At 51.8% G+C, this 57671-nt stretch carries 52 protein-coding genes (2 of these 52 only partly in view); 7 read left to right on the top strand and 45 right to left on the bottom strand.

What is annotated here, in order from left to right; all coding sequences use genetic code 11:
- From CBE73_RS01335 to CBE73_RS01310, 6 genes are all read right to left on the bottom strand, one after another.
- Window positions 1-1465: the 5' portion of an ABC transporter ATP-binding protein gene (locus CBE73_RS01335; protein ID WP_094092660.1), read on the bottom strand. It extends 305 nt beyond the left edge of the window; only the first 1465 of its 1770 coding nucleotides appear in the window; its start codon is at window positions 1463-1465; its stop codon lies off the left edge, out of view.
- Window positions 1466-1564: 99 nt separating this feature from the next.
- Window positions 1565-2596: a FecCD family ABC transporter permease gene (locus CBE73_RS01330; protein WP_373286392.1), complete on the bottom strand. Its 1032-nt coding sequence runs from the start codon at window positions 2594-2596 to the stop codon at window positions 1565-1567.
- Window positions 2593-3654 (bottom strand): FecCD family ABC transporter permease, encoded by a 1062-nt coding sequence (locus CBE73_RS01325; protein ID WP_094096063.1) that lies wholly within the window; start codon window positions 3652-3654, stop codon window positions 2593-2595. Before CBE73_RS01325 ends, CBE73_RS01330 begins: the two co-directional genes overlap by 4 nt.
- A gap of 223 nt (window positions 3655-3877) precedes the next feature.
- Window positions 3878-6316: a glycogen/starch/alpha-glucan phosphorylase gene (locus CBE73_RS01320; protein ID WP_094092659.1), complete on the bottom strand. Its 2439-nt coding sequence runs from the start codon at window positions 6314-6316 to the stop codon at window positions 3878-3880.
- A gap of 30 nt (window positions 6317-6346) precedes the next feature.
- Complete coding sequence (glgD, locus tag CBE73_RS01315) at window positions 6347-7450, bottom strand: glucose-1-phosphate adenylyltransferase subunit GlgD (RefSeq protein ID WP_094092658.1); 1104 nt, start codon at window positions 7448-7450, stop codon at window positions 6347-6349.
- Window positions 7447-8610: a glucose-1-phosphate adenylyltransferase gene (locus tag CBE73_RS01310; protein WP_094092657.1), complete on the bottom strand. Its 1164-nt coding sequence runs from the start codon at window positions 8608-8610 to the stop codon at window positions 7447-7449. The genes glgD and CBE73_RS01310 overlap by 4 nt, the downstream gene beginning before the upstream one ends.
- Window positions 8611-8917: 307 nt before the next feature.
- Here CBE73_RS01310 and CBE73_RS01305 point away from each other — a divergent pair, with 307 nt between their 5' ends.
- Together CBE73_RS01305 and CBE73_RS01300 are read left to right on the top strand one after the other, a co-directional pair.
- Window positions 8918-9934 (top strand): permease, encoded by a 1017-nt coding sequence (locus CBE73_RS01305; RefSeq protein WP_094092656.1) that lies wholly within the window; start codon window positions 8918-8920, stop codon window positions 9932-9934.
- Window positions 9935-9961: 27 nt separating this feature from the next.
- Entirely contained in the window at window positions 9962-10945 is a 984-nt protein-coding gene (locus tag CBE73_RS01300; RefSeq protein WP_094092655.1) for a TIGR03943 family putative permease subunit, read from the top strand.
- A gap of 95 nt (window positions 10946-11040) precedes the next feature.
- Here the strand turns inward: CBE73_RS01300 and CBE73_RS01295 are convergent, their stop codons facing one another.
- On the bottom strand, window positions 11041-12408 hold the full coding sequence (locus CBE73_RS01295; RefSeq protein ID WP_094092654.1) for a hemolysin family protein: 1368 nt from the start codon (window positions 12406-12408) through the stop codon (window positions 11041-11043).
- A 275-nt stretch (window positions 12409-12683) separates the two neighbouring features.
- On the opposite strand from CBE73_RS01295, the gene CBE73_RS01290 reads away from it, so the two are divergent.
- The gene (locus CBE73_RS01290; RefSeq protein ID WP_094092653.1) at window positions 12684-13925 is read left to right on the top strand and encodes an MFS transporter; all 1242 of its coding nucleotides are present in this window, start codon (window positions 12684-12686) and stop codon (window positions 13923-13925) included.
- Window positions 13926-13965: 40 nt separating this feature from the next.
- Here the strand turns inward: CBE73_RS01290 and CBE73_RS01285 are convergent, their stop codons facing one another.
- Window positions 13966-14475, bottom strand: coding sequence for a GNAT family N-acetyltransferase (locus tag CBE73_RS01285; RefSeq protein ID WP_094092652.1), 510 nt, complete (start codon window positions 14473-14475; stop codon window positions 13966-13968).
- A gap of 192 nt (window positions 14476-14667) precedes the next feature.
- Between CBE73_RS01285 and CBE73_RS01280 the strand changes: the two genes are divergently transcribed.
- Entirely contained in the window at window positions 14668-14856 is a 189-nt protein-coding gene (locus tag CBE73_RS01280; protein ID WP_094092651.1) for a hypothetical protein, read from the top strand.
- A gap of 114 nt (window positions 14857-14970) precedes the next feature.
- On the opposite strand, the gene CBE73_RS01275 is transcribed toward CBE73_RS01280, so the two are convergent.
- From CBE73_RS01275 to CBE73_RS01145, 27 genes are all read right to left on the bottom strand, one after another.
- Entirely contained in the window at window positions 14971-15882 is a 912-nt protein-coding gene (locus CBE73_RS01275) for an NAD(P)/FAD-dependent oxidoreductase (RefSeq protein WP_094092650.1), read from the bottom strand.
- 39 nt (window positions 15883-15921) lie between these two features.
- Window positions 15922-17649, bottom strand: coding sequence for a glycoside hydrolase family 13 protein (locus CBE73_RS01270; protein WP_280522999.1), 1728 nt, complete (start codon window positions 17647-17649; stop codon window positions 15922-15924).
- Window positions 17650-17802: 153 nt separating this feature from the next.
- Window positions 17803-19386 (bottom strand): methyl-accepting chemotaxis protein, encoded by a 1584-nt coding sequence (locus tag CBE73_RS01265; RefSeq protein ID WP_174704637.1) that lies wholly within the window; start codon window positions 19384-19386, stop codon window positions 17803-17805.
- 104 nt (window positions 19387-19490) lie between these two features.
- On the bottom strand, window positions 19491-21224 hold the full coding sequence (locus tag CBE73_RS01260; RefSeq protein WP_094092648.1) for a sensor histidine kinase: 1734 nt from the start codon (window positions 21222-21224) through the stop codon (window positions 19491-19493).
- A complete protein-coding gene (locus CBE73_RS01255) occupies window positions 21221-22000 on the bottom strand; it encodes a response regulator transcription factor (RefSeq protein ID WP_094092647.1) in 780 nt (259 codons plus the stop codon). The genes CBE73_RS01260 and CBE73_RS01255 overlap by 4 nt, the downstream gene beginning before the upstream one ends.
- A gap of 24 nt (window positions 22001-22024) precedes the next feature.
- On the bottom strand, window positions 22025-23176 hold the full coding sequence (gene msrB / locus CBE73_RS01250) for a peptide-methionine (R)-S-oxide reductase MsrB (protein WP_229752767.1): 1152 nt from the start codon (window positions 23174-23176) through the stop codon (window positions 22025-22027).
- 53 nt (window positions 23177-23229) lie between these two features.
- Window positions 23230-23805, bottom strand: a complete 576-nt coding sequence (locus CBE73_RS01245) for a TlpA family protein disulfide reductase (RefSeq protein WP_094092646.1) — start codon at window positions 23803-23805, stop codon at window positions 23230-23232.
- 15 nt (window positions 23806-23820) lie between these two features.
- Window positions 23821-24537, bottom strand: a complete 717-nt coding sequence (locus CBE73_RS01240; RefSeq protein WP_094092645.1) for a cytochrome c biogenesis CcdA family protein — start codon at window positions 24535-24537, stop codon at window positions 23821-23823.
- Between the two features lie 214 nt (window positions 24538-24751).
- Window positions 24752-25498, bottom strand: a complete 747-nt coding sequence (locus CBE73_RS01235) for an SDR family NAD(P)-dependent oxidoreductase (protein ID WP_094092644.1) — start codon at window positions 25496-25498, stop codon at window positions 24752-24754.
- Between the two features lie 19 nt (window positions 25499-25517).
- Window positions 25518-25922 (bottom strand): hypothetical protein, encoded by a 405-nt coding sequence (locus CBE73_RS01230; RefSeq protein ID WP_094092643.1) that lies wholly within the window; start codon window positions 25920-25922, stop codon window positions 25518-25520.
- Between the two features lie 38 nt (window positions 25923-25960).
- Window positions 25961-26497, bottom strand: a complete 537-nt coding sequence (locus CBE73_RS01225; protein ID WP_094092642.1) for a GNAT family N-acetyltransferase — start codon at window positions 26495-26497, stop codon at window positions 25961-25963.
- Between the two features lie 329 nt (window positions 26498-26826).
- On the bottom strand, window positions 26827-27669 hold the full coding sequence (locus CBE73_RS01220) for an aldo/keto reductase (protein WP_094092641.1): 843 nt from the start codon (window positions 27667-27669) through the stop codon (window positions 26827-26829).
- 108 nt (window positions 27670-27777) lie between these two features.
- Window positions 27778-28392 carry an HD-GYP domain-containing protein gene (locus CBE73_RS01215; protein ID WP_094092640.1) on the bottom strand — a complete coding sequence of 205 codons (615 nt, stop codon included), beginning with the start codon at window positions 28390-28392 and terminating at the stop codon, window positions 27778-27780.
- Between the two features lie 206 nt (window positions 28393-28598).
- Window positions 28599-29252: an MOSC domain-containing protein gene (locus CBE73_RS01210; protein WP_094092639.1), complete on the bottom strand. Its 654-nt coding sequence runs from the start codon at window positions 29250-29252 to the stop codon at window positions 28599-28601.
- A 24-nt stretch (window positions 29253-29276) separates the two neighbouring features.
- Window positions 29277-29792: a sigma-70 family RNA polymerase sigma factor gene (locus CBE73_RS01205; RefSeq protein ID WP_094092638.1), complete on the bottom strand. Its 516-nt coding sequence runs from the start codon at window positions 29790-29792 to the stop codon at window positions 29277-29279.
- Between the two features lie 163 nt (window positions 29793-29955).
- On the bottom strand, window positions 29956-31071 hold the full coding sequence (locus CBE73_RS01200; RefSeq protein ID WP_174704636.1) for a sensor histidine kinase: 1116 nt from the start codon (window positions 31069-31071) through the stop codon (window positions 29956-29958).
- Window positions 31061-31753, bottom strand: a complete 693-nt coding sequence (locus CBE73_RS01195; protein ID WP_094092637.1) for a response regulator transcription factor — start codon at window positions 31751-31753, stop codon at window positions 31061-31063. Before CBE73_RS01195 ends, CBE73_RS01200 begins: the two co-directional genes overlap by 11 nt.
- A gap of 177 nt (window positions 31754-31930) precedes the next feature.
- A complete protein-coding gene (locus tag CBE73_RS01190; protein WP_094092636.1) occupies window positions 31931-32695 on the bottom strand; it encodes a DODA-type extradiol aromatic ring-opening family dioxygenase in 765 nt (254 codons plus the stop codon).
- 98 nt (window positions 32696-32793) lie between these two features.
- Window positions 32794-33501 carry an MgtC/SapB family protein gene (locus CBE73_RS01185; protein WP_094096059.1) on the bottom strand — a complete coding sequence of 236 codons (708 nt, stop codon included), beginning with the start codon at window positions 33499-33501 and terminating at the stop codon, window positions 32794-32796.
- A gap of 262 nt (window positions 33502-33763) precedes the next feature.
- Window positions 33764-34237 (bottom strand): IS200/IS605 family transposase, encoded by a 474-nt coding sequence (tnpA, locus tag CBE73_RS01180; protein ID WP_094092635.1) that lies wholly within the window; start codon window positions 34235-34237, stop codon window positions 33764-33766.
- Between the two features lie 238 nt (window positions 34238-34475).
- On the bottom strand, window positions 34476-35102 hold the full coding sequence (locus tag CBE73_RS01175; RefSeq protein ID WP_094092634.1) for an FMN-dependent NADH-azoreductase: 627 nt from the start codon (window positions 35100-35102) through the stop codon (window positions 34476-34478).
- A 92-nt stretch (window positions 35103-35194) separates the two neighbouring features.
- Window positions 35195-35557 (bottom strand): replication termination protein, encoded by a 363-nt coding sequence (locus tag CBE73_RS01170; RefSeq protein WP_094092633.1) that lies wholly within the window; start codon window positions 35555-35557, stop codon window positions 35195-35197.
- Window positions 35558-35858: 301 nt separating this feature from the next.
- A complete protein-coding gene (locus CBE73_RS01165) occupies window positions 35859-36548 on the bottom strand; it encodes a response regulator (protein WP_373286367.1) in 690 nt (229 codons plus the stop codon).
- 27 nt (window positions 36549-36575) lie between these two features.
- Window positions 36576-37394: a sensor histidine kinase gene (locus tag CBE73_RS01160; RefSeq protein WP_094092632.1), complete on the bottom strand. Its 819-nt coding sequence runs from the start codon at window positions 37392-37394 to the stop codon at window positions 36576-36578.
- Between the two features lie 204 nt (window positions 37395-37598).
- Entirely contained in the window at window positions 37599-39056 is a 1458-nt protein-coding gene (gene nagE, locus CBE73_RS01155; RefSeq protein ID WP_094092631.1) for an N-acetylglucosamine-specific PTS transporter subunit IIBC, read from the bottom strand.
- Window positions 39057-39080: 24 nt separating this feature from the next.
- A complete protein-coding gene (locus tag CBE73_RS01150) occupies window positions 39081-39584 on the bottom strand; it encodes a PTS sugar transporter subunit IIA (RefSeq protein WP_068694727.1) in 504 nt (167 codons plus the stop codon).
- Between the two features lie 62 nt (window positions 39585-39646).
- The gene (locus CBE73_RS01145; RefSeq protein ID WP_068694726.1) at window positions 39647-40504 is read right to left on the bottom strand and encodes a PRD domain-containing protein; all 858 of its coding nucleotides are present in this window, start codon (window positions 40502-40504) and stop codon (window positions 39647-39649) included.
- Between the two features lie 324 nt (window positions 40505-40828).
- Here CBE73_RS01145 and CBE73_RS01140 point away from each other — a divergent pair, with 324 nt between their 5' ends.
- Window positions 40829-43012 (top strand): YhgE/Pip domain-containing protein, encoded by a 2184-nt coding sequence (locus CBE73_RS01140; protein WP_094092630.1) that lies wholly within the window; start codon window positions 40829-40831, stop codon window positions 43010-43012.
- Window positions 43013-43246: 234 nt separating this feature from the next.
- Here the strand turns inward: CBE73_RS01140 and CBE73_RS01135 are convergent, their stop codons facing one another.
- On the bottom strand, window positions 43247-43828 hold the full coding sequence (locus tag CBE73_RS01135; protein WP_094092629.1) for a general stress protein: 582 nt from the start codon (window positions 43826-43828) through the stop codon (window positions 43247-43249).
- A gap of 85 nt (window positions 43829-43913) precedes the next feature.
- Window positions 43914-46439, bottom strand: coding sequence for an ATP-dependent helicase HrpB (hrpB, locus tag CBE73_RS01130; protein ID WP_094092628.1), 2526 nt, complete (start codon window positions 46437-46439; stop codon window positions 43914-43916).
- Window positions 46440-46747: 308 nt separating this feature from the next.
- Between hrpB and gluQRS the strand changes: the two genes are divergently transcribed.
- Entirely contained in the window at window positions 46748-47716 is a 969-nt protein-coding gene (gene gluQRS, locus CBE73_RS01125; protein ID WP_094092627.1) for a tRNA glutamyl-Q(34) synthetase GluQRS, read from the top strand.
- A gap of 151 nt (window positions 47717-47867) precedes the next feature.
- On the opposite strand, the gene CBE73_RS01120 is transcribed toward gluQRS, so the two are convergent.
- Window positions 47868-48674, bottom strand: coding sequence for an SDR family oxidoreductase (locus tag CBE73_RS01120; RefSeq protein ID WP_094092626.1), 807 nt, complete (start codon window positions 48672-48674; stop codon window positions 47868-47870).
- Between the two features lie 41 nt (window positions 48675-48715).
- Here CBE73_RS01120 and CBE73_RS22035 point away from each other — a divergent pair, with 41 nt between their 5' ends.
- Window positions 48716-48922 (top strand): hypothetical protein, encoded by a 207-nt coding sequence (locus CBE73_RS22035; RefSeq protein WP_174704635.1) that lies wholly within the window; start codon window positions 48716-48718, stop codon window positions 48920-48922.
- 101 nt (window positions 48923-49023) lie between these two features.
- Here CBE73_RS22035 and CBE73_RS01115 read toward each other — a convergent pair whose 3' ends face one another.
- From CBE73_RS01115 to essC, 7 genes are all read right to left on the bottom strand, one after another.
- Window positions 49024-49905 (bottom strand): PP2C family serine/threonine-protein phosphatase, encoded by an 882-nt coding sequence (locus tag CBE73_RS01115; protein WP_094092625.1) that lies wholly within the window; start codon window positions 49903-49905, stop codon window positions 49024-49026.
- A gap of 11 nt (window positions 49906-49916) precedes the next feature.
- A complete protein-coding gene (locus tag CBE73_RS01110) occupies window positions 49917-50669 on the bottom strand; it encodes a vWA domain-containing protein (RefSeq protein ID WP_094092624.1) in 753 nt (250 codons plus the stop codon).
- A gap of 44 nt (window positions 50670-50713) precedes the next feature.
- Window positions 50714-52834, bottom strand: a complete 2121-nt coding sequence (locus CBE73_RS01105; RefSeq protein ID WP_094092623.1) for a serine/threonine-protein kinase — start codon at window positions 52832-52834, stop codon at window positions 50714-50716.
- Window positions 52835-52943: 109 nt separating this feature from the next.
- Window positions 52944-53222, bottom strand: coding sequence for a WXG100 family type VII secretion target (locus CBE73_RS01100; RefSeq protein WP_094092622.1), 279 nt, complete (start codon window positions 53220-53222; stop codon window positions 52944-52946).
- 121 nt (window positions 53223-53343) lie between these two features.
- Window positions 53344-53979 (bottom strand): hypothetical protein, encoded by a 636-nt coding sequence (locus tag CBE73_RS01095; protein WP_094092621.1) that lies wholly within the window; start codon window positions 53977-53979, stop codon window positions 53344-53346.
- A gap of 2 nt (window positions 53980-53981) precedes the next feature.
- Complete coding sequence (locus CBE73_RS01090) at window positions 53982-54815, bottom strand: hypothetical protein (protein WP_094096057.1); 834 nt, start codon at window positions 54813-54815, stop codon at window positions 53982-53984.
- Between the two features lie 14 nt (window positions 54816-54829).
- On the bottom strand, window positions 54830-57671 hold the 3' portion of the coding sequence (gene essC / locus CBE73_RS01085) for a type VII secretion protein EssC (RefSeq protein ID WP_094092620.1). It continues 1160 nt past the right edge of the window; only the last 2842 of its 4002 coding nucleotides appear in the window; the start codon falls outside the window, past its right edge — the gene reads right to left on this strand; its stop codon occupies window positions 54830-54832.

The raw sequence follows: 57671 nt of genomic DNA, 5'->3' as shown, positions 1-57671 counted from the left end.
TCTTGAGGAACATACGGGCGATGGACAAGCGCTGCTTCTGTCCGCCGGACAGCTTCACGCCGCGTTCACCGATCACGGTATCCAGCCCCTCCGGCAGATCGCGCAGCATGTCTTCCAGGCGGGCATGACGCGCCGCTGCCCAAATATCCTCTTCGGAGGCTCCAAGCCGGCCGTAAGCGATATTTTCCCGGATCGTCCCGGAGAACAGGAACACATCCTGCTGAACGATCCCGATCTGCTCGCGCAGCGAATTCAGCTTCATCTGACGAATATCCTTGCCATCGATAGTGATTCTTCCGCTGTCCGCTTCATAGAAACGCGGGAGCAGGCTGCACAGCGTCGTTTTACCGGAGCCTGACGGGCCGACAAAAGCAACAGTTTCGCCGGGACGGATGGCGAGCGTAATATTGCTAATCACCGCTTCTTTGCCTTCATAACCGAAGGATACATTCTCATACCGGATGTCCCCGCTCAGCTTCCCGGCTTCCACGGCGTCAGGAGCGTCAGCAATATCCGGCTCGGTGTCCATGATTTCTACGTAACGTTTAAACCCGGCGATCCCTTTCGGGTACGTTTCGACAACGGCATTAATCTTCTCGATCGGCCGGAAGAAAATGTTCGACAGGAGCAGGAAGCCGATAAATTCCCCGTAAGTCAGCTCCTTGCGGATCACGAACCAGGCACCGCAGATCAGGACAAACAGCGAGACTAGGCGCATCAGCATATAACTGATCGACGTATTGAAAGCCATAATTTTGTACGAAATCAGCTTGGTTAACCGGAACTGGCGGTTGTTCTCGGCGAACAGCTTCATTTCATGCTGCTCATTGGCGAAGGCCTGCACAACGCGAATCCCGCCCACATTATCTTCAAGGCGCGAGTTGAAATTGGCAATATCCGAGTACATGCGCCGGAAGGCTCCAGTCATCTTTTTGTTGAAATACAGCGCCAGCACGATGATAAACGGCACGATGATGAAGGTCAGCACGGCCAGCTTCCAGTTGATCGACACCATCAGCAGGAATGCGCCGATCAGCGTCATAAGCGCGATGAACATATCTTCGGGGCCATGGTGAGCCACCTCGCCGATCTCCATCAGGTCGCTGGTAAAACGGGTCAGCAGATGACCGGTTTTATTGTTATCGAAGAACCGAAAGGACAGCTTCTGCAGGTGCCCGAACAGGTTCCGCCGCATATCCGTTTCAATGTTGATGCCAAGCATATGGCCCCAATACGTAACGATGTACTGCATAAAGGCGTTCAGCACGTAAATGGCGAGCAGGCCCAGACAGGCCCAGAAGATTAGACTCCAGTCGCCGCTTGGCAGCAGCTTGTCGACCACCTTGTTAACAGCAACCGGGAATCCGAGCTCCAGCAGACCGGCAATGACGGCACAGCCGAAATCGAGCAGAAACAGCTTCTTGTAAGGTTTGTAATAAGAAAAAAATCGCCGCAATAATTGCATGTCTATCTCCTTTATTTCGGAAAAATTTCAAAAAAAGAAAGCCAAGCCGTCCGGTCCCTTGGCGGAACGGGCGGCTTGGTTATCGAAAACTCAACTTCCCTATGCTTTGGCTTTGGCCAGCAAATAAAGAAAATAAGGGGCACCGATGACAGCAACCACGATGCCGGTCGGCACCTCGCCGGTATGCATCACCGAGCGGCCAATCGTATCGCCAGTCAGCACCAGCAGAGCACCTAGCAGCGCCGACACCGGCAGCAGATATTTATGGTTCGGGCCCACAAGCCTTCTGGCCAAATGAGGACCGATCAATCCCACAAAGCTGATGGCACCGCCCGACGCAACGCTCGCCGCAGCCAGTCCAACGGCCGCGGCAAGCAGGCCTAATCGATCCCTGTCCAGATTCGCGCCCAGACCAAGCGCCGTCTTGTCCCCCAGCACAAGCACATTCAGCACGCGGGCTTTGTAGATCACAAAAGGGACGAGAATGAGAATCCACGGCAGCAGCGCTAACACGTAGTTCCATGTAGTTCCACTGATGCTGCCGGCCAGCCAGATGTATACCGATTGGTATTTCTCCGGCGTGAGCCGGACGGCCAGAACAATCATCGCCGCGCTGATGCCCGCGGCAATCCCGATACCGTTCAGCACCAAGCTTGACGGAGAGAGCCCTTCGGACTTTTTAAAGGCCAAACCGTAGATCAGCACAGCGGTAAGCCCGGCTCCGACCAGCGCACACAGCGGCATCATAAAGGCGGTGCCCAGAGTGACCACCGGGAAATAGGAAGCGTACAGCATAATCGCCAGACCCGAACCGGCATTAATCCCGAGAATACCAGGTTCAGCCAGCGGATTACGGGTTAAGCCCTGCATCACGGCACCTGATACTGCAAGTCCCGCCCCGATCAGCAGCGCGATAACAATTCGGGGCAGTCGAAGCGTAAATAAGACAAGGTGCTGCCGGGCGTCACCGCCTCCAAATAATGTCTTGACGACATCCTGCGGCGTCATCCGAACCGCGCCCAGGTTCATACTCAGCAGAAACACCGCAAGGATCAGGATAACCAGAATCAGCGCGGTCCAGATCGTCTTTCTTGATCTTTGGGCTAAATGACCGTAAGGAGACATTTTCATCGGATTCCCCGCCCTCCTTTCCGGACGAGGTACAGGAAATACGGCACGCCGATTAAGGCGATCAACCCGCCGACCGGCACTTCCTGCAGCGGGTTGATGACCCGCGCGCCTATATCCGCTACTACAATCAGCAAAGCGCCGAACAGGCCTGAGCATGGAATCACCCAGCGGTAATCGACACCAACCAAATAACGTACGATATGCGGAATCAGCAGGCCAAGAAAACCGATTGCTCCAACCGCGGAAACGGCCGCACCGGCGAGCACCAGCACAACCAGCGTGCCGCCCAGGCGGATCAGCCCGTTCCGCTGCCCGAGACCCGAAGAAACTTCATCCCCCAAGCTCAATACCGTAATGGAACGGGATAGGCACATCGCTCCAATCAAAGCGGCAGCGACCCAAGGGAACATAATTTTGACCTGGGTCCAATGAATGCCCGCCAACCCGCCGGCATACCAGAAGGCAAGATCCTGTCCGATTTTGAAATACACGGCAATCCCTTCAGCCAAAGCCGACAGCAGCGCACTGACGGCAGCGCCCGAAAGGGCGAGTCTCATCGGCGTCAGCCCTGATTTGGACAAGGAACCGATTCCGAACACAAGACCTGCCCCGATCCCCGCGCCAACGAAGGAATATAAAATCAAAGTCATATAGGACATATTGGGGAAGAAGGCAAACATAGCCGCGAGCACAAACCCCGCCCCTGCATTTAATCCCAGCAAACCCGGATCGGCAATCGGGTTGCGGGTCATCCCCTGCATGACCGCGCCAGAAACAGACAACCCCGCTCCGACCAGAACGCCGGCCAGCGCCCTTGGCAGCCTGACTTCCCGGATGACCTGATGATCCGTCACATCCGGGTTAAAGTGAAACAATGCCTGCCAGACGGTCCCTAGCGGAATGGAAATCGAGCCAACCGAAATCGAGACCAGCAGTGCCAGCACAAGCAGCCCCGCTCCACCGATTAGAATGGTAACCGCCGCAAGCGGACGGCCTTTCGGTTTATGTTCCTGCGGGGTGCCTTCAGGCGCCGCCGTACTTGATGAGGTTGCTTCCATCATCCATCTGCTCCTATCTTCCTTGCTGTCAATCTATGTAAGTATGACAAGCTATTTAAACCATATAGCTTTCATTTTATTGATAATCATTCTCAGCGTCAATCTTTTTTGCAGCCACAACCTGAAAGCGGCGCCTTAAAGTCAGGTACTGACCCTTAAGGCGCCTTTCTTTTTCAGGCTTATAAGCGGAACTTGTTAGGAACTGCTGGATCGGCCTGCTCCGTTATTTACCATTCCGCCGCACCGGGTTAAGTCTCCAGATTTCGGATGCATACTCGCGGATCGTGCAGTCACTGGAGAATTTACCGGAGTGGGCGATGTTCAGTATGGCTTTCTTCTGCCAGTCAGGTTTGTTGCGGTAAGCCAGATCGACCTTTAAGTGGGCTTCAACATAACCAGAGAAATCCTTCAGCACAAAATATTCATCATTATGATCCAGAATCGACTGATAAATATCCTGGAATTCGTTGGCTTGGGAGCAAATCAGTCCCGGCGTAATCAATTGGTCCATGACCTCATGAATCCGTGAATCGCTGTTGTACATATCCCAGGCCGAGTAACCCCCGCACTGATAGAAATTCTGCACCTGTTCGGCGTTCAGGCCAAAGATAAACATATTGTCGCCGCCAAGCATTTCATGCATTTCCACGTTGGCCCCGTCCATGGTGCCGACCGTCAATGCTCCGTTCATCATAAATTTCATGTTGCCGGTACCAGAGGCCTCTTTGCTGGCCGTTGAAATTTGTTCGCTGACATCGGCGGCCGGGATGATCTTTTCGGCGAGAGAGACAGAGTAATTTTCCAAGAAAATCACCTTCAGCACCTCGTTAACCGCCTTATCCCCGTTGATACGGGCAGCAACTGTGTTGATCAGCTTAATGATCCGTTTGGCCAGATAATAGCTTGGCGCGGCTTTGGCCCCGAAGACGAAGGTGCGCGGCACAATGTCCATCTGGGGATTTTCCTTAAGCTGATTGTATAAATGGAGGATATGGAATACGTTCAGCAGCTGGCGTTTGTATGCATGAAGCCGTTTGACCTGAATATCAAACAAGGAATCCGGATTGACTACAATTCCCTGCTTATCCAGAATGTACTGAGCGAGCCTCTCTTTATTCCGGCTTTTCACTTTGGCGACTTCGTCCTGAAACCTGCTGTCCTCGCAGCATTTAATGAGACTGTTCAGCTCCTGCGGATGTTTGATCCACCTTGTGCCAATACAATCATTCACCAGCGCCGCCAAGCCAGGGTTCGCGTACAGCAGCCAGCGCCGATGCGTAATCCCGTTGGTTTTGTTATTAAAACGTTCCGGATACAGTTCATAGAAATCCTTCATCTCGCGTTTCTTCAAAATCTCCGTGTGCAGCGCAGCTACACCATTGATCGAGTGCCCGCCGTGAATGGCGAGATGAGCCATCCGGATCTGATTATTTTCCGCAACCGCCATCCGGGATACCCGCTCGGGCTGATCGGGATAACGTTCGCTCAACTGGATCCGGAAACGGCGGTCGATTTCCTCAATAATCATATAGATGCGCGGAAGCAGCTCCTTGACCATCTGCTGCGGCCATTTCTCCAGCGCTTCGCTTAAAATCGTATGGTTGGTGTAGCCTACCACCTGGTTTGTAATGTCCCAAGCTTCATCCCAGCCAAACCCGTTATCGTCAATCAAGAGCCGCATCAGTTCCGGAATGACCAGGGTCGGGTGGGTATCGTTGATTTGGATGGCTACCTTCTTCGGAAGCTCCGTCAGCGGCAGATTCAGCTTCCCAAACGTGCGAAGCACACTCTGTACCCCGGCGGAGCATAAGAAATACTGCTGTTTTAGGCGCAGAAGCTTGCCTTCATAATGCGAATCGTCCGGATACAGGAACTCGGAGATGGATTCCACGGAGCGGCTGTAATCCAGATAACGATAATAACTGCCTTCCTGCCCGTAAGGCTGGCGGAACGGGTCCATCATCGATTCCGCGCTCCAAAGCCTGAGCGTATTAATAGGAGAGTGCCCGAAGCCAATAATCGGCACATCGTAAGGGACCGCCCGCACCGCTTCATATTGAACCGTCTCGAAGATAAGGCGTCCCTGCACCTCCCGGGTTACGACATTCCCCCAGAAACGCACCTCCACCTGCTTATCCGGCCGGCGGACCTCCCATTCATTGCCTTTCTGCAGCCAATAGTCGGGCAGCTCCACCTGGTTGCCGTCCAGAATCTTCTGTTCAAACAAGCCGTATTTATACCGGATGCCCGTGCCATGCCCGGCATATTGCAGAGAAGCCAGCGAGTCGAGGAAGCAGGCGGCCAGCCGGCCGAGCCCGCCGTTCCCGAGTCCCGCGTCGCTTTCCTGCTCTTCCACTTCTTCAAAAGGGTACCCCAGCTCCGCCAGACCTTCCTTCACCAGGTTTAGAACGCCAAGATTCAGCAGGTTGTTTCCAAGCAGTCTGCCGATCAGGAATTCCATGGAGAAATAGTAAACCTGCTTCTCCTTTTGCTCCTTGTAGGTGGTGTTGGTCTCGGCCCAGTCTCGGCCGATCTGTTCACGGATCATGCCGCTGAGGATTTTGTAGACATCAGACTCCGTTGCTTCTTCCAGCGTGACTCCGAGCTTGTCGACCAACTGCTTAGTAAACGCATGTTTAAACGTTTCCTTGTCTTTGAACAAAATAATTTCCTCCTGACTAGCGCGCGTCCTTTAGATTTGGCTGCTCTTCGCAATAACAAACGGTTTCCTGGAATCGCCCACCAGCGTTACGCCGCCGGACAAGCGGACATCTTTATCCATGATCACGTTCTCGATTACTGCGTTCTCTTCAATGACGCATTTTTGCATCAGAATGGAGTTTGAAATGCGGGCTCCCTTGCCAACCTGAACACCGCGGAAGAGGATGCTATTCTCTACCTGGCCTGCTATGGTGCAGCCGTTGGCTACCAGCGAATTTTTAACGTCCGCGTTCTCCAGATATTTGGCCGGAACCTCGTATTTGATTTTGGTACGGATCGGATTTTCCCGGAACAGGTCTTCGTAGTTCTCTCTGCACAGCAGCTCCATGCTGTTGGCGAAGTAGCTTTCGACCGAGTTAATGACAGCATGATAGCCGTTATACTTGTAGGCGCCGATCTTCAAACGGTCCCGGTTCTCCTGAATGGCGTCCTGGAAGAAATGGTTCTTACCGTGTGCGATGCAGTCCTTGACCAGCTCTAAATATTTATATTTGTCCATGATAAACATTTCCATGTACAGATTCGGATGATCCAGCTCTTTATGGATATCCGTCACCCGGCCCTGCTCATCCACATCCATCCGCAGGCAGGCTTCATGCTCGGGACGAAGCTCCGCAACCGGCTTATAGATGAGAGTAATGTCCGCGCCGCTGTCCATATGCTGCTTGTAGACCTCACGCAGATTGACTTTACTGATATGCCGGCTTCCGGAATGAATCATATGACTGCCCGAACTGCGGTAGAAGAAATCCAGATTATTGTGAACATGCTGCAGGTCCCCCTGCGAAATATCCGTCGGGTCGTTCCAGTCCGGAGGCAGAATAAACAATCCGCCGTGATTACGGTCCAAGTCCCAGGACTTGCCCTCCCCTAAATGGTCCATAAGTGAGCGGTATTTCCGGCGGACAAACAAAGCAATATCGACGATCCCCGCATTGGTCATGTTGGACAGCACGAAATCGATCAGCCGGTAACGTCCGGCGAAAGGAACAGCGGCGCCGCAGCGGAAATAAGTCAATTCATTCAACTGGTCCAGTTCATCGTCCAAATTAATGACGCCTATCAATTCTTTCATCGTTTCATCGCCTCCCTTTCGCTTTCCGGGCTGGCTATAAAGTCATCGGCGTGGACAAGCACAATGTCGACGGAATCCTCGGAGCCGATCACGGTTCCGTCCGGGATGACCATACTTTCGTTCACAATCGCTCTATAGATTCGGACGCCCCGCCCGATCTTCACTTTCGGATGGATAACGGAGTCCTTGATCACACTGCCTTCCCCCACTTCAACGCCAAAAAATAAAATGGAATGGTTGACTTCGCCGTGAACAACGCAGCCTTCATTGATCATGCAGTTGCTGAGCTTGGCGTCCGGAGCGATAAATTCCGCCGGCTGATTAGGACTTTTTGTGTAAATACGCCAGGAAGGATCATTCAGATTCAGCTCGGGTTCCTCGCACAGCAAATCCATGTTGGCGCTCCACAAGCTTTGGATCGTACCCACGTCCTTCCAATATCCGCTGAACGGATAGGCGTACAGCTTCTTGTTGTTTGCCAGCAGGAGCGGAATAATGTCCTTCCCGAAATCATACGAGGACGTCTCCGTCTTTTTGTCTTCGATCAGGAAACGCTTCAGCACCTCCCACTTGAACAAATAGATGCCCATAGACGCCAGCGTGCTTTTGGGCGCACTTGGTTTCTCTTCAAACTCATAGATGCTTAAATCATCGTTCGTATTCAAAATGCCAAACCGCGTCGCTTCCTGGACGGTTACATCAATAACGGAAATCGTGCAGTCCGAGTCTTTCTCTTTGTGAAAATGCAGCATTTCATTGTAATCCATTTTATAGATATGGTCGCCGGACAGGACAAGCACATGTTCAGGGTCAAACTGCTCGATAAAATTCATATTCCGATAAATGGCGTCTGCCGTTCCCTGATACCAGCTGCTGCCGTTCTCCCTTTCATGTGGAGGCAAAACGTATACACCACCGCCTCTTCGATCCAGGTCCCAGTCGCTGCCTACCCCAATATAGGAGTGCAGGACAAGCGGCTCATATTGAGTCAGAACACCAACGGTGTCGATGCCTGAGTGGGTACAGTTGCTGAGCGGGAAATCTATGATCCGGTATGTGCCGCCAAAATAAACAGCCGGCTTGGCGAGGGATTTAGTCAGCCCCTTCAGGCGTTTCCCCTGTCCGCCGGCTAACAGCATGGCTACGACTTCTTTTTTCATCCTGTCTGCCTCCTCCAGTTTCTTCATACATTCGGAATTCTTCCATGGATGGAAACCGCAAATTTGCCGGTTTGTTTGGTTGTCAAGGATACCCTCTTCTACATTACTGGAGAGCCTTATGTTCGGAATGGTCGATACTCATGTTTAACCTGTGTGAAGTTTCGTTAATCGCTGACTAACAAATCGAGAGGCAAAATCGGCTGGTCCAAAAAAGAGAATGCTAGAATGGAAAGTCATATTCGGCTTGATGCGCAAATACAATAGATAGAGGACAAGAACTTCTAAAAGCGTAATCGGAGTGTGAATAATGAATGCTGCTGCGGTTTTGAAACGGGTTTCCCTGATCCTCCCTTTCTCTTTGTTCTTGGCCTGCCTGGTTGTCATGGCGCCCAAATTGAGCGCCTTGGCTGGAAGCGCCGGTTTGGCCACTTTTAAAAATCATTTCCTCGGTATATTTCTCGAAGCGGTGCCCTTTATCCTTTTTGGAGCACTCGTTTCTTCTATGATTCATCTTATCATGCCTGAGGATTTCCTGGCACGCAAATGGCCGAAAAACCCCGTAGCAGGTATTGCTATGGCCTGTCTGCTTGGGGCGCTGTTCCCCGTTTGTGAATGCGGTATGATTCCACTTGTAAGAAGGCTTGTGCAAAAAGGCATGCCGGCTTATGTGGCCACCGTCTTTCTGCTGTCCGGGCCGATCGTGAATCCGATCGTATTTGGCGCAACTGCCCTTGCATTTCAGGGGCATCCGGAAATGGTCTACGCCCGGCTTGGCATTGCCCTGTTCGTTTCGGCGGCGGCCGGCTTCATCCTGTACCTGACAGTGCGGAGAAACCCGCTTCGTCACACGCTTGCTGACAGCTCCGGACATGAACATATCGAAGTGAAATGGTTCGGCGGCGGCCACTCGCTCAAGACCCGGATTGCCGCTTTGTTCCAGCATGCTTCGGATGATTTTCTTGATGCGGGCAAATACCTTATTATCGGCTGCCTGATCACGGCCGCCCTGCAAACCTTCGTCTCCCGCGATGCACTGGCCGCTTACAGCAGCGGACCTGCGGCTTCCTATGCCTTTATGATGGGCCTGGGTTTTATCTTATCGCTTTGCTCCACCTCGGATGCCTTTGTAGCCTCTACCTTTATGCATACATTCTCACATGGCGCCCTGCTGTCCTTCCTGGTGCTGGGACCTATGCTGGATTTCAAGAACATGCTGATGCTGCTGTCCGCCTTTAAAACCAAATTTGTTATCGGTCTGATGCTGATCGTTCCTCCCCTGGTGCTGGCCGGCTGTCTGCTTACGGACCGGTTCCTGATTTCTTAATTCATTTATGCCGGAAGGAGGTTTGTTATGAACATTTCCCCTTCGTCCAGGCTGCATTATGGATTGCAGGCGGCCCTTATGTTCGCTTTAGCTCTCTATATCGGCAGCCTGGTCAAAACCAATGCTCTGCATTACTATCTGGCCCCCCGGATGGAAAAATGGATGCTGCTCTGCCCGATTCTGCTCGGGCTTATGGCAGTATTTACGGCCTACCGGGCCATTGCTCCGGATGACGATCCGGTCTGCGGCTGCAGCCATGAGGTGCCCAAATCGTTGTTCAAAAGAATGACCATTTATGTGTTGTTCCTGCTGCCGGTCGCTTTCGGCGCCTTGATGCCCAACCGTGCCCTTGGCAGCGCGGCTGCGTCTACCAAAGGCTTCTCGCTGACCTCCCCGCTTCAGGAGGAGCATGTCAGCAAAGAGAAAGCCGCACTAAGGCCGGCGGCAGAAGAAGCGCCGCAAGAGGCGGGGTCCGGGGCGGGGTCCGGAGCCGGGGCTGGATCTTCAAATCAGGCGGTCAGACCTGCGAAGGTCTTTACGGCGCCCGATGAATATAACGAAGAATTCGCCTGGCTTGCGACTCTTCTTTATGCAAAGCCGATCATCAACGTGACACCGGATATCTATTCGGAAACCATTGGAGCGATAGAACTGTATAAAGAGGATTTTATCGGCAAATCCATTTCACTGACCGGCTTTGTGTATAAAGACACTGCACTCGAGCAGCCAGCCGGAGAATTTGCCGTTGGACGGTTCCTCGTTTTATGCTGCACGGCCGACGCTCTTCCTTTTGGCGTTCTGGTCAAGTCCCCGCAGAATGCTGTTTCGTTCAACAAGGACACCTGGGTAAAGGTGACCGGAAAAATCAATGTCGAGACGGTCGGCGGCCAGCAGGTATTAAAAATTGATGCCGCGCAAATAAACGCCACCGCGCAGCCTTCGGTTCCTTACGTATATCCGAATGCTGATTCCGTTGCTGCCTTTGAGCAGGATCAAAACGGCAACAAATAAAACCGCTGTAGCGTCGAACCTGAAAAGCCCCCTGCTTCCGGTTTCACCCGAAGCCACGGGGGCAGATTTTATTTTTCACGGTGGATGCCTCTATTCTAGTGTTCGGTTCCTTCCGGCCCGCTTTGTTTCATTCCAGTCTGTTTCATCGCGTCCTGTTCCTCGCGGGACAATCGGCGTGCTTCAATCCACTTCAGTTGTCCGCGTTCCATCTCCTTAACGGTAAACAAGTAATTGCGGGAACGAAGACTGCCCCCGGTTACAATATCGTATTTCCGGGTCAGCATCCATCCGCCGAGCGTGTGCGCTTCACCGGGTTCAAGCCCGGCATGCAGCCGGTTATTGATTTCATGCAGCGGGGTTTTGGGATGGATCCGGTATAAGCCCTCTTCAAGCTCGATGATCTCATCTGCCTGATCGGCCGAATAAGGCTCGTCCCCGATCTCGCCGATAATGCTTTCGATGATATCCTCAATGGTCACGATACCCGTCGTACCGCCGAATTCATCCTGCAGCACCGCCATCTTGATGCCTTCTTTCTGCATCTTCAGCAGCAAATTCTGGGCTCTGATCGTGTCGATCACGTGAATGACAGGTTTCGTGAATTGGCCGACCATCTCTGAACCGTCCGACTTCCTGCGGATAAAACTTCCGAGCAGCTCGCGTGTATCCACGATCCCTACAATCCGATCCTTGTCATGGTCGAGCGTAACCGGATAATAGGCAAAACGGGAGCTTTCCTCATTTTTCAGAAAATCCGCCAGCCGCGTATCCCGAGGAACCGACTTGATCTCTGTTCTCGGAACCATAATGCCCTGCACGGCCAATTTGTCCAGCTCAAATATATTGTTCAGATAACGGTATTCAAAGGGATTGATCTGACCGCTTTTGTAGCCCTCGGACAAGGCCAGCCGCAGCTCCGCTTCCGTCTGCACCGTTTCATGCTGTCCGGCCGGCTTCACGCCAAACCATCCGGTGATCAGGCGGGAAGAACGGCTCAGAAACCAGTTGATCGGATAAGTCAATCTATAAAAAACAATAAGCGGCCGGCTGAAAAACATCGCCATCGGCTCCGCCATCTGAATCGCAAACGATTTCGGCACAAGCTCGCCGACCACGACTTCAAAGAACGTCAGCAGCATGAACGCAATCAGAAAGGAAATCACGGATTCGATCGAAGCCGGCACGTGCAGCAGCTCGAATACCGGAGCAAGCAAATGCTCAATGGTTGACTCCCCAAGCCAACCTAAAGCCAGCGCTGTCAACGTATTGCCGAGCTGGCAGGCCGACAGGTATTCGTCCAGTTTGCTCAGAATGCTCTGCACGGCCGCCGCCTTCTTGTTTCCCGCCGCTGCCAGCTGGTCGATCCGGGATATACGCACCCGGATTACCGAATATTCGGATGCCACAAAAAAGGCCGTACATAAAATCAGCAAAATAACCACAATCAGTTTAACAATGTCCATTTAAACTCCTCCCAGGCCTTAAAAAACGGTTCCTGCTCAGGCCCGGAGAAACACCTCCCGTCTGACCATCTTCTGTTTCCTGGTTCCCTGTTTCTGGTTCCTGTTTCCTCATATGTTCTATACATTACCCGCTTATTGACTGTTAACCCCCATATCGTCTGGGGAAAACATGTCTAAAAATGCTGGTTGTGCTTCGGCAGAGACTATAGTAACATTTACATAGTTTTGCCAGCATAGACCAATTCAGCTTTTAGTAGACCGGGGGACCTGAACGAATGCGACCAATTTTTAGCCGGCTTAAGGGGAACAGCCGAGGATCTCTGGCTTTCGAGCCGCTTTTTCTGATTCCTTACAGCATGTTTACCACCTATGCCACCTTGTATATGTATGAGCTTGGGTTAACGGAAACCGCCATCGGATGGATCACGAGTATCGGGCTGGTGGTACAAGTATTCTCCTCTTTGATCAGCGGATATTTAACGGATCGAATGGGCAGGAAGCGGGCGATTTTGTATTTCGATCTGCTCAGCTGGACGCTGGCCACTTTATTATGGGCCGTCTCGCATAACGTCTGGCTGTTTGTGGCCGCCGCTCTTCTTAACGGATTTCAGCGAGTGCCGAACACCGCATTCTATTGCCTGATCGTTGAAGACTCCAAGCCGTCCGAGCGAACTTACGTCTTTACGCTGCTGCAAATCATCGGCGTGATCGGAGGATTGTTTGCCCCGCTGGGCGGACTGCTCGTCGCCCACTACGGACTGGTGAGCGGCGTACGGATCATGTATGTGCTAGCCTGCGTCATGATGACGATCCAATTTATCGGCCGCCATTTGACGACGCGGGAAACGGAAATCGGTCTTCGGAAGATGAAGGAAACCCGGGAGCTCGGGTTCAAAGAAATTTTGGCGGATTACTGGGGCTCGATCGGAGAAATGCTGCGCAGCAGAAGCCTGCTGCTGATCTTTGGGGTGTACATCCTGTTTAACTTTCAGGCCACGCTGAAAACGACCTATCTGTCCTTATATCTCGCAGATTATTTACATATGGGAAGCGGAATGATTTCATTGTTTCCGGCTGTGTCCTCGGCGATAATGCTGCTGGCCTTATGGCTGATCATGCCGAAGATTTCATCCTCCGCAGAGACTCGGGCCATGACCGCAGGCTTCTGGTTGTCCGTGGTATCCAATGTGATGCTGGTGCTTTATCCAACCGGCAATTTGGTCTGGGTGGGAGCCAGTACGGTGCTTTCGGCAGTGGGACTTATGATCAGCTCGCCTTATCTGGAAGCGGCCGTCCAGAATGCAATTGATGATGAAAAGAGAGCCAAAATGTTCTCGATGCTCTCTGTGTTTATTTTGCTGCTCACCTCGCCGGCCGGCATTATTGGAGGTTGGGCTTACACAATCGACCCGCGCATCCCGCTCTGGCTGGTAAGCGCCGCTTTTGCAGGCTCAGCCCTGCTGATTCTTCTGTACCGAAGAAGAAAAAGCTTGGAGACGGCAGATCCTGCCGTGTAAAAGAATAACCGTCCGGATGACTCCGGACGGTTTTCTTTTTCTATTCCACTACCCGCAGCCCGACGATGATCAAATCTCTTTCAATCCCGTCCATGTTCGCCACCTTTGGCAAATGGCCCCAGGTTTCGAAGCCGAACTTGCGAAGCAGCCGCAGACTTGGCTCGTTATGGCCGAACACGAAGCCGAGCAGGGTATGTACGCCGATCTCCGGACATTTGTTGATTGCATGACGTACAAGAATACTGCCAAGTCCCTTTGAACGGTATTCTTCAGCAATATAAATGCTGATCTCCGCCGTGCCCAGATAAGCCGGTCTTCCATAGAAAGACTGGAAGCTGAGCCACGCCGCGATTTGTCCGTCAATTGTAAGTACCCATAAAGGACGGAGTTCCGGACTGTGCTGCTCGAACCAGGAAATCCGGCTTTCCGTCGTGATCATCTCCAGATCAGCTGTGACCTGACGCCCCGCAATCGTGGAATTGTAAATCTCGACAATTCTTCCCAAGTCGCCGAGCTCGGCGTCTTTGATTTCATAAATAAGATCTGACATGCTGTTTCTCCTCCGCTTCATCCCGCAAGGAAGGCACGATGCCTCCCGACCGCTGCTGCACTGCTATAAATATCATCAATATACCATAAAACGACATTCAGCAAAACGGCATTCTTCACCCGCAAAAAGTTTGTCCCGTCCTCCCCCGGGTAATAATAAATGTGCACCGAAACTTCAAAGGAGGAGTTCCAAATGACTACTCAAGATCCAAATGAGTTGCTCAAGCACAAGCAGGAATTAAATCAGCAGAAACAAGAATTTGCCAATTTCGCCAGGTCCGTTTCAGAAGGCGGCGAAGTGGAGGCCGGACAAGAGTTCAGCACCGACCGTCAGGATGATGATCAGAACCGGATGAAGAGTGTAGAGAACCGCAGAACCTGATAGCGAATCTGAGGCTGATAAGCAATCAAACAATAGCCGGGCCGCATTTTTTTGCGGCTTCCGGCTTTTTGTTTGATACTTATTTGGTACTGCACCTGTTCTTTAGCTGCCTGCTTATCCGTGCTCCAGCTTGCGCAGCGTTTTGTTGATCCAAACCGCGGCAATCGCCCCGTCTCCCATGGCAGCCGTAACGAGCTCGGAGTGTACCCCCAGATCGCCGGCGGTCCAGACGTGCTCCACATTCGTCATTTTGGAACGGGGATTAGCCTCCACATGACGATTGTGATGGAGTTCTACCCCAAGCTGCTCTGCCAGCTCCGAATGGACATGGTTGCCGCCAAAAGCGATGAACCCCCGCTCGGCTTCCACCAAGGAGCCATCTTCCAGCATGGCGCCCTGGATGTATCCGTCATTTTCATGAATAATCTCTGTCACTTCCTGCTCCATGTAACGAATACCGGCTTGATGCATCAGACGGTGTTTCTCTTCATCCACATGGGCTTTCTCATGATTAATGTAGATCAGGCTTCTGGCCCGTTCAGCCATGAGCAGCGCCATGTTGGCGCCAGGATTGCCCGATCCGATAACCAGCGTGTTCCGGTCCTGAATTTCATAGCCGTCACAATCCGGGCATACATACACGCTGCGCCCGAAGGTTGGCTCCAGCCCCGGGATGTCCGGATAACGGTCCGACAGCCCGGTGGCCAGCAGTACAGTACGGCATTCATAACGGCTGCCTGAAGCTCCGGTGAATCGGAAGCCCTCATTGGCCTTCTCGGCCTGCACAATCCGGTCCTCCGTAAATTCAACCCCGAAAGACTCGGCCTGCCGTCTGCCCCTGCTCCGCAGCTCCTCCCCGGAGATTCCTTCCGGGAAGCCGAGCAGATTATGGTATTCCCGGCATAACGTTGAACGGCCTGTTCCGGCATCAACCACAAGGATGCGGTGGACAGAATAGCGGCCCAGCTGAATAGCCGCCTGCAGCCCTGCCATACCTCCCCCTATGATCAAACAATCATAAATCATGTCTCTCCTCACTCCTGTATCCGGCATTCATTTCTATCCTCATACTTTAAACTTATAGACTCGGGCCTCATAGGGACGGAGCTTCAGCTTGTCGATAGACTCACCCGGCTGCGGCTGGTAATTGGAAATTAGCAGCTCCAGCTCCTTGCCCCGAATATCGTCCGGCAGTTCACAGACAGGCTCCTCGTCAAAGAAGTTCAGCAGCACGAGTAGTCCATCCTCCTCAAGCGTCCGGGTGTAAGCGTAAATTTCCGGATGCAGCGGCAGCAAAAGCTTGTATTCGCCATAAACAATCACTTTATGTTCTTTACGCAGGGCAATCAGCTTGCGGTAGTAATGATAGATCGAATCCGGATCTTTAACGGCCTTGGCTACATTGATATCCTTATAATTGCCATTCACCTTGATCCAAGGTGTGCCGGTCGTAAATCCGCCATGTTCGCTGTCATCCCACTGCATCGGCGTTCTTGCGTTATCGCGGCTCTTTCGTTTGATCTTCTGCAGCAGCTCTTCTTCAGGCATGCCCTCCAGCATTCTTTCCTGATAGAAATTGAGGGTTTCGACATCCCTATAGTCCTCAATGGAAGTAAAATCAGCATTGGTCATGCCGATTTCTTCACCCTGGTAAATATACGGCGTGCCTTCAAGCGTATGGATAAATGTCGCCAGCATTTTAGCCGATTCCACCCGGTATTTCCCGTCGTTGCCAAAGCGGCTGACCGATCTGGGCTGGTCATGGTTATTTAGATAGTTGGCATTCCAGCCTCTATTATGAAGGACGGTCTGCCAAAGACTCATGACTTTCTTCAAGTCGAGCAGGTTCCAGGGTTTATAATCCCATTTCCCGCTCCCGGCCGACATGGCGTCCAGAAACATATGTTCAAACTGAAAAACCATATTGAGCTCCCGCCTGGTATCCCCCACGTAATCGAGCGCCTGCTCCGGTCCAAGACCCGAGGTTTCGCCAACCGTCATAATATCGTAGAAATAGAGCACCTTATCATTCAGGTTCTGCAGCAGTGTGTGTACTTTCTCCAGATTGGAGAAAAGCTCGTAGGCCCGCACCGTTTTGGTATTGTATGGATTAGAGGCATCTGGAAAGCCTTGCGCTTTGACGATATGGGCAATAGCGTCAAACCGGAAGCCGTCCACCCCTTTTTTCAGCCACCAATGCACCATGTTGTGCAGCTCGTCGATGACCGTCTCATTCTCCCAGTTCAGGTCCGGCTGGTGTTTAGAATACAGATGCAGATAATATTCGTCCGTTTTCGCGTCGTATTCCCAGACCGATCCGCTGAAATACGATTCCCAGTTGTTTGGGGGACCGTCGTTCTTCCCTTTGCGCCAAATATAATAATCCCGTTTGGGATTGTCCTTGGACAAAGCCGATTCCAGAAACCAGGGATGTTCATCAGAGGTATGGTTCAGAACCAGGTCCATCATAAGTTTCATGCCGCGCGCATGAATTTCTCGCAGCATCCGGTCGAAGTCCTCCATGGTGCCAAACTCTTTCATAATGTCGCAGTAATCGCTTATATCATAGCCATTATCATGGTTGGGCGATTTATAAATCGGGCATACCCAGATTACATCCACGCCGAGATCTTTCAAATAGTCCAATTTGGACGTAATGCCGCGCAGATCACCTATGCCGTCCCCGTTGGTATCCCGGAAGCTGACCGGATAAATTTGATACACAACACTTTCCTTCCACCAACGCTCCTTCAAGTCTTCCGCCTCCTTCCAGCCGCGAAACGCCAAATGCATTTGGATTCAACCTAATGAGTTAAGATTCTCATCCTTCTTTATTTTTAACCAGATCTCGGAAACCTAATAACGATATAAAAAAAGACCTGCGGAATCCCCGAACATTTCGGGTTTCCGCAGGCCGCCTGAGCCGCTGCAAATTTTAATTTTAGATTAAATTTTAAATGCAGACTCTGTTTCGCGCAGATTACTCATAAGCAGTTTAACTTGATCGGACAATTTCTTGATTTCATTGATTTGATTCAGCTGCTCTGTTACATTGTCCGAGGAAACATGAGCTTTCTCGGAAGCTGCGCGGGCAATTCTGGAGGTTTCGGAGATCGCAGCAGCCGTCTCTTCGGTTCCCGCAGAAATCTGCTGGGACGCTGAAGAAACCTCCTGAATATGTGCGGTGACCTCTTCAATTTTCCCTAAAATATGTTTGAAAATAACACCGGCTTCTTCCGTCTGCCGGATTCCGTCCACTACCTCGCTGTTTACAGCTTCCATCGAGGTCAGAGAAGATACGGAATCGTCACGGATGGATTGAACAAGCTCGGAAATCTCATGCGTGGAATTTTCGGTTTGTTCAGCCAGCTTGCGAATTTCATCGGCTACGACCCCGAATCCCCGGCCAGCATCACCTGCTCTGGCAGCTTCAATGGCCGCATTTAACGCCAGCAAATTGGTTTGCGCCGAAATTTCGTTAATCAATTTCACCATTTCTTCGATTTTTTCCGTTTTGCCTGTCAGGGAGTGAAGGGCGTTGTTCAGCATTTGAACGGTTTGTTCAATCCGCTTCATCTGCTCCACATTTTGCTGCAGCGACTCGTCCCCTTTATTGGCCAGCTGGCTCGTCTCTTGGCTGGTGTCAGCCACACGAAGCGAGGAGTCGGCGATCCGCAGGACGCCGGATGCCATTTCTTCCATAGCTTCAGCATTATCCTGAGCTAGACCAAGCTGCATATCGCTGCCTGCAGAAAGCTCCTTGACATTCGTAGAGATTTCAAGCGCAGCCGTTTCGGTTGTTTCTGCACTCTCGACCAGGCGATTCACCGCCAGGCTGACCTGAGCAGTTCCGAATCGGACGTTACCGATCAAATAGCGGAGACTGTCTGTCATCTTCGTAAAGGATTGGAACAGCATGCCGATTTCGTCTTTCCTGTGGTTTGCCGGTATGTCAGCCAGCAGATTTCCTTCAGAAATTTCATGGGCCACGCCCATAACCTGTCGAATCGGTTTGGATACAAGCCACTTAACAAGGAAAAAGAGAAGGATGCCGAAAATAACGAGAACGACTACACCTATTAAAATGGTGTCCGCTAATAGGTCATTAGCGGATTTAAACTCTTTTTCTAAAGAAAAGAGAACCTGGATGACATACGCCGACGTTTCGCCAATATGTATCGGGGCAATTAGTTCCAATTCTTTTGATTTAAAGTTTTGAATCTGCTCATCTGCTTTCGCCGCATTCAGAACCTCCGGCGGGATTGGGGTGCCCAGCATGGATTGCTCTTTGGCAGCAATAACTTTACCGTCTTCCGAAGCTTCATAAATTAACATGGATTCAATGTCAGGCTGCATTCTAAGCTGTTCCAGAATGTAAGGCTGAAGCATAGCAGACTGGCTGCTGTCACTGATTAACGCATCCAGAGTACGGATAACCGTTTCAGCTCGTTCCAGACTTTCATCCATAATCAGCGACCGGTCCTGCCGGTGGACCGCTGTGCTCAAGACAGTGACCATTACAATAAACATGATTAAAAGAATCAATAGTATTTTACGAGGAAGACTCCAGAAAGGAAGCTTGACACGGCTTGAAGCAGAAGGACTTTCTAAAGTTGTGGAAATCGATTTCACGCTCATTTCTCTTGTTCTCCTTTCGTATTTTGCGGATCTGGAATACTAATGATGACTTCTGTCCCCTTCCCCGAAGAGGAATGCAATTCAATACCATAATGGGGACCATAATAAAGCTTCAAGCGTTCATCTACATTTCGGATGCCCACGCCGCCCAGCCTGGAACTACCTGAAATCTGTCCAAGCCGGGCTGGATCGAATCCTGCCCCGTCGTCTTTGACGATGAACTCGATTCTGCCATCTTCCGTCTTTCCGCACCGGATTTCTATCTTACCAGGGCCGCTCATTTCCCTGATCCCATGATATAACGCATTTTCTGCTAAAGGCTGAAGAATAATTTTAGGGATTGTGATTTCTTTCACCGACGAATCACTGCTGATATCATACGAAAGCTTGTCTCCGTATCGTTCCTTCTGAATGAACAGGTACTGCGATACATGGGCCAACTCTTTCTCAATGGTGGTAAATTCACTGCCCCCGCTCAAGGACAATTGAAAAAATTCCGCCAAGGCTTTAGTTGTAGCGATGACCCTGTCCGTGTCCTGAAATTCAGCCATCCAAACGATCGTGTCCAGCGTATTATAAAGAAAATGCGGATTGATTTGACTGTGCAGGACGCTCAGCTCATGCAGCCGCAAAGCCTGCTCTTTGGCTTCCTTATCTTTGAGCAGCTGCCTGATTTCCTGAACCATCACATTAAAATGGCGGGCCAGCCCCTGCACTTCCGTGACCCCCGTTTCAGGGACACTGATCGTCAAAAGGCCGCCCTGCACCTGCTGCATGGCAGACTCCAGCCTCCGGACAGGACGAGTAATTCCCTTGGCAATCCATGGGGACGTAAGGAGAATTAAGACCAGCAAAGCAGCAGCTACCGTTAGAAAAGTCCGCTGCAGCTGGATTCGGACTTGCCGAAGTCCGTCCAAGGAGCTCACGCCTACCAAAGTCCAGTCTGTTCCTTCCAGTCTGGTTTGATAAACCAGCCTGTTTTGTTCTTTATCGTAGCCCTGCGGCCCCTCCTTCAAGGCAATTAACTGCTGCCTCTTGGCGGGGTCTGTATAGTAGGAAACATCCTTGTTATAAACAACTTCATTTTGATCGTTGAGAATATAGACATAACCTTCGCTTCCAAGATTCAGCTTGTTCAGATAATCCTCAAACCCTTTATATTCAACATCCAATAGAACAACGCCCAGGTTTCGGCCTGAGTCGTCACGGATTTCCTGGCTCATAGAGATCACCCAATCCGTTTTGTTCATCGAAAAATTCTGCATCCGTGCGGAAGTCAAAGCAGGCACCCTGCTTTGAACGGCTGCTGCATACCATGGTTCTTTCATCATATTGGAAGATCGCGTCATATTCAAACTTTTTTCGTTAGAAAGCACATAACCATCTTTGCCGATGACAATAACCGATTTGATAAAAGGATCGGTTTCCCTTACATTTTCAATGGAAGTCAGCACATCATGCTCCCCGGTTTTGTCCTTGGAAGCCAGTGTCCGTTTGGTCTGCGGGCTATCAGCCAGCGTCTTGGCAAGCACTTCCAGGCGGTCGAGATACATGACGATATAGGTCCCGCCTTTAGAAATGGCCATTTGGCTGGAATCTACCGATTCCTGCAGCACAACGCGAGAAATGCCCGCATACAGCACTGCCCCGGTAACCCCTATGCCGAGAATGCTGATCAGGATATAAATCCAGGAGATACGAAATTGAAGCGAGCGCACAAAGAGCTTCATCCTTCTTTAATCCTTTCGCGATATTGAAGCGGCGACATGCCAAACTTCTTCTTAAACGAGGAGCTGAAATAGTTGGGATTGTCAAAGCCAACCTCTTCGGAGATTTCGTAAATTTTTTTGTTTGATGTCAGAAGCTGGAGCTTGGCGCGCTCCAGCCTCTCATGGGCAATATAATCCTGAAAAGATACATTATAAAGTCTTTTAAACAGCGTGCTCATATACCCCGGGCTGTACCCGATCTGTTCCGAGAGCATCGTTAATGAAAACTCCGGGTTGGCTAAATGCTCCCCTATTGCTTGTGCTATCAGCTTCTTCTCGCCGGCCGGTTCTGCTTCTTCCTGCTGGCCGCCGTTAGATTGGAGTTCCTTCAGAAGAGCCAGAACTTCTGCCTGCTGGACTTCATCCTTGAATTTCTGCACCAATTTACCTAATACTTCAAAAACATCGCCACGCGAAACCGGCTTAAGCACGTAATCATCGACGCCCAATTTCAGCGCGGCTACCGCATAATCATAATAATCGTAGCCGGTAATGATCGCGATCTTGACCCCGGGTTTCCATTCTTTGATTTTCGCGGCAAAATCCAGTCCGTTCATCCGGGGCATATTAATGTCAAGGAGCACAAGATCCGGCTTGTGCTCCTGAAAAATTACCAGCCCCTCCTCCCCGTTCTCCGCCTCATAAATCTCGGCAATGTTTAATTCCTCGAACGGGACAAAACGTTTAATTCCGCTTCGGATAAGTTCTTCATCTTCCACGATCAGCAGTTTGTACATGCCCCAGCAGACCCCTTAACTTACTCATTTTACAATGCTAATCAAATCGCCGTATCCCTCTTTATCCATATCGGCTTCGGGCACGAAACGGATGGACGCGCTGTCGATGCAGTATCTCTTGCCGCCTTTATCCGCAGGGCCATCATCAAACACGTGTCCCAGATGGGTATTTCCCGCGCGGCTTCTTACTTCTGTGCGGACCAGACCGAAGCTGGTATCTTCCTTATAATTCACAACCTCCGGAATGATCGGCTTCGTGAAGCTCGGCCAGCCGCAGCCCGAATCGTATTTGTCGGCACTGGAGAACAGCGGCTCCCCTGTCACAACATCCACGTAAATACCGGGATCATAGTTATCCCAATAAGCATTCGAAAAAGCATGCTCCGTATCGCCGAGTACCGCTACCTGATATTGTTCATTCGTCAGCTTTTGCTTCAATTCCTCGTTGCTTGGTCTTGGATATTTGGCAGGATCGATGTCTACCGTCTGTTCGTTCAGAATCCCGAGGTCAATGTGGCAATAGCCGTCAGGATGTTTCTCCAAATAGTCCTGATGATATTCTTCCGCCATATAGAAGTTGCTCAGCGGCAGAACTTCGGTCACAATCTTTTTGTCGTATTTAGTCTGCTCAGCAGCAACAACCTCTTGAATGACCGGCAGATCCTTTTGATCTTCATAATAGACGCCCGTGCGGTAATTGACACCACGGTCGTTACCCTGTTTGTTCACACTGGTCGGATCGATGACTTTAAAATAATCCTCCAGCAGCGTTTTAAGCGACACGCGGGAAGGGTCATACGTGACTTCGACGGTTTCCGCAAAGCCGCGGTCCCCTCTTACTACATCCTCATAGGTCGGATTCTCACCCGTGCCGTTGGCATAACCGTTGACGGCGTCGCTTACGCCGTAAATCCGTGAAATGTAAGCTTCCACGCCCCAGAAGCAGCCACCGGCCAAATAGATTTGACGCAGCTCGCTGTGGGAATAGTCCACTTCCTTGTTCGGGTTAGGCAGCGAAGCCGTCGTCACACGGGCACTGCTTTCAAAAGCGCTCCCGGCTGCCGCAGCAACACTTTCAGCAGCTCCGCTAATTTGATTATAAGGGGAACAAGCCGTAATCGCCATGATTAGCAACAAAGCACTTGCCAAACCAAAACCCAGTCTCATTCGTTTCATCGTAATCCTCCTTAACATTTATAGTTAATTTCGGCCCATTAGCAGTCCATCCATTAGTGAATGGAATCAATCGTTTGAGCAATCAGATCGTTCGGGTTATGTCCCGGAACACTTTTAGCCAGCACACCGTCTGAACCGATGTAAAAGGAGGAAGGATAACCGCGGACTCCAAATTGTTTGGCTAAAGAGCCGCCCTCATCCAGCAGAACCTCCATGTTGTCGTATCCCCGTTTGGAGAACCAGTTGACGAAATCCGCTTCAGACTGCTCCCCATTGTAGCCGGGGCTGACGATGGTCAGCACTTTGTAATCATGCTGCTGGCCCGACAGCTGGTTGATTTCATCCAAACCGGCCAGGCAGATCGGACACCAGGAGGCCCAGAATTTTACATAAACCTTCTCACCTTTATAATCAGCCAGGGACACGGCGTTGCCGTTCGTATCCTTTAAATTAAAATCCGGTGCGGGCCGGCCTTGATTCAGCGTTTGTCCAGTTGTCTCCGCAGCGCTCACAGACCGGTTCAGAGAAATCCCTCCTTGCTTATCCAGGCTTTGGCTGCCCAGAACAACAAGGATTAATGCCGCCGCTGAAATCGCTCCCCATATCCATCTATTCCGTTTACTGTTCATCTCTCTTCACTCCTTCTAAAATTGAAAATAAGCGGTAATCGCATTCAGCTTGTTCGTTACCAGCAGCACTCCCATAATCATCAGAACAACCCCGGACAGGATCTTCAGCTTGTTCATATGTTTATAAACCGCGCGAATCCGGGTCAGCAGCAGACCGGAGAACAACGACATGATCAGAAAAGGAACGGCCAGGCCCAAGGCATAGATCCCCATATAGGTCACTCCGGGCAACCAGGATCCTCCGCTGGCAGACAAGCTGATTACCGCAGCCAGCACCGGTCCAATGCAAGGTGTCCAGCCAAAGCTGAACGTAAAGCCGAGGATGTAGGCTCCAGCCCATCCGCGTGTCTTTTGGAAATCGGCCTGAATCTTTCTCTCCCGTTCCAGAAATGGAAGTTTGACCACACCGGTTTGATAGAGGCCAAAGAGAATGACCACAATGCCGCAGAGCGTAATAAAAACGGAACTGTTCAATACGCTGCCAAGCGCCCCCGCTCCAAACCCGAGCAGCACAAACACGGTTGACAGCCCGAGTATAAACACCAAGGTTCTAAGGGCTAGCAAAGGAGAGAAGCTTGAAGCACCTTGCTTCGCGCCGGTTGGGCTTGCGCCTTCCGTCCCCGAGCTGCCAAGATAGGCCAAATAGACCGGAAGCAGAGGCAATATGCAGGGTGAAAAGAAAGATAACATACCTGCGGCAAATACACTGCCAACGTATAGCTGCTCTGTCATGAGAAACCACCTCCCTTTCGTAAATAACGGCCTTAAGCCAAGTCTAGACCTTTTCTACAAGAGTTAACATTCAAGCTGATCATCTTCTTCTCTAATTTCATCAGGTCTTTGGACGCCCGGCTAATGTAAACGACAAAAAGCCGGCTCCGGGAAACCCGGGCCAGCTTGTTTGTTATAGCTGTTCGGCTGTTCAATTACTCTTCATAAATCTCAGTTACTCTTCATAAATCATTTTACGTGTCATTCCGCCGTCGACTACCAGATTTACGCCGGTTACGAAGTCGTTGTCCGGAGAAGTCAAATACAGGCAGGCACGGGCAATATCGTCCGCTTTGCCCACCCGTCCGGCCGGATGCTGCTGATGATCCTCCGGACGCAATGCTCCATAATCCCCATTCTCAATCCAGCCCGGACTGATGCAGTTGACCATAATGCCGTCCGGACCAAGTGAAACCGCAAGCGCATGACTCAAAGCGACGATAGCCCCTTTGGAAGCCGCATAAGCCTCGCTGTTAGGCTCGGACATGAGCGCCCGGGTCGAAGCCAGATTCACAATCGAGCCTCCCCCGGAATTCCTCATATACTTGGCCGCTTCACGCGCACAAAGGAAACAGCCTCTCGCATTGGTATTTAGGACATGATCCCATTCGTCGAGGCCAAGCTCAAGCGGGGATTTCCATATGCCTAACCCGGCATTGTTGATGAGAATATCCACAGTCTCATCTTCCCCTGCCGCTTGTTTCATCAGCTCTTGGACCGAAGCTTCGGATTTGACGTCACATACGAAGAAATCGGCTCGTCCTCCATCCTGCCGTATGGCAGCCGCAGCAGCGGCGCCAAGCTCTGCATCAATGTCAGCCAAAATCACATGGGCCCCGGCTTTGGCGTAGGCTTCGGCGACTCCTTTGCCTATCCCTTGTGCAGCCCCTGTGATTACTACCTTCTTGTTCTCAAATGACATATCTTCGCCTCCCGTTTGTTTATCTTCTCCTGCTTTCAAATAAACCATGAATCAACGATAACCCGCTAATGACGCCAAAAAAGAAACGGCCCTCATACCGGGTCACTTCCGCATACCAGGGAATCTCCGGCAGTTTGATATATTGTGCTGCTACAGCATAAATAAACAGGATAAAGCATGGCGCAAACAAAGCCAGCAGCAGCGGCTTATGAGGCTTGAAACGGCCGGGCAGGCCGACAAGGAAGCTCAGGCAAGCACCGAGTACTAACGCATAAGCCGTTTCCCCGATGACCGCGAAATCATTGTCTCCGCTTGCATTCGTCCGGTGCTTCATCTGCTCCAGCCAGGAATTTCCGTAGTAAAGCAGCAGGACTGCAAACGCAATCCATACCAAGAAATAAAAGTACCCTTTATTGCTTCTCAATATCGTTCTCCTCCAAATCCGGCCCAGACTGCTTTATTTCATTCTTTCTCAAGACTAATGATCATATGGATATCTTCAGGCTCCAGCGTGAACAGCTCCTGATCTACCTCTTCGGTCGGTTCACTGCCCGCATCCCGGTAGAAATTAAAGGCTGAATCGGTTTCCGTAGATGAAATATACAAATACCGGGCTCCACGCAAGACCGCCTCCCGCTTCACCTCGTCCATAAGGCTGCGGCCAATCCCCTGTCTGCGATGGGAACGGGTCACATACATCAGATCCAATTGCAGCCGGTCCTTATGCTCCCCACGAAATTGATGCGCGAGAACGGCAAAACCGACCAGTCGCTCGCCTTCAAAAGCTCCGAACGCTGCTCCCCCAGCCTCTAACTCCTCTTCGAAACGCTGCTGCAGCTTCCTCAAGGAGGCCGCGTCCCAACCGGTGCATTCGTGACCAGCTGCCCTTTCTTCCACTCCATTTGCTATTTGGCGGTAAATGGCGCGAATATATTCAGAGCGGTCAATGTGGGACAACAAATCGGATTCTTCCCTATGCATCTTTCTTACGTCGATCATTATACATTCCTCCAAGGTTTGAATGGGAATTTAATGCTGCGGGTTCTTCATTCAAACCGAAGTCGGAAATGCCTTTGATCGCTGTTCCAACAATAAAATCAAGCTTATGCCCTTAGCCCCCTTAACTGATCATGAAATGGAATTCAGGTTATGTAGCCGACCGGCAGCAAAACTTTCGAGCCTCCGGCCGATTTTCTTTCTCTAATATAACATTTTGTTTGAGATTCGGCAGTACCAAACAAAACGAACCGGGCAGAAAGGCATCTTCTGCACCGGTTCGCTGCTTAAAGCTGTTATTACTTGTTATTATTCTATTCGTTCTTAAGAGATTAGAAATTAAAATTGTCCGGGTCTGAACCCACCCGTTCATTTTTGTTCAGCGCGTTGATCGCTTCCATCTCGCTGTCGCTCAGCGCAAAATCAAAAATGTTCGCATTTTCAATAATCCGCTCTTCGTGCACCGATTTCGGTATGGTGACAACCTCCTGCTGCAGATCCCAGCGAAGCACAACCTGCGCCGGTGTTTTCCCATGGTTAGCGGCAATTTTGCCGATTACTTCATCTTTCAAAATATGCCCCTGCGCAAGCGGCGACCAGGCTTCCAGGCGGATGCCTTTGTTTGGCGTATATTCACGCAGCTCCGGCTGGGACAAATACGGATGGAATTCGATTTGGTCTACGGCCGGTACTATAGACGCTTCGCTCAGCAGATCCTCCAGATGATGAACATGAAAATTACTTACGCCGATGGCACGTACTTTGCCGTCTTTGTAAATCTTCTCAAGCGCCTTCCAGGTTTCTTTGTATTTCTCTTTCACAGGCCAGTGAATGAGATAAAGATCCAGATAATCGAGTCCCAGCTTCTTCAGGGAAAGCTCAAAAGCATCCAATGTGCTTTGATAGCCTTGATCCGAGTTCCATACTTTCGAGGTGATAAACAGCTCTTCTCGCGAAACGCCGTACTCCTTCATCGCTTCCGCGACAGCTTGTCCAACGCCTTCTTCATTTTTGTAAACGGCTGCGGTATCGATGCTGCGGTAACCATTTTTAATAGCAGCTTTCACCGATTCCACCACTTCGCTGCCTTCTTTCACCTTAAAGACGCCAAGGCCGAACCAAGGCATTTGTACGCCGTTATTTAGTGCAACTCTGTCCTGAAGTGAATTCGCCATTTCCAAGAATCCTCCTTGTAAATATGGTTTACTTTTCCTATTATGAACCTTTTTAGAACTAAAGTGAAGCGCATGCTGTTAAGGTTGAGACTACTCCCTATTACCCCATTATAGAGAATAAATGCTCAACATCTCGTTCGTTAGGGTTAGAAAGATCGAAATTAAGTATGCGTCAAATTCTTGATTGCTGCCTTGCTTCAACTGGCTTTTAGCTTCCTCTAGAGCTTTCCTCTTATGTACAGTACGTTCTAGAAGTAAATGGTCAAACGCATCCGCAATTCTGCAGATCCGCGCATAAAGCGGAATACGCTCTCCCTTTAATCGATTCGGATACCCTGCCCCGTCCCATCTTTCATGGTGGGAGCCTACCGTCGCCCATACGTCAGGGCCTAACCCCTCAACCGTCGAAACAATCAATTCTCCAAGCACAGGATGAAGCTCCAGCATCATGTTCTCCCCATCGCTTAGCGGTCCAGTTTTGTGAAGGACGTCAGGCGGAATCATAACCTTTCCAATGTCATGCAGGAAACAGCCTCTGCGCAGATCCCCCAGCTCTTTATCCGACAGCTCCAGCTTTTCTCCCATCAGCTCTGCGACCGATGCCACCCTGTAACTGTGCAGAAAAATGTCCTCACTCGTCTCTCTCAGCCTCTTGATCCAATAAAGTGAGTCGGTTTCATCTATCGCTGACTCTCCGCCTTTTTGACCATCTGTTTGTTCCATCTTCTCTGTTCCTCCTTTAATTTTATGGTACTTCTTGTTATTAATATCCCAAAATCATCCATCATTATAGGCTAACACTTTGGCTTGTTCAAACCTCGATAGTTTAAATTTCTATCAAAAAAAGAAGAGGCACCCTTACCCGATCGGTAAAGGAACCCTCTTCTATTTGAATTGCTTCCAAGTTTAGAAAATAACCCGCCAGCCGCTTAGCCAAGCTTCTCCAAGCGCTTCGTCAGCGAGCTGCGCCAGCTGTCTGACAAGGCCTCCACGGCCAGAACCCGTTCAAGTCCTTCCTTGTCCGTCTTGCTGCGGTATTTAATGTAGTTAGCGTAAGCAACGGTTATTCCCTGCGGGGCCTGCTCCAACAAGGTCAAACAATCCTTTTGGCTTACGGTACCCGGCTCCAGAACCCGCAGATAAAAACCGGTGTAGCCGGTTTGTTCCACATAAACGGTCAATTCCGGAACCCCGTGGAAAGCGGCAATTTTATAACAAGGCTGTCTGGGCTGACTGACTTGTACAACCGCTTCTCCCCATTTGAAAATATCGCCGATTCTGACCTCTTCTTCCGTCAAATCGTGAAGCGTGACGTTCTCGCCAAACGCTCCTGGTTTGAAAGTCAGGCCAAGCTTCTCTTCCCAAAATGGATAATGCTTGAAGCAGTATACACATACCGCTTTATCTGCTCCGCCGTGGTGAACCGTGTCGCCCTGTCCGTCGCCCTGCAGCTGGGTCGCTGACAAATACAATTGCTCCTCGGTAGCCTGCTTGTTAAACCCGGACATAACTTCCTTCGCGTTCGCTTTCAGCGGCTGGGGTTTGCCGACATTCAGCGACGCCACAGCATAATCTATGCTCATAGCTGTCGTCCTTTCTTTACCGCTTTAAATGACCTCCAAGAAAGTCTGGCTGCCGTTCATGCAGTCCTGCTTAAGCCGCTGCCGGGCCCGGTACAAGACAATTTTATAACGGGATAATTTCATGCCCATCATTTCTGAAGCCTCGCGGTAGGAATAACCTTGAATATCATAAAGATGAATGGCCTCCTGCTGCTGCTCCGAAAGGCGTCCAAGCCGTTCATACAGCTGCTCCTTATTCTCCGATTTCATAAGCTGCGCTTCAGGCGTGTCCAAATCCGGCAGCGAACGGAAATAGTCGGAGTCATAGGTTTTCATCCGGCTGTCCTTGCGGGTTTTATCGATGAAAGCATGATAAGCTACCCGGATCAGCCATGGTTTTACCTTTTCATTTTGTGTTTGGTCCAAATGTATAAAAGCTCGGCAAAAAGTCTCTTGCATCAAGTCTTCTGCTGTAAAATGATCTTTGCATAATCCTAATAAATAACGATATACGTCCATCTGATATTCTCTATAAATCTTATCCAGACTGTCAGATTTCATACGATTTCCTCCTCTGATCCAATCCAGGCGCCAAAGCGGCGCCGCTTCCCCCGGGTTGCCCTGGGCTCAGCTTCTATTATGAAGACCAGAGCTTACTGTACCGCTAAGAAATTATAAAGAATTTATTAAGATTTGCTCAAATCCGTAACTTTCTGCTCCACTTTTACGTGTTCTCAGGCTCCGGGCGGTTAAACTTCTGCGGCAGACGGACCGTAAAGATCGTCCGTTCTTCGTCGCTGTCAGCCGAAATGCTGCCATGATGCAGCTCAACGATATTTTTCGCAATCGCCAGTCCAATGCCCGATCCGCCCGTATGCTGGGCTCTTGATTTCTCCACCCTGTAGAAACGCTCGAACAAATAAGGCAAATCCCGATGCGGGATTTGCTCCCCGTAATTGACCACTTCAGTGACGATTTCATCGCCCTGCACCCGTCCCCGGATATCCAGGAAATACCCGTCCTGACCGTAACGAATTGCATTCGTAATCAGGTTCTCATACACCCTTCGCAGCTTGTCGCCATCGGCCCAGATGACCAGCTGCCCTTCGATAGCCAGTCTGGCTTCCATGCCATGCTCATGGAGCTGCCAGCCGAACTGGGCGACCAGCTGATTCAGCATTTCCGCGACGTTAATGCGGTTCCACTGCAAGTTATTGCCTTTATTGCTGAGCCGGGTGTATTCAAACAGGTCCTCCATCAGCTTCTTCAAACGGATCGATTCCTCATAAGCCATATTCATATAATAACGAAGTTCGACTTCATCCCGGTATTTGTCTTGTTCCACCAATCCCAGATAGCCGGTAATGGTCGTAAGCGGAGTACGCAGATCGTGGGAAATATTCGTAATCAGTTCATTTTTGGTCTGTTCTGCCCGCCGTTCTTCCTCTACTGACAGCTTCAACCTCTCCAGCATGCTGTTGATGTCTGCCGCAAGCTGGCCCAGCTGACTGATGGAACGGACTGTGATTTTATGATCCGGCCCGACATGGCCGATTAAATGCACCTCTTCGATCAACTGATCCAAATACCGCCGCTCCCTGCGCCGCATTTCACGCCGGAAGAAATAGATCGAGAACAGCAGCACGATCGGAACAGCCGCATAATAATAAGCTTCCGGATAACCGATGTAACGATTGACCCAGACCAGGAGCGATTGAACATTGATCGAAGGGTAAAACATAAAGACCGATTTCGCCAGCAAAATGAATAACAGAAAGGCGATAACCGACGAAATGGCGGTCCAGAACAACCATGCAAGCACACGTAAGCTAGCCTTCAAGTTTATACCCTACCCCCCACACCGTATGAATCAGCTTCTCGCCTTCCATCTCTTTCTCCAGCTTGTCCCGGAGACGGCTGATATGGACAGTCACGGAGTTGTTGGAATCAAAATATTTGTCCTTCCAGATCAGCTCAAAGATTTCCTCGGAGCTGAACACCCTTCCGGGGTGACTGGCCAGCAAATATAAGATGCCGAACTCGATCGGCGTTAATTTGACCGGAGAACCATATATGGTTGCCGTATGCGTCTCTTTGTCACACTGCAAAGGTCCGATTTTAATAATATGCTCAGAAGCCGGCGCTGAAGCGCTTTGGTAAGAAGAACGCCGCAGCAGGGACTTCACCCGGGCTACCAGCTCCAGCGGGTTAAACGGTTTGACCATATAATCGTCTGCGCCCGTCATCAGCCCGTTGATTTTATCCATGTCGCTGTCCTTGGCGCTCAGCATCAGAATCGGCGTCGTATGATTCTCACGAATCCGGATACATACGTCTATCCCGTCCAAACCGGGCATCATCACGTCCAGAATGATCAGCTGAACCTCTTCTTTGCCCATAATCTCAAGCGCCTGATAACCGTCCGCAGCTTTGACTACCGCAAACCCTTCGTTGACCAGGTAAATCTCAATCAGTCTAGCAATTTTATCGTCATCATCCACAATCAGAATTTGTTTATCCAACGGAAACAACCATCCTTTAGTCCTTTGATAGCTTCTATTCTATCATGATCCCGCTGGACAGGAAATTCGGCTTCTATTCCCAGTAGGACCAGATCAATGCCATCATAAATACCACGGCAGCAAAAATAACACGACAGCCGATTATCAGGCTGCCGTGTTATCGATTCAAGAGCTGATTTAGAATTTCACGCACATATAGCTCATATTGCCAAACTCGTAGTCGCGGTAAATGATTTCCGTCCGGGACAAATCCCCTGCTCCCATGGCAATGTACAGCGGCACAAAATGCTCAGCCCGAGGAACGGCCCGTTCAGCATGAGGAGCCTCGGTCCGGTAGCGGAACAACGTCTGCAAGTCATTCCCCTGCATATGCTGGATCAGCCAATCGTCAAATTCAGTGGCCCAGGCATCGGGCTTGGTTGCTCCCCAATTGACGGCTCTCAAATTATGCACCGTCACGCCGCTGCCGATGATCAGAACATCCTGTTTTGTCAGGTCGCGAAGCGCCGCTCCGATTTGATGCTGAGCCGCCGGGCTGAGATACGGATTAACCGAAATCTGAACAACGGGCACATCCGCCGCCGGGAACATATGATGAAGCATGGTCCATGATCCGTGATCGAGTCCACGCTGTTCGTCGGTCGTCCAGGCAATTCCCTGTTTCGTTAAGCTTTCGGTTACTTTAGAAGCAGCCTCGACGTTTCCTCTTGCCGGGTACCGGACTTTGTACAATTCATCCGGGAACCCATAGAAATCATAAATGGTATCGTAAACGCCGTTATGGGAAGAAACTGTAACCTTCTCCTCTTCCCAGTGAGCGGTAAAGATCACCACAAATTCAGGTTTTATTCCGTCGCCCAGCTGTTTCAGGAAACGGGTATAAGGTTTATCTTCAACCGCCAGCATCGGTGATCCGTGGGCCAGGAATAAAGGGGATATCATGACAGCTGCACACCTCCATATAGTTTGTTACCTTTTGTAAGTAAGTATAATTTCGGAGGGGGCAGTTGTCAAACAAAAATTGTTCTATTCTGGAATTGCTACAATTGTTCCACTTCAACGCTGACCACATAATCCAAATGGCGGATAAAATAATAAATCTCCGTAGCAAATTCCTTGCGCTGGGCGGATAAAACCATGCTGACCTGCTGGCGTTCGCCGTCGAGGTCTTTGATTTTCAAGTGACGGATCCGGTGTTCCGTCGTTTTGTCTTCCAGTTTGACGAAATGAGTATTTTCGATTCTTCGAATCATATCACTTAAAGAATCATTGGTTTTCAAGACGATTTTGATATTAACGTCCCTTTTGTTAAGCTTTGTCGGCCCCACCATCTTGATCAAGTACGGAACAAAGTTCACCGAAATGATCAGCAGGACGACAGCAATGGCCGCTTCTTCATAGAATCCGGCACCGACGGCTATTCCGAGTCCGGAAGCCGCCCAGATGAGCGCCGCCGAGGTCAGCCCTGAAATGGCATCGTTATTTCTGCGCAGAATAACGCCCGCCCCCAGGAAACCGATGCCGCTTACAATCTGAGCCGCCAGGCGCATCGGGTCCATATTCGGATGCTCCGGTCCGGCAAATTTATGGTAGGATTCGATCGATACGATCGTAATCAAACAGCTGGCAATGGAGATAACCATGCTTGTTTTGATCCCAAGCGGCTTCTGCTTCAGCTGCCGATCTATGCCGATCAGCAGTCCGAACAGAAGTGCAATGCCCATTTTCAAGGCAATTTCCCAGTTCATATCCATGATGTCTGCAGCTCCTTCTAAAATATAACTGAGTATAATTGTATTCACCATGTAATGACAAGTTGATTCTTTTATCGGGAAATCTATAAAAGGCCCGAAAGGGTTAAGAGATCAAATCAGAACCACCCGTCCAACGGGTGGTTTGCACTAGGGGTATAACCCCCTGTTACCAAACTGCGCCTAAAGACGCTAGCCTGACCACAAAGCGTTCAGGCTCAGTGTTATTTGTCTCTTTCACTTACCAGTTAAACTGGTTTTACTTTTTCTTGCCCTTGTTGCTGCTGAATGGATCTTCATACTCTTTTACACTCAGCTTATCTACGGCTTGGTCATGTGCCTCTTGCTCTCGAATGTACTTGGCGACGGTGGCTTCATTTAGCCCCACTGTACTTACGTAGTAGCCTTCCGCCCAGAATTTCCGATTCCCATACTTATACTTCAAGTTGGCATGCTTCTCGAATATCATGAGTGCGCTTTTCCCTTTTAGATAGCCCATAAAGGAAGACACCGATATTTTCGGTGGGATCGCCACCAGCATGTGGACATGATCCGGCATCATATGCCCTTCTAATATCTCTACTCCCTTGTATTTACATAGACGCTTCATGATTTCAATTAGATCTCGTCTCACTTGATTGTAGATCTCTTTACGTCTATACTTCGGGGTGAACACAATGTGATACTTACACATCCACTTTGTGTGCGCTAAACTAAAATTTTTATTTTCCATATAAGACCATCCTTTCGAATTGAGCCTGAACATCTCAATTTTATCCGGATGGTCTTATTGGTGTAACCCTAGATCCCTCCACCCGCATAGCGGGTGGTTTTATATTTCGCACGTTTCACGTGCTCAACAGGCTAAAGCCTAAAAAAAAAAGAGAGCCGTCAATGACGACTCTCCTTATTTTAATTAGCTGTGCTCCTTAATATACAGGCAGAGCAGATCTAGCGTAAGTTTCTCTTAATTAGAACTTAGTTGCCAGCTCAGCAGCTTGTTTAACGCCTTCGCCAATGATGGCTTCAGCACGGTCAGCGAATTGGTTGTGGCCTTCAACCACTACCACTTCAGGATTTTGCACGCCCCAGAAAGCAAGAACGTTCTTCACGTAGTTCAGGGACATTTCCAGACCAGCCATAGGGCCTTCGGAATAAACGCCGCCGCGTGCGTTCAGCAGGGCAACTTTCTTCTCGCCTACAAGGCCTACTGGACCTTCAGCTGTGTACTTGAACGTTTTGCCTGCTTGGTTCAAGTAGAACAGGTAAGTAAGCAGTTGGGCAGGAATCGTGAAGTTCCAAAGCGGGAACGCGAACACGACTTTATCAGCTGCCAGGAATTGATCCAGGTAAGTGTTGGCCAGGTCAGCCGCTTTTTGCTCGGCTTGAGTAGCAGGGATATCGTTACCCAGTTTGTACAAACCAGTCAGCATATCATTATCGTAGTAAGGAAGGTCAGCAGCAAACAAATCAAGTTCAGTTACTGCATCCTCTGGATGGGTAGCTTTGTAGCTGTGCAGAAAGCTTTCGTACAATTTAACGGAAACGGCTTGCTCGGCCGGACGACCGTTAGCTTTAATAAACAAAACGTGTGACATGATTTCCCTCCTGGAAATAACTAAAATTTATTTTATAACTTTCATTAGTATAGTAAGTGGTTATTCGTCACTTGTCAACCTATATTTTTACCTCAGGAAAAATGATCCCGGGACGCCTTGTTCAAAATGCCCAGGCACCGGTCAAGATCCGTTTTGACCTGCTTGCGGTACAGCTGAGCTTTCTCCATGCCGTTGTCCGTAAAATGATATAACACAATTTCCTGAAAATCGACGCCGGGATCCCCGCCCTTCAGCTTCTTGGTCCGGTACAAAATCCCTTCCTGAACCAGTTCGTGGAGGGCCCGATAAATTTCGCTTTGAGGAGGAACGTAGCCCTGAGGGGCAAATTCCGTCTTCAGCTCTTCCAGCATTTGATACCCATATCCCCGGTGCTCTTCAACTAGCTTTAACAGATACAATTTCAAGAAAGCCCTTTGGGCAATCATAAATGCCATGTTCGTTCCTTCCTCCCTTTGTCCCGTATAAATTTACCAACATACTGATTATATGAAAATTTCGAAACAGGCGCAATTGGGCCCTTGTTACCCGTTTTGAGAATCCAGGGAGCTGAAAAGGTTTGCGTGTTGGAGAAAGTAAATAAGGTGTGAGAATATGGGGTTATTATTGTGAATTTTTCATATGTTGTAATCGTATAAATAGAGGGGGGAATTAAGGATTTCGTTAGTTGGCGGCCCTCAGTTATTGACTATAAAAAAATGACCATCCCATTTTCGTTCAAAATGGATGGTCATCCCTTTATCGTCTCCGCCGCTGCTCCTTGCCGTCCCGCTTTGCTTTAACCCAGCCCCGCTCCATGGCATAGCGGGTTAACTGAACCCGGTTCTCCAGCTGGAGCTTGTGCATGATATTCTTCAAATGGTTCTTAACCGTTTGGTCTGAAATTTCAAGCACTTCAGCCACTTCACGGTTCGTCATGCCTTGGGCCACCCATTGCAGGATTTCCCGCTCCCGGGCAGTAAGCGGATGTTCGCCCTCTTTCTCCGACCGGGCCGCAGCCGGAATCTCGCGCAGAATCTGGAGCGCCAGCTCGCTCGAAAACATCGCCTCATCGTTCAGGACGGCATGCAAATATTCGATCCAGGTGGAGGGAGACAAGTTCTTGAGCAAGAAACCCTGTGCCCCCTGCTTTAAAGCCTCAAATAAATAAGCCGCATCATCGGACACGGTCACCAGTACAATTTTGATGTAAGGGAATCTCAGCTTGATGGTCCTCGTCGCCTCAAGACCGTCCATATCCGGCATCCCGATGTCCATCACAATCAGATCCGGCATATACTGCTCGGTCAGTGCGATGGCTTCCCGGCCGCCCGCCGCCGTGCCGATGACTTCAAAAGCTGAATCTTCAGCTAAAATTTCGCAGATCCCTTCCCTTGCATGGGCGTTATCATCAACCACAAGAATCCTTGCTTTCATGGTAGATTTCATGGTAGCTCTCCTTTTAGCAATCACTTATTACAACTTTATGAGGATGACGGTTGTTGATCCTTCCCTGCTTTGGAGCTGCACCTGCCAGCCCATTTTTGCCGCCCGCTCACGTAAAATTCTCAGCCCGTATGTCCCCGACTTGTCCAGTTCTCCAGGCGCAATGCCTTTACCATGATCACGGATCGTGACCTTCCAGCCTTTATCCTCAGCTGTTGCCTTTATGTAAACCTCGGTTTGACCGGAGTGCTTGCGGACGTTCATCACCGCTTCACGGATACAAGCCAGCAATTCTACCTGCTCCTGAACCGTCAATTGCCCCTCAGTCAGATACCAATCCAGATGGATTCCGATTTGGATCTCCTTGCCCAGATCAGCTACCAAGCCGGGCAGCGTTTCCCCGTCGCCCAGCGTTTCTTCTACCGGATACCGCAGATTAGAGATCGATTGCCGGACATACTCATTAACCGTGTGCACCGTCTTTCGGAGCTCATCCAGCGGGACTTCTTCGCCGCGAAGCTGCCGCTTCTCAGCTTTCTCCAGCTTGACCGCCAGCAGAAACAATGACTGGGCTATTCCATCATGAAGCTCCTTGGCCAGCTGTTCCCGGGCCTCGAGTCTCGCTTTAACGGCACGTTCCTGCTGCAGCTCCTCCTGAAACCTCTCCAGCCGGGCGAACAGCGGAAGCAGCAGCATCAAGCTGATCAGAAAGAGCAGAATCGGCGTAATCGCGTTGCCCGTACTCATTGAAAAATACGGCATCAGCAGCGTGTGCCGCACCAGTTCCCATAAACCTACCAGCAGCGGGGGGAACAGCAGAATCAGCCATTTGGTTAGTTTATATGTCATACCGAAACAGTCCTCCAGCTAGCGATCTCTACAACATTTCCGTTCGTGACAAGATGTCCGTTCTTAACGAATATACGACAATAATGGCTTTATGGCAAAAAGATCTGGCTGAAACAGCCGTTTCTCCCCGCTAAAAAACCGGCGCTCATACGAGCGCCGGCCGGAGAAGCTGTACTCTTCATTAGCCGAGTACAGTTGAAGATTTTATAGAAGCTTCTTGATTTCATCCTTGATCGCTTCGGATTTAGGGCCAAAGACGACCTGGACTGCGCCTTTGCCAAGACGCATGACACCAGAAGCGCCCAGTCCGCGCAGCGTTGGATCGCTGACCGCCTGATCGTCTTTCACAACCAGACGAAGACGGGTGATACATGCGTCAACGGATTCCACGTTGTCCGCGCCGCCAATCGCCGCCAGAATTTTAGCCGCCTGGCTGTCCGCAGAAGCTACCGCACCGGCCATAGCCGCTTCGCCCGTTGCGGACAACTCGACGTCGTCTTCTCTTCCTGGCGTCTTCAGGTTCATTTTGACAATGATGATACGGAACAAGAAGTAATAAACAACCGCAAACACAAGTCCTACCGGAATCAGCACCCATGGCTTCGTGGAAAGCGGGAAGTTCAGCGCATAGTCGATAAATCCGGCTGAGAACCCGAAACCCAGCTTCACGCCAAGCGTGTACATAACGAATCCGGCAACGCCGGTCAGAATCGCATGGATCACATACAGGAACGGCGCAACAAACATAAAGGAGAACTCAAGCGGTTCTGTGATCCCTGTCAGGAAGGAAGCCACGGCTGCTCCAATAAAGATCGAGGCAACCGCTTTTCTTCTTTCCGGTCTTGCCGTATGAATGATGGCCAGCGCGGCACCAGGCAGCGCAAACATCATGATCGGGAAGAACCCGGTCATAAACATACCCGCCGTTTTGTCTCCTGCAAAGAAACGGTTCAGGTCGCCATGAATGACTTTGCCTGCCGCATCCGTAAAGTCGCCGATTTGGAACCAAGCGATCGAGTTGATGATATGATGAAGGCCAAAAGGAACAAGCAGACGGTTAGCCAGCATGTAAATGCCTGCTCCAACACCGCCAAGATCCACAATCCAGTTGCCGAACGTATCCAGCGCCTCTTGAACCGGTCCCCAGATCAGACCGAAAATAATACCCGATACCACCATTGCCGCTGAGGTAACCATCGGAACAAAACGTTTGCCTCCGAAGAAGCCGAGCCAGTCGGGAAGCTTGATATTGTAGTATTTTTTGTACAGGAAAGCTGCGATACAGCCGGTAAAGATACCGCCGAGTACGCCCATGTCGAGTTTGGCATCGGCGCTCATGATGCCGGTAAATACTGTAGGGACTTTGGCCAGTACCTGCAGCAGGATCAGATAACCGATCGCCGCAGACAAGGCGGCTACCGCATCTCCGGCCAAACCGATGGCAACCCCGATGGCAAAAATCATCGGCAGGTTGTCAAAAATCGTCCCCCCGCCGGCAGCCAGGAAAGGCGCGACGTATTGGTTTAAAAATTTGCCTACCTCGCCAAAATGGAAATCCTTGACGTAATCGATGTTGCCAAAACGCAGCAGAATTGCCGCCGCCGGCAGCGTGGCAACCGGAAGCATGAGGGATTTCCCGATTTTCTGGAGAAAAGCCAACATGTGTTCAACACCCTTTCATCTATATTATTTTCGTAAAACCAGTTTTAAAAGGACATCCTGGCCGGCTGTCACCGTACCCGTATTGGTTTCCATGCTTTCGGTCAATTCGTCCGCATTGGTGACTATAACCGGAGTGATCACCGGATAACCCGCAGCTTTGATCTGCTCAAGATCGAATTCGATCAGCAGCTGGCCCTGCTTCACCTTATCGGAGGCCGCAACATGGCTGGTAAACCCTTCGCCCTTCAGGGCAACGGTGTTAATGCCTATATGAAACAGGAATTGAAGTCCTGTGCCTTCCTGCTCGAGGATAAGCGCGTGATTTGACTTGATCACATGCGCTACAGTACCATTAAAGGGAGCAATCAGCTTGCCTTCGTTTGGCTCGATAGCGATCCCCTGGCCCATATGCCCGGCGGCAAACGCTTCGTCCGGCACGGCGGATAAAGCGACAGCTTCGCCGCTTACGGGAGCCACGATTTCTACGGCTTGGTTACTATTACTTTTTTTTCTCCATTTTGAGAACATCTTTGCTCCTCCTGTTTCCAATAACTAGGTTGAATTTTTTTGATAGACGGCTTAAGCAAATTCTATCGGCGGATTCTTTGGAACAGCCGGTATAAATGCATCGCCATGTAGCAAATCTCTTCTTCCGGCACCTTCTTATCCAGCTCCTCGGCCATAATCCGGCCTAGCTTCTGGGCAAGGGCATATTCTTCCCGGTATTCAAACCGGATGTGATTAACAAAGGGATTATCAACCGAGGTCCCCTGCAGAATCCGCTCGATCGAATAACGAAGATGCAGCATCAGGCGCACATGGCTTAAGCTGCCTTGATCGAAATGGATGTTCTTCTCCTGCTGAATCGCTTCAATCAGCCTTCCAACAATATTCGATGCTTTAACGAGCTGTCCGACCGGAACATCGCTCGCCGCCGAATAAACATGGTAAGTCAGGAAGCCGATTTCATCTTCCGGAATTTCCAGCTCAAATTCCTGTCCGATCATATCCGCAATCTTGGAAGCGATCTCATATTCTTTGGGGAAAGAGAGCTTGGTTTCAAGCAAAAAAGGATTGATGATATCCATCCCGTGCCGGATCCGGTAAATCGTAAACTGAAGATGGCTCGGAAGCGCCAAATACACCTTGTCATTCAGTTTGCCCGGAAATTCCCTGGAAATATGTTCGATGATTTTATCCGTAATCTCTATGACCTTTGGATCAAAATCCTCCAGAATGCTTTGATATTGACTCCACTGCTCGCGGTCCTCCAGACGGAATCTCTTCTCGATTCTTGGATCGTTAACGTCAATCGTGCCTTCGTTTTTCACGATAAACCCGATGCCTTTTCCCAGCAGTACATATTCCTTGTTGGTGTTTACCGTGTTTGCCATGACGACATTGTTGCCGATGATCCGCTGGACCTGTAATATTTCAGCTTCCTTCATCGCCACCGCCCCCTTTTAAGGTAAAAACCCCGGATCTTCTTCTTTCCTTCCCTACAGCAAAACAAAAAGAGCCAAGGATAAACTTACGCCTTTGGAATTAAAGGGAAGTTTTCCTTGGCTCATGCCCATTTATACGTCATGGTAACACGCCGTCAGAAAGATTTGCTTTTGTTGTGTCCATCATAAAACAGGCATTTGTATTCGTCAATACAAAAAATCGGGCCTCCCGACCTTCTTTCCTTTTCCGCTGTTTTCTCCCGGTACTATCAGGCATACAATTCGCCGCGCTCACAAACAATAAGGAAAAAATAGCCGGAGGTCCTTATGAATAAAATATTTTCCTTATATGCCCGGGACATTCGCAGAATCACCGGCAATTGGGCAGCCGCTCTGGTTATCGGAGGGCTTGTGCTTCTGCCGTCCCTTTACGCCTGGTTTAATATCCTGGCCTCTTGGGACCCTTACGGTCAAACCAAAGGGCTCAGCGTGGCCGTTGCCAGCGTGGATAAAGGGGCAACCGTTCAGGGAAAATCGATTAACGCGGGAAACGAAATTATCAGCTCCCTGAAAGAGAATCACAGCATCGGCTGGGTGTTCACCACGCCGGAAGCCGCGCTCAGCGGCGTTAAACGGGGCGAATTCTACGCCTCGATCGAAATTCCGTCCGATTTCTCCCAGCGGATCGCTTCGGTATTAACGGAGAACCCGCAGAAAGCGGAAATCCAATATACGGTGAACGAGAAAATAAACGCCGTAGCGCCTAAAATCGCCTCCCAAGGCGCCAGTTCAATTGTGGAGGAGGTCAGCCGAAATTTCGTACAAACGGCTAACGGCGCGATCTTTAAGGTGTTTAACCAGCTTGGCGCCGAGCTTCAGGAGCAGCTGCCGTTTATCCATAAGCTTACTTCGCTGGTTCTCAAGCTGGAAAGCCGTTTCCCGGAAATCAACCAGGCGGCCAAAACGGCGTCTTCCGATTTAAACGAAGCGGGAGGCATCGTCACCCGCGTCCAGCAGGCGCTGCCGCAGGCCAAACACCTGGCCGATCAAGGACTTAAGGTCACTTCGGCCTTGTCCGCGTTTCTGGACAACAGCCAAAACGTCATCGCATCCTCCGGACCGGCGGCCAAATCCGTTTTGTCGCAGGTGGAGCAGACGGCTACGAATGCTGCTGCCCTGGCGGAAATGCTGAAGGAAGCTGGTGAATCAGGTGCCGTGACCGAAGCCGTCTCCCGACTGGAGCAAAACCAAACCGCCTTAGCCGCCGTCCGTCAGGCCTCGGAAAGTTTGTCCGAGCTGCTGACCCAGCTAAAAAGCTGGAGCCTGTCAAGCCGCGGCCAATCCTCGGAAGCTTCCTCTACCTTAAGGCGGACTGCGGACAAGGTCGACCAAATGATCGGAAAATTGACCCGGCTGGAACAGCTAAATCGTTCGCTGCTTGAAGCCGCCAAAGCCGGAAACCCCCTTTCTCCGGAAGAGCTGGATTCCTTTGCAGCGCTATCCCGTGAAACGGCAGCAGCCGCAAAGGATCTGCTGGACCGCTTTGAGGGCGAAATTCAGCCTGCTTTGCTCGGGGCCGTAGACAACGCCCGGGCTTCAGCTAAAGAAGCCGGAGACCTGCTCAAGGACGCCAAGTCCACCCTGCCTGAAGTCAGCCATATCCTGACCGATGCCGCACAGGGCATTCGTCTCGGCAGCAAGGAGTTGTCCATGCTGAGCCGGCAGCTTCCGGAAGCCGAGCAGAAGGTCCATGAGCTGGCGGACCGGCTGCGCTCCCTTGAGACGGAAGGCGACCTGCAAAGCCTGATCGATCTGCTGAAGCTGAATTTCCAGAAGGAAAGCGAGTTTTTTGCCCAGCCTGTCACGTTATCCGAACATCAGCTGTTTCCTATTCCAAATTACGGGTCGGCGATGTCGCCTTTCTTCTCCACGCTTTCCCTTTGGGTCGGCGGACTGCTGCTGGTTTCATTGCTGACTGTCGAAGTGCATGAACCCGGGCTCACTTACCGGAGCTACGAGGTTTATTTCGGACGGTTCCTTACCTTTTGGACGCTTGCTGTGCTGCAGTCCCTGTTTGTGACGGCCGGCGATCTGCTCCTGCTGGGCACTTATGCAGCAGAACCGGTCTGGTTTGTCGTCTTTGGCCTCCTGCTCAGCAGCGTGTTTATGCTGATGATCTATACGCTGGTCTCCGTCTTCGGCAACGTCGGCAAAGCGATGGCGATTGTCCTGCTGGTGCTTCAGCTTGCCGGGTCGGGCGGAACCTTCCCGATTCAGGTCACCCCGCCTTTCTTTCAGGCGGTTTATCCCTTCCTGCCTTTCACTTATGCGATCCGGATGATGCGGGAAGCGGTCGGCGGCATCCTGTGGGATATCGTCGGCTCCTCCGCTTTGATGCTGCTATTGTTCGCAGCCAGCGCTCTTGCGATAGGGATCGGGTTAAAAGAGATCATTAACTCCGTTTCTTCGAATGTCGTCAAAAAGGCGAAAAACAGCAAATTGATTCATTAAGAGCGTTAGAGCATGAAAAGCATTAGAGCATGAAAAGCATTAGAGCATGAAAAGCATTAGAGCATGAAAAGCATTAGAGCATGAAAAGCATTAGAGCATGAAAAGCATTAGAGCATGAAGAGCATTAGAGCATGAAGAGCATTAGAGCATAAAGAGCGTTCCAGACAGCAAAAGGCTGCCCTCCGCTTTTTCCTGCTGCGGAGGGCAACCTTTTGACTAAATCGGAAAGAACCGTTATTTATGCGTATAACCATCAGTACCGTAATCGTTAATGCCGGCTTGGGCATTGGCCCCGATTTGACGCGGATCGACGTTATCATACCTGTGGGCATTGATGGCCCGGTTGTCTCTGAAGGCATCATAAACCCGGGTCTGGCGTTCTGCTTCGTCTTCATCAACCAGAACAAGTATTTTCCCTTCATTGATATAGTTCTCGTATTCCCGGGCTTCCTCCTCCGGAATGCCCAGCCCAACAAGACCGCCTACCAAACCGCCTGCACCTGCGCCGACTACCGCTCCGGTTAAAGTAGCCGCTATAGGGCCTGCAGCCAGAATCGGGCCGATTCCCGGAATAGCAAGCAAACCCAAACCCGCCAGCAGACCGGTTACTCCGCCCAGAACACCGCCGGTCGCCGCTCCCGCGGTTACGCCTTCGGGGGCTTTGGTACCCGTATCTTCGGCAATCGCTTCGCTGTCCCGGCGGTCCCGGGTTATGACGGAAATGCCTTCAGCGTTATATCCTTCCTGCTGCAGCGCCGAAATGGCAGCAGTAGCTTCTCTTTCCGTTTCAAACACACCTACGATTTTTTTAGCCATATGAATCGCCTCCCTAAAAGTAGGTCGTACATCCTACTTTTACCCCGGAGGAACAAGATTAAACGTTTTATAAGGCTAAACCAGGTTATTTGCCGCCTGGCCGGACTCTTCGCGTAGCCTCCGCCGCAAACGGGTCGTCCGGCCAATAATGTTTGGGATAACGGCCCTTCAGGTCTTTTTTGACCTCGAAATAGGTATGCTCCCAGAAGCTGCGCAGATCCGAGGTGACCTGAACCGGACGAGCCGCCGGCGACAGCAGGTGGAGGGTCAAGGGAACCCGCCCAAAGGCCAGTCTCGGCGTATCCAGCTGCCCAAACATCTCCTGCAGCTTAACTGAAATATAAGGAGCCTGCGGGCCTTCGTAAACAACGGCAATCCTTGAGCCGCTCGGCACCTGGATCAAAGCGGGAGCTTCCTGGTCCAGCTGGCGCTTCTGCTCCCAGGTCAATAGGCTTTCCAGCATCTGCACCAGATTCAGCTTCTGAAGATCCGCTTTGCGCCTGAAGCCGGCGGCATAAGGTCCGATCCATTCAGCGGCCTGACGCTGCAGCGACTCGTCGGAGACATCCGGCCAATCTCCGGAGGGGGCGTAACGAGCCAGAAACTGAATGCGCGCCTGCAGCTGACGAGATTTGGCGTTCCACGGCAGCAGGCCTATTCCGCCGCCGGCAATAGTCCCCAGCAGCGCTTGCAGCACATCCTCTCTGGAAGGCTTCGGATCGGGCGTCTCCTGGTAAACAACCGCACCCAGCATCACCGTGCGCCAGGCTCTGACCGATTCGGTAGCCTCGTCCCAGACGACCCGCTTGGATTCCTTCATCTGTGGACGCCAGTAGGTCTCCATGTGATCCGCCTCCAGCGGGGCAGCCCAGACGATGCGGCCTTCCGTCCCTTCGTCATCCACTTCGGCGGCCACAAGGTATGGGCTGCCAGCCAGCGGCGAAGCGGCGGGCAGAGCGGCGCCGCGTCCGCCGCTCAGCAGGTAACGGCCGCCGGGACGGAGCTGGCCGATCCGGTCGGGGAAGGCGAACGACAGCAGGAGTCCGCAGACCGCTTCCGCTTCCGGAACCTGCGGAAGCGGCTCTGGGCCGGCGCCCAGCTGCTTCGCCCAGCGCCGGCTTTGGCGCAGCAGCGGCTGCAGCTCCGCTGCTGCCGCGGGTCCCCCAGGCGCGGTCAGTCCCGCGCCTGGCCCTTCCGCGCCGCGCTCTGCAGCCAGCAGCGCGGCAAGCGCCCGCCGCACGTCGGCGTCATTCCCGCCCAGGCGAAGCTGGCGGGAATCCTCGAGCAGCGCGGCGAGCAGGCAGGCCAGACGCCCGTGCCCGAGGCGTCTGGCTTCCAGCAGCATCCGGCCCAGGCGCGGATGCAGGCCGAGGCCGGCCATTTCCCGGCCGGCCCCGGTGAGCCTCCCGTCCTCGTCCAGCGCGCCAAGCGCCTGGAGCAGCTGGACCGCCCCGGCATACCCTCCTGCCGGGGGCGGAGTCAGCCAATCCAGCTCGGACGGGGGCGAACCCCACACCGCTAGCGCTAACGCCAGCGGTGCCAGATCCGCCTCCAGCATCTCCGGAGGCGTCTCCTCCTTCAGCTGCCTGTGGTCCTCTTCCGTCCACAGGCGGTAACACACGCCGGGCGCGGTCCGGCCCGCGCGTCCCCGGCGCTGGTCGGCCGAATCCCGGGCCGCCCGCACCGTGGTCAGCCGCCCCATCCCGGTTCGGGGCGAGAACAGCTCCGTCCGCCGCAGGCCGCTGTCGATGACGACCGTGATGCCTTCCACGGTCAAGCTGGACTCCGCAATCGACGTAGCCAGCACGATCTTTCGCTGCCTGTCCGGCAAAGCTTTAATCGCTTCCTGCTGCTGCTCCTGTGTCATCGCTCCGTACAGCGGGACCACTTGGGCACCAGCTAGATCAACGGCCGCGAGCTTCTGCTCCGCCCTGCGGATTTCACGGATGCCGGGCAGAAAGACCAGCATATTCCCTGCGTGCTCCTGAAGAGCCCCGAGAACGGTGCGCTGCACCAAAACTTCAAGCGGGGTTTCGTTCCGTTCTGTCAGGTAGCGGGTCTCCACCGGATAAATCCGGCCCTGACTGCGGATGACCGGGGCTCCGCCCAGCAACGCCGAAACCGGCCCTTCCTTCAGCGTGGCCGACATGACCAAAATTCGCAGATCCTCGCGCAGCAGCTGCTGGCTTTGTCTGGTGAGCGCCAGCCCAAGATCGGAGTGCAGATTCCGCTCATGAAATTCATCAAATATAATCAGTCCGGTGCCAATCAAAGCCGGATCATTGTGCAGCATTAACGTTAAAATCCCTTCGGTAACCACCGTAATGCGGGTTTGGGGGCCGGTCCGGCTCTCCATGCGGATGCGGTAGCCAACCGTTTCGCCAACCTGCTCGCCCAGCTCGCGGGCCATATAAGCGGCGGCGGACCGCGCCGCCAGACGCCGCGGCTCCAGCATCAGAATGCCCTGGCCGTCCAGCCAGGCTTCCTTTAACAGGGCAAGCGGCGTTCTCGTTGTTTTGCCCGCACCAGGTTCGGCGATCAGAACGGCATTTTCGCCTTTCTCAAGCACCAGGGCCAGTTCGGGCAAACATTCGTCAACCGGTAATCTCATTTCTTGTTTCTCCTATTCTTTCTGTGCTTTCTATTCTTCCTCGGCTCTCCGTGCTCTCTATGCATGCTGTACTTGCGGTTACCATTTCCGCTTTCCTAATCCTTAATCATAAGCGGGGGCTCTATAGCTGTCAAAGCTGGCTCGATGAAAGTTAGCCCTTGATTTGATATGATAGAAAGATGTGAACAGCTCAGCCCGGGTGACGAACCACAACAGCAGCTCCGGTTTGAAAGCAAGGAGAAAGCTCAGGAGAGAGCGCTTAAGCAATAAAGCTTGAGGAGAAAGTCAGAATAGGAAGTGATCGTATAATGATAAGAGGACGTTTTGCCCCTACTCCGTCAGGAACGATGCATCTTGGGAACGCCAAAATCGCCCTGCTGTCCTGGCTGCAGGTCCGCGCTGCGAACGGCGTATTTGTGCTGCGGATTGAAGATATTGATATGCAGCGCTCCAAATCCGAATTAGCCCGGCAAATTATCGCTGATATGAAGTGGCTTGGCCTGAATTGGGACGAGGGACCCGGTCAGGGAGGAAATTACGGACCTTATACGCAAAGCGAACGGCGGGACCGGTATGAGCAGGCCCTGCAGGAGCTGGAGCATAAAGGGCGCCTGTATCCCTGCTACTGCAGCCGGGCCGAGCTGCTGCAAATTGCCGGGGCTCCTCATGGCCTGGCCTCGGAAGGCCCTGTTTATCCGGGAACCTGCCGAAAGCTGACACCGCAGGAACGTGAGGAAAGGGCGCTACATAAAACGTCCTCTCTCCGGTTTGCGCTCCAAAACGAGCAATATGAGGTTCAGGATGGCATAGCGGGGTTTCAGCATTTTCCTGAAGCAAGCGGTGGCGATTTTATCGTAAAAAGAGCGGACGGCATGTATTCCTACCAGCTCGCCGTGACCGTGGATGACGCTGCCATGGGCATTACGCATGTGCTGCGCGGCAGCGACCTGCTGGATTCAACTCCCCGGCAGCTGGCTCTATATGAAGCCTTTGGCTGGCAGCCGCCACAGTTTGCCCATGCGCCTCTGCTTATGGGGGAAGACGGACGGCGGCTCGCCAAACGCCATGGCGATCTCAGTCTGGTCCAGCTTCGCCGTTCCGGTCTTCCTGCAGAGAGGGTTATCGGCTGGCTGGCTTATATCAGCGGGCTGATCGACCGGCCCGAGCCCGTTCAGGCCTCAGAGCTGGTTACAGGATTTACGCTGGACCTAATCTCGAAATCGCCCTTTACGTTGACCTCGCAGATGGTTCAGCAGCTGCTGGCGGATTCTCGCTAATCTCCAGCAGACTGTTCGGCTTGCTGCCGGGCAGTCTTCATCTTCTGCTTCCTAGTTCGATTTTAAGCAAAATGAAAACCTCCATCCCCACTTATACAGTGGTTTTGGAGGTTTTTTCGATCCGACTCAAATCACAATCTACCATTCCAAATCAGAGCAAAGCTTCCGCCCCGTCAATCCGGACCCGCGCTCCTGTAATATGTTTGGAGGCATCTGAAGCGAGGAAACAGACCAGTTCAGCGACATCCTCCGGCTGGCCCGGCCCGTCAGCAAGCGGCTGGCTGCCCTCCGGATATTCGACCGGAATGACGATTTCTTTCAGCTCGTCGCTGATTTTGGTCGATTCGTCGATATTGGTCGCGATTGCCCCCGGGCTGATAACATTGACGCGAATCTTGAATTTGGCCAGCTCCAGCGCTGCCATTTTGGCAAAAGCCACCTGACCGGCTTTGGTTGTACTGTAGGCCGAAGCCCCCCAGCCGGAAAAGCGGTCAAGCCCGTTGATCGAGCTGGTAATGATAATACTGCCAGCTCCTCTTTTTTTCATATAAGGAATGGTATGTTTAACCGAAAGGAAGGTGCCGTTCAAATTGACCCGCAGGGTTTGCTCCCAGTCTTCCAGACGCATGTCCTCAATCGGACCCCAAGCCCCGTTAATGCCGGCATTCGCGAACAAAATGTCCACCCCGTCAAAATGATCCGCAGCTTCCTTGACCGCTTTCGCCACCCGGGCTTCATCGGAGATATCCACATCAAACGCACGGGCTGCCCCTTGGAAAATTTGATTGATTTCATTTTCAGTCTCCGCAATCCGCTGATCGTTCAGATCAAAAATCGCCACCTTCGCTCCTTCTCTCGCCAGCTGAATGGCCGTCGCTTTTCCGATTCCAGAACCCGCTCCGGTTACAATCGCCGTTTTTCCGCTAAAGCGCTGAACTGTCTGGTTTGGTACTGTCATGGACACACGCTCCTCTTTATGTTGTTTAGCTTGATTCCTATATGGATAACGATGATTTTCAGATCCTTTTCCTGCTAACTCAGTATTACCCAAAAGGATTAGATGCTAAATCACAAGCTACAGTTAAAAGCGGCTTTTTCTTCGGATACAACAAAAAAGCAGACCTGTCCGGATTCCCCAGGTTCAACACGTTAGGAATCTTTAATGGCATAGTCTGCCTGATTGGCGGTTTTCTTCAATTGTTCTGATTGACCTGATTGCTGTCCTGATTGCCTTGGTTGACTTAATTGTCCTGAAGATTTCAGTTTTAACGCATTCGATTTGTTTGATCGTTTTAAGCCTTTTGATTTTAAAAATCCGGCTCCACTCCGTTCCAGCTTACTTCAAGCAGCGAAGCATCATCTTCAAGCCAGCCCGCTGCTCCGCCCCTCAAGGCATCCGTTAGTTCGCATCCGGATAAAGGAAGTCCAGCTTTGTCCAGAGACTGCAATCCATCGGTATAAAGCAGCAGCCCGCCCTTTTCCCGAGATGGGATCGGAAGGTGAACCATATGCGGATATTGCGCTGCGGTCTTCGATCGTTGAAGCCGAGACTGGCGTGCCGAACTCATACTGGTCCATCTTTCTTCCGTACGGAAGCTCGTTTCCGGAAGCGGCCGTTGTTCCTGTTCATCGCGCCATAGGCGAATGCGCAAATCTCCCTGCCACATCAGCCACAATTCCCCTTCCTGTTCGGGAGTGGGCCGGACAAGATAGCCGCAAGTAAACATGGCCGCTGTCCCTTGGCTCCGTTTCTCCAGCAGGACATCCCTTAACATCGGTGGAAGTCCGGCGGGCAGCTCAAGACAATCAAGGGCTTGCTCAGCCTTGAATGAAAGGGCTTCAAGCAGTCTGACAGCGGGCTCGATCTCCATGCCGGGCGGTTCGCGCAGCCATTCAAATAAGCCTTCACCCAACAGCTTGGCGCCAAAATCCCCTCTGTAGCTCAACGAAACCCCGTCGCATAAAACAAATCGCACCGAATTCCCATGAACGGCCACCGCGCCAAAATCCTGTCCCGGTTCTCCATAACTGCTGCTTTCGGAGGAAGGACTGTAGCCGTAACGGCAGGTCAGTCCCCCGTCCGACCATGAAGTGACCGGCTGAACCGTATCCTGGCTGCTGAGCCACATGAACAGCTCTGAATGCGGGCCTTGGCCGCCTTTTCCTATACCGCGAGGTGTCATTCTCATGCGCCCCCTCCTTATCTGACCGGTGTTGCCGCAGACATTTGAAATCCGACGGACACCAGCTCGGCACAAGTTCCGGGCAGGAGCATAAGCGCTTCTTCCGACAGCTGATAGTCCGCTTCCTGCAGCATTTCCCGGTAGCTTGGCGGAAGCGGGGAGGACATCTCCCGCAGCAGCTCCGCGTGATCATCTTTCAGCTTCGTCTGCACAGTGATCCCGCCCCATCTTCTCGGCTCCGCAACAGGTTCCGAAAGAAGATAATCGGTAATGAAAATATTTTCGATCAGCACCTTTCCGTCAGGGACGCCCATCTCCATAATCCGCCGGGCAACCGGCAGCGGGTCCGCTCCAGTATGGACGCCATCTGTCATATGGCAGATCAAGGGCGCCGGACAGTCCTGCATGAAGGGAAGTTCGTCCCGCAGAATTTTTTCGGCTTGCTGAAATGCTTTCGCACTGTCTGAAAAACGTTTTGGCGACATCCAGGGAAGTGTGCCGAGCGCGGCAATTTCATCGATGCCTTTTACTCCACCAAGCAGATCATAGACCTCATCACTGTAAGCAAGCATCGCAACCCGGTATCTGGGCGTCAGCCGGTTGCCTTTCGTGGACCGGAACACCATTTGGCGGACAGCAAGCGAAAGCGCCTCGTAGACGATATCCATTCTTCTTCTGCCCTCCATCATCATATTCATGGAAGCGCTGATATCAATCAAATAAATGATCAGTGCAGGCGTACGCTGTGAAGCTTGTACCGTATATGTCATGCTTGTCCCCTTCTTCTTCGTACTCTTTCACCGTACACAGCTCCCTACACATCCGGCAGAACGTAAGCGGAGCTTTGCAGGTATTTATAAATGTGCCCGACACGTTTGCCGATCGCTCCGGTTTTGACAAAATACTGGGCATCCGTGTTATAAATCTCAAGAAAGTCACGGCAGTATCGCTCGGCCATATCCCGGTGTCCGCCCGTCTGGGCGTTGTACGCCGAATTGTAATAAGCGATCATTTTAACCGTTTTCTGATCCCGAACCGCTTTGAGCCGGGCGGCCTGTTTGGCCTGTTCGGCCTTCTGTGCCCTAAGCTCTGCTTCTTCCGCCGCCCGTTTCTCGGCAGCCTTACGGGCCTCCTCTTCAGCCTCGGCTTTCGCTCGGGCCTGCAGCAGCTCTTTGTTTTTCTTCCATTCTAAGTATTTGTTATAAGACACCTGCTGGGCATATTTCTTCTGAAGAGCCGCTTTCACCGCTGCCTGCTTCTCCTGTTCGGCTTTGGCGGCCTCTTCTTCCCGGACAGCCTGCCCTGAATCACCTTTAGCTGGAGCATTAGACGCTGACGGAACCTTTCCTCCCCCTACAGGATTGAAAGTATAATCGGCCGGCAAGGACGATGAAGCCGACGAATGAGTCAGCGATTGTTTGTGATCAGACGATGCCCGATCTATCAGCAGCACACCAACTAATAGGAGCAATAGGGCCCCCGTTATTCCGCTTCCCCACCAAAGCCGCCGGCTGGTACGGACAACGGGTTTGCTTCTCCCCGCTGTCTGGGGTGCGCCTGCAATCTTCATACGATCGCCGCCGATATTCGCAGCTCCGACGGCCGGGTTTAAAGCTGCTTCAGTTCCAGCAAGAGCAATCTTTCGTGGTGCGGGGTCTTGGTCCTGCTCCATACCTTGCTTCAGTTCCTGGATCACAGAGGTAATTTCGACGTAAAGAGGGCTGCCTTCAGACGCAGCCCGTTGTGCCTGCAGATACAGAGTCTGCGCTTCAGACAGCTGTCCATCCCGTTCCAGCTTTCTGGCCTGTCCCACTAGAACAGCAGCCTCCCGCTCTGATCCAAATCGGGAAGCCGGAATTATCTTCAGGTCCTCATCCGGGTGATCGGCTTCATCCGTTCCCAGTATAACCGGCAGCCTCTTCTCCGGTATGGACAGGTCACCAGCGGCCAGACCACCAGCCTGATCGTGCGGAATATCCGCTTTCCCTGGATCGGCAACATTTAAACGGCCGGAAGCTTTGGTCAAGGCGATAACCCATTCGCCAAAGGTCGGACAGAACCTGGAATCCCCACTGCCCCAAGCTCTGGCGAACAGCTCGGCCGTTTCCTTTCCCCATCTTTGTTCCAGAGTCCGATTCAGCAAGTAATACCTTTCGCATGGACGCTGCATCTCTTCCGGGTCAAAATAGCTTTCGCCCCAGGCCAGCTCCCGAACCTCCGGCTCGCACCAGCCCAGCATCTCGGCAATCAAGACCGCTCCGGAAAACCTGTCGGCATAAGCGTTCCATACTGCAGACGGATGGCCAGCAGACGTACGGGAAGAAGCGTATCCCGGTGACCCGCCAAGCAGCAGATCCGGAGGGTCGAGACGCGGACTGAACATCTGCTCTACGTCAACCAGTTCTATGCCAAGCCGGCTGCTTGAGTCTTCGGTAAACATCACATTCGGAGCGGACAAATCGCAATGTGCAATGCCTCTTTGTTCCATAGCAGATCCAACCGACGACAGCAGGCGCGCCGCTTCCAGGCTTTCAGCCGGTGACATCGCGTCTCCGCCTCCAAGCACATCCATCCATGTCCAGCCATGAACCCACGGCATAAGGACGGCATAGAGCAGATCCGGATATTCTGCAATCAGTTTCCCGTTTATCTCCGGGGTGAGCACTTCTCTCTGGCAAACCTTCAAACCCTGAAGCCGGCTGAATTCCTCCATCGTTTGCGATAAATGGACCCGGGAAGGTATACGAAATTTCGGTAAAAAGATCTTCAAAGCCATGGTCAGACTGGCTTCACCGTTCTCCGGAATCAGCTGGTAGACGACACCCTGACGGCCGGCCTGGGCATACGCCATCCCGGGCGCAGCCGGATGCGTGCCGATTATGTAATTCGTACCGCCGATTTGAATTTGATCTCCCGGATTCGGATTAAAAGCCATTCCTGTTTCCCTCTTTCTTCCCATCTGCCTAATCAGATTAAATTACCTGACCGGCGTTATTCCTTGATGTATATGTACCGGGCTGTACGCCCGCTTGCTGCCATTTTCTTTAGAAACGGGTCTGATCCAGACTTCTGAACTTGTTGGACATCACGGCCAGTTCTTCGCCTATGGATTCCAGCATATACACAAAAGCTTTCATTTGTTTATCCGCTTCCTGGAATTCATGGAAGAAACGCTGCTTGGACAGCCCCTCCCATTCCTGTTCCAAACTGTTCACCATTTGGGTCAAACCGGCTATAATCTGGCGGCTTTGTTCGCCACCCTGAAGAAACTGACGTGCCATCTCTTCAATTTGTTCCGGATTAACCGTAATTCTGCCTCCCATAGCCTTTCTCCCTTCATTGAAATCCCTTGGGCAAGAAACAAAGCATTTTTTATAGCTTTTTACCCATCTTCATTCTCCTTGAATCAGCCGCAATCCGCCCAGATTTAAAGTCATCTGCCGTTTACAATCCGGAGGCCGGATTTGTAAACACCCAGGGCTGCGGATTTAAGGCAGCTTCCTTCAGAATCATTTTGCCTGCCGATCTTCTGCGGGATAATCCGGTGAATAAAGCGGTATTGTTCTCTGAAGACAGTGAGCTGGAATCCGATGGTCCTGAATCCGACGGGCCGCTGCTATCCCAAGTGCCGCGAAGCTCCTGTTGGCTGTATTTCGTTTCATGCCATTCACGGCGCACGGCTTCAACAGCCGATCGTGGATTGGAGATAACCCCGGGCGAAAATTTAGCCGAAGGCAGGATAAGCGAGTCCGTTCCCAGCCGAAGCGTGCGGTACAGGCTGGCTGCCTGACCGGCACCTCTTGGGAAAGTGCTGCCGAAATGACGGTCTGCTTCGTCGAAGGAGGCGGAGCGGACCTGCAGCCCTTGCCCTAAACGAAACAGCTCTTGTCCAAACTGCTCCGATAAAAAGCGGGCCTGCTCCCATTTGGCCTGGACGGCTGCCCATGCAGATTCGTTGTCCTGGCTGAACGAATACAGCAGCCGGTTCAAATGCTCAGCAATCGTATGAAGCTGCTCCGCAGAGCGCTGCAGGCCGCTGCCCGCAGAACGGAGCTGTTCGGGTTCTATACTAATACGCATGATTATCCCCTTTCATCTGTTTCTGGCGGCTGTTCCAACCACAGCAGCAGCATGTCATGAAATTGTTTCTTCGTCGCCGGCGTAGCCACCAGCCAATCCTCTTCATCCCTTAAGCTCATCCGGATCAACCAGTTCATCTTCTGTCCGACGATAAAGGCTGCCCCTTGACTATCCCATCCCTCTTCACTCCAGATGGAAAGCTGAAGCTCCCCTTCGCACGCCCGGTCTTTCAAACATTTTGCAAGCGCCCAGGAGGCTTCAATGTCCCCTGTTGACTGAGACAACTCATTGCTCAGTTCTTCCAGATCCATCGTTTCGCTTTTCTCATAAAGATCGTTAAACTTCCTGCGTGAGAGCAGCAGCGCCGGCAGATCGGATAAGGATTCCTCTCTCCATTTCATCCGTTCCACCAGCAAAGCCGAAGCCTGCTGCACATTGCCCAGTTCATTCAAAATGTAGAGGGAATCGGCTTCCCCCTCCCGGGCCACCTCGACAACCTTTTCATTCGTGATATGCAGGTATCCTTCAAACGACTCCGAGGCGTCCTCGTATCGTACCCAGCAGGCCCGTTCAGCAAAACCGGTAATCGCCACTCTGGCGAACACTTCAGGCACCATCGTGAGTTCATGTTCCGACTCCCCAAGGGTCAGATACCCTTTATCCAGCAGGCCCTGTTTAACCTGCTCCCATTCAGCGGCAATCTCGTCCGACAAATAACCCAGAAAGGGATCTTCCACCCCAAGCAGACGGTCCGAACCTAATATTCCGGCAAGAAAAAACAACTCCTTGGTTTCAAGGCTGATCGCAGCTTTGTGTATATCCTTTGCTGCCAGCATCAGGCCACCTCCCTTCATACACTCACTTCCCATTGGTCACAAACCCGGGCCACCCACTTCTCCGGCGTCCATACTTTATCGAAAGGCACCGCAGCTTTTATCTTCATATATCTGCGGTTAACATAGAAACCCTCTCCTTGCGGAAGCACAGGCAGTTCACCCGGCCCTCCCGCCGATTCCTTGATCGGAATCCGCATGAATGCCAAATCCGAAGGGTCTTTGGTCCCGAGCATAAAGCCGGTTTGACACGCTTTTACTTCCGAGAACCAATCGGCCCCGAAGGTTGGGAAATCCCCGGGCACCCCGGAGAGCACAACGTGCACGCCGGTATCCCGGCTTCCTCTAACGAGCTCCGTCAAGCCATCTTTTACTGTAAAATCGTTAAGTCTGCGGGCCAGCAGATCCGCATCGTCAATAACAAGCAGCGTTACCGGCCGCGGCTTTCCGCTTTCCGCTGCAGTTCGTATGTCCTCCTGAATCCGGCTAAGCATTTCGGCGGCCCCGTTTTCGCCGATGCCGGTCCCCCGAACATGCGGCAGCCTGGATAATAGGGATAAATGCGAGCTGTCCGGCTGGACAGACCTGGCTTCCAGGATATAAACAGCCAGCTTCTCAGGATCCGCATGCCAAGCTAACGAAAGAATCCAGCTCTGCAGAAAAGTCGTTTTGCCGCCGCCTATCGGAGCGCCCACGATAAAATGCGGTCCGCTGCCGAGCGAAACAGTCACGGGAGTCAGATCCTCCGTATCAAGACCGACAGGCACGGCCACAGCAGCCGGGTCAAGGCCAAACTGCCTGCCTACCGGCAGCAGTTCCCTTAAATTGACCTTGGCCGGGGTCGAAGGAATTCTAGGAGCCTTAATCCCTTTCCACTCTTCCGCGATCCGGCTGAGCTTCTCTCTCAAATGCTCTGCCCGTTCATACTCATCGGCTCCGGAGACGGGCAGCGCCGTCTGGAATTCGAGCGGAGGATAGCCTTTCAAGTAACCTCTGCCGCGTTTTGAAGGGATCGGGGCAGAGGGTTTGCCAACGGCCAAATAATAATCACCGGAATCGGCAAGCTCCAGTGCAGCTGCCTGCGGAATCAGGCTGCGTGTCCTCTCCGGAATATCGCCGAAGCGGCTGGCCGTCATTACTACATAAATACCAGCCGCGGCTCCTTCCCGCAGAAGTTCATCCAGCCACTCGGCCTCCATTGGAAAGGCGGTTTGAAACCGGCGGTAATCGTCGACTATCAGTACGATATCCTCCAGCTTGTTCCCAAATGTGCCTCTGTATTGATCCGCCTGCTTGAGGCCGGCACCGGCCAGCAGCTCCCGGCGCTCAGCCGCCGTTCGTTTGAGAAAGCGGAACAGCCTTGGCAGCCGGTCGCTTTCATCCGGAGCGATAACCGCTCCTACAGGAGACAGGACTGCGAAGTCCCCCAGCATCCTTCCCATATCAATCAAATATCCGTGCCAGCTGTTATCCGGCTCTTGCAGCAAAGACATCAGCAGCGTTTGCAGCAGTGTCGTCTTGCCTGAACCCGGCATGCCGTAAATAGCTATGTGACCGGCCTTCAGCGGCAGAGCCGCCGCGAACTGGCGCTGCCCGTTCACATCGTCGGCAAGGCCAACAAACGCCGTTAGCGCCCCTCTATCCTGAGCCTGCAAATCCAGCTCATCCAGATAAAGCTCTTCAGGCAAAGACGGGAGCCAAGGACCTTGCAGACGTTCGATTCCCTGCTCTGCCGCAGCCCGGGAGAGCGTCTCAACAAGAACGTCAAGCTCGCGTTTCTGCGGCCCGGTCTGTGCAGCCCCGTTTATGTCTGGCCCACCTTGCTGTCCAACCGGCTCACGGGTACCGTTCAGCAGAACCATTTGCAGCCGGGATTCAGCCGGGTTAAAGAAAGCTTGGCCATTACCTTCGTAAGCCGCCCCAGGCCAGGCAAACTGAACCTCTTCGGTCCAATCCGGGCCGACCTGGACAAATCCGCGTCCGGAGACGGTCAGCCTTGCAGCATCCGGAATTTTGAGCATTTCCCGGCTGTCGCTTTCGGATTCTACCCGCAGACAGATCCGGAATCGGGCGTTGCTCCATATTTTATCATCGACCACTCCAGCAGGCTTCTGAGTTGCCAGAAGTAAGTGGAGTCCGAGTGTCCGGCCGATGGAAGCTATGCTGACCAATTCATCGATAAAATCCGGATAATCCAATTTAAGCTCTGCAAATTCATCGACGATGACAAATAAATGAGGCAGGGGCCCATTAGGCGCTCCCAACCGGTAGTATTCATCGATATGTTCCAGCCCTCCGGCTGTCTTCAGCTTCTTCTGTCTGGACACAAGCTCCGCCCTTAAAGCCGTTTTGGCCCGTTCGACCAGCCTTCCGTCGAGATTGGTTAAAGAACCGACGACATGCGGCAGCTCCTGCAGAGCGCCCGACATCCCGCCGCCTTTATAGTCGATCAGCAGAAAGGCGGCATCATGCGGGTGATAATTGACGGCTGCTGACAGGACAAGGGACTGCAGCAGCGCGCTTTTTCCCGAACCTGTTGTGCCCGCGATCAGCCCGTGCGGCCCTTGTCCGCCCAGATCGATTCGATCATGAAGATTTAATAGAAAGGTTTCGCCGCCTGTTCTCACGCCAAGCGGGACAGGAAGGCCTAACGGTAATCTGCCGTTATTCCAGGCTGCTGCGGCGGAGCCGGAAGAAAAGCCGGAAGAAAAATCTTCACGGTCAAGGAGTTCCAGCAGCCGTACTCGTTCAGGCAGAACGTCAGCCTTGGCGCTCTTCAGCGTGATTCTGGCCATCAGCCGTGCCAGATGTTCGCTTTCCTCCTTGGAAATCCGGTCAAGCTGAAACGTTTTGTTCTCC

The sequence above is a fragment of the Paenibacillus physcomitrellae genome, assembly GCF_002240225.1.
GTDB lineage: Bacteria > Bacillota > Bacilli > Paenibacillales > Paenibacillaceae > Fontibacillus > Fontibacillus physcomitrellae.
Note: the sequence above shows the minus strand (reverse complement) of the source record. Positions and strands in the feature narration are given on the sequence as shown.

Excerpts from the sequence above, each read along its gene's own strand:
- CBE73_RS01330 (WP_373286392.1), bottom strand. The coding sequence starts at position 2,596 with ATGAAAATGTCTCCTTACGGTCATTTAGCCCAAAGATCAAGAAAGACG.
- CBE73_RS01325 (WP_094096063.1), bottom strand. The coding sequence starts at position 3,654 with ATGGAAGCAACCTCATCAAGTACGGCGGCGCCTGAAGGCACCCCGCAG.
- glgD (WP_094092658.1), bottom strand. The coding sequence starts at position 7,450 with ATGAAAGAATTGATAGGCGTCATTAATTTGGACGATGAACTGGACCAG.
- CBE73_RS01310 (WP_094092657.1), bottom strand. The coding sequence starts at position 8,610 with ATGAAAAAAGAAGTCGTAGCCATGCTGTTAGCCGGCGGACAGGGGAAA.
- CBE73_RS01305 (WP_094092656.1), top strand. The coding sequence starts at position 8,918 with ATGAATGCTGCTGCGGTTTTGAAACGGGTTTCCCTGATCCTCCCTTTC.
- CBE73_RS01300 (WP_094092655.1), top strand. The coding sequence starts at position 9,962 with ATGAACATTTCCCCTTCGTCCAGGCTGCATTATGGATTGCAGGCGGCC.
- CBE73_RS01295 (WP_094092654.1), bottom strand. The coding sequence starts at position 12,408 with ATGGACATTGTTAAACTGATTGTGGTTATTTTGCTGATTTTATGTACG.
- CBE73_RS01290 (WP_094092653.1), top strand. The coding sequence starts at position 12,684 with ATGCGACCAATTTTTAGCCGGCTTAAGGGGAACAGCCGAGGATCTCTG.
- CBE73_RS01285 (WP_094092652.1), bottom strand. The coding sequence starts at position 14,475 with ATGTCAGATCTTATTTATGAAATCAAAGACGCCGAGCTCGGCGACTTG.
- CBE73_RS01280 (WP_094092651.1), top strand. The coding sequence starts at position 14,668 with ATGACTACTCAAGATCCAAATGAGTTGCTCAAGCACAAGCAGGAATTA.
- CBE73_RS01275 (WP_094092650.1), bottom strand. The coding sequence starts at position 15,882 with ATGATTTATGATTGTTTGATCATAGGGGGAGGTATGGCAGGGCTGCAG.
- CBE73_RS01270 (WP_280522999.1), bottom strand. The coding sequence starts at position 17,649 with ATGCATTTGGCGTTTCGCGGCTGGAAGGAGGCGGAAGACTTGAAGGAG.
- CBE73_RS01265 (WP_174704637.1), bottom strand. The coding sequence starts at position 19,386 with ATGTTTATTGTAATGGTCACTGTCTTGAGCACAGCGGTCCACCGGCAG.
- CBE73_RS01260 (WP_094092648.1), bottom strand. The coding sequence starts at position 21,224 with ATGAAGCTCTTTGTGCGCTCGCTTCAATTTCGTATCTCCTGGATTTAT.
- CBE73_RS01255 (WP_094092647.1), bottom strand. The coding sequence starts at position 22,000 with ATGTACAAACTGCTGATCGTGGAAGATGAAGAACTTATCCGAAGCGGA.
- msrB (WP_229752767.1), bottom strand. The coding sequence starts at position 23,176 with ATGAAACGAATGAGACTGGGTTTTGGTTTGGCAAGTGCTTTGTTGCTA.
- CBE73_RS01245 (WP_094092646.1), bottom strand. The coding sequence starts at position 23,805 with ATGAACAGTAAACGGAATAGATGGATATGGGGAGCGATTTCAGCGGCG.
- CBE73_RS01240 (WP_094092645.1), bottom strand. The coding sequence starts at position 24,537 with ATGACAGAGCAGCTATACGTTGGCAGTGTATTTGCCGCAGGTATGTTA.
- CBE73_RS01235 (WP_094092644.1), bottom strand. The coding sequence starts at position 25,498 with ATGTCATTTGAGAACAAGAAGGTAGTAATCACAGGGGCTGCACAAGGG.
- CBE73_RS01225 (WP_094092642.1), bottom strand. The coding sequence starts at position 26,497 with ATGATCGACGTAAGAAAGATGCATAGGGAAGAATCCGATTTGTTGTCC.
- CBE73_RS01220 (WP_094092641.1), bottom strand. The coding sequence starts at position 27,669 with ATGGCGAATTCACTTCAGGACAGAGTTGCACTAAATAACGGCGTACAA.
- CBE73_RS01215 (WP_094092640.1), bottom strand. The coding sequence starts at position 28,392 with ATGGAACAAACAGATGGTCAAAAAGGCGGAGAGTCAGCGATAGATGAA.
- CBE73_RS01210 (WP_094092639.1), bottom strand. The coding sequence starts at position 29,252 with ATGAGCATAGATTATGCTGTGGCGTCGCTGAATGTCGGCAAACCCCAG.
- CBE73_RS01205 (WP_094092638.1), bottom strand. The coding sequence starts at position 29,792 with ATGAAATCTGACAGTCTGGATAAGATTTATAGAGAATATCAGATGGAC.
- CBE73_RS01190 (WP_094092636.1), bottom strand. The coding sequence starts at position 32,695 with ATGATATCCCCTTTATTCCTGGCCCACGGATCACCGATGCTGGCGGTT.
- CBE73_RS01185 (WP_094096059.1), bottom strand. The coding sequence starts at position 33,501 with ATGAACTGGGAAATTGCCTTGAAAATGGGCATTGCACTTCTGTTCGGA.
- tnpA (WP_094092635.1), bottom strand. The coding sequence starts at position 34,237 with ATGGAAAATAAAAATTTTAGTTTAGCGCACACAAAGTGGATGTGTAAG.
- CBE73_RS01175 (WP_094092634.1), bottom strand. The coding sequence starts at position 35,102 with ATGTCACACGTTTTGTTTATTAAAGCTAACGGTCGTCCGGCCGAGCAA.
- CBE73_RS01170 (WP_094092633.1), bottom strand. The coding sequence starts at position 35,557 with ATGGCATTTATGATTGCCCAAAGGGCTTTCTTGAAATTGTATCTGTTA.
- CBE73_RS01165 (WP_373286367.1), bottom strand. The coding sequence starts at position 36,548 with ATGAAATCTACCATGAAAGCAAGGATTCTTGTGGTTGATGATAACGCC.
- CBE73_RS01160 (WP_094092632.1), bottom strand. The coding sequence starts at position 37,394 with ATGACATATAAACTAACCAAATGGCTGATTCTGCTGTTCCCCCCGCTG.
- nagE (WP_094092631.1), bottom strand. The coding sequence starts at position 39,056 with ATGTTGGCTTTTCTCCAGAAAATCGGGAAATCCCTCATGCTTCCGGTT.
- CBE73_RS01150 (WP_068694727.1), bottom strand. The coding sequence starts at position 39,584 with ATGTTCTCAAAATGGAGAAAAAAAAGTAATAGTAACCAAGCCGTAGAA.
- CBE73_RS01145 (WP_068694726.1), bottom strand. The coding sequence starts at position 40,504 with ATGAAGGAAGCTGAAATATTACAGGTCCAGCGGATCATCGGCAACAAT.
- CBE73_RS01140 (WP_094092630.1), top strand. The coding sequence starts at position 40,829 with ATGAATAAAATATTTTCCTTATATGCCCGGGACATTCGCAGAATCACC.
- CBE73_RS01135 (WP_094092629.1), bottom strand. The coding sequence starts at position 43,828 with ATGGCTAAAAAAATCGTAGGTGTGTTTGAAACGGAAAGAGAAGCTACT.
- hrpB (WP_094092628.1), bottom strand. The coding sequence starts at position 46,439 with ATGAGATTACCGGTTGACGAATGTTTGCCCGAACTGGCCCTGGTGCTT.
- gluQRS (WP_094092627.1), top strand. The coding sequence starts at position 46,748 with ATGATAAGAGGACGTTTTGCCCCTACTCCGTCAGGAACGATGCATCTT.
- CBE73_RS01120 (WP_094092626.1), bottom strand. The coding sequence starts at position 48,674 with ATGACAGTACCAAACCAGACAGTTCAGCGCTTTAGCGGAAAAACGGCG.
- CBE73_RS22035 (WP_174704635.1), top strand. The coding sequence starts at position 48,716 with ATGGATAACGATGATTTTCAGATCCTTTTCCTGCTAACTCAGTATTAC.
- CBE73_RS01115 (WP_094092625.1), bottom strand. The coding sequence starts at position 49,905 with ATGAGAATGACACCTCGCGGTATAGGAAAAGGCGGCCAAGGCCCGCAT.
- CBE73_RS01110 (WP_094092624.1), bottom strand. The coding sequence starts at position 50,669 with ATGACATATACGGTACAAGCTTCACAGCGTACGCCTGCACTGATCATT.
- CBE73_RS01105 (WP_094092623.1), bottom strand. The coding sequence starts at position 52,834 with ATGGCTTTTAATCCGAATCCGGGAGATCAAATTCAAATCGGCGGTACG.
- CBE73_RS01100 (WP_094092622.1), bottom strand. The coding sequence starts at position 53,222 with ATGGGAGGCAGAATTACGGTTAATCCGGAACAAATTGAAGAGATGGCA.
- CBE73_RS01095 (WP_094092621.1), bottom strand. The coding sequence starts at position 53,979 with ATGCGTATTAGTATAGAACCCGAACAGCTCCGTTCTGCGGGCAGCGGC.
- CBE73_RS01090 (WP_094096057.1), bottom strand. The coding sequence starts at position 54,815 with ATGCTGGCAGCAAAGGATATACACAAAGCTGCGATCAGCCTTGAAACC.